Annotated in this window: 47 protein-coding genes and 1 other annotated feature (1 of these 48 running past the window's edge); of the genes, 5 read left to right on the top strand and 42 right to left on the bottom strand. The window is 34.7% G+C overall.

Going from position 1 to position 57671, the window contains the following annotated elements; genetic code table 11:
* Nucleotides 1–272: the start of a DEAD/DEAH box helicase family protein gene (locus tag NEH75_RS01795; RefSeq protein ID WP_262948411.1), read on the bottom strand. It extends 2170 nt beyond the left edge of the window; the window shows 272 of its 2442 coding nt (coding positions 1–272); the start codon lies at nt 270–272; the stop codon falls past the left edge of the window.
* A 114-nt stretch (nt 273–386) separates the two neighbouring features.
* Here NEH75_RS01795 and NEH75_RS01790 point away from each other — a divergent pair, with 114 nt between their 5' ends.
* Nucleotides 387–695, top strand: a complete 309-nt coding sequence (locus tag NEH75_RS01790; RefSeq protein ID WP_055304121.1) for a nucleoside triphosphate pyrophosphohydrolase — start codon at nt 387–389, stop codon at nt 693–695.
* A 304-nt stretch (nt 696–999) separates the two neighbouring features.
* On the opposite strand, the gene NEH75_RS01785 is transcribed toward NEH75_RS01790, so the two are convergent.
* From NEH75_RS01785 to NEH75_RS01745, 9 genes are all read right to left on the bottom strand, one after another.
* Complete coding sequence (locus tag NEH75_RS01785) at nt 1000–1728, bottom strand: hypothetical protein (RefSeq protein ID WP_055304123.1); 729 nt, start codon at nt 1726–1728, stop codon at nt 1000–1002.
* Nucleotides 1718–2566: a hypothetical protein gene (locus NEH75_RS01780; RefSeq protein WP_055304125.1), complete on the bottom strand. Its 849-nt coding sequence runs from the start codon at nt 2564–2566 to the stop codon at nt 1718–1720. The genes NEH75_RS01785 and NEH75_RS01780 overlap by 11 nt, the downstream gene beginning before the upstream one ends.
* Before the next feature lie 2 nt (nt 2567–2568).
* Complete coding sequence (locus tag NEH75_RS01775) at nt 2569–4443, bottom strand: hypothetical protein (RefSeq protein ID WP_055304126.1); 1875 nt, start codon at nt 4441–4443, stop codon at nt 2569–2571.
* A 329-nt stretch (nt 4444–4772) separates the two neighbouring features.
* Nucleotides 4773–5576, bottom strand: a complete 804-nt coding sequence (locus NEH75_RS01770; protein ID WP_055304128.1) for a hypothetical protein — start codon at nt 5574–5576, stop codon at nt 4773–4775.
* 327 nt (nt 5577–5903) lie between these two features.
* Complete coding sequence (locus tag NEH75_RS01765) at nt 5904–6515, bottom strand: GNAT family N-acetyltransferase (protein ID WP_202966264.1); 612 nt, start codon at nt 6513–6515, stop codon at nt 5904–5906.
* A 157-nt stretch (nt 6516–6672) separates the two neighbouring features.
* Nucleotides 6673–6906, bottom strand: coding sequence for a JAB domain-containing protein (locus tag NEH75_RS01760; RefSeq protein ID WP_082427778.1), 234 nt, complete (start codon nt 6904–6906; stop codon nt 6673–6675).
* Nucleotides 6907–6980: 74 nt separating this feature from the next.
* Nucleotides 6981–8084, bottom strand: coding sequence for an endonuclease/exonuclease/phosphatase family protein (locus tag NEH75_RS01755; RefSeq protein ID WP_055304130.1), 1104 nt, complete (start codon nt 8082–8084; stop codon nt 6981–6983).
* A 1328-nt stretch (nt 8085–9412) separates the two neighbouring features.
* Entirely contained in the window at nt 9413–9823 is a 411-nt protein-coding gene (locus NEH75_RS01750; protein WP_055304132.1) for a glycoside hydrolase family 36 N-terminal domain-containing protein, read from the bottom strand.
* Nucleotides 9824–9956: 133 nt separating this feature from the next.
* The gene (locus tag NEH75_RS01745; protein WP_055304135.1) at nt 9957–11600 is read right to left on the bottom strand and encodes a glycoside hydrolase family 13 protein; all 1644 of its coding nucleotides are present in this window, start codon (nt 11598–11600) and stop codon (nt 9957–9959) included.
* A gap of 178 nt (nt 11601–11778) precedes the next feature.
* On the opposite strand from NEH75_RS01745, the gene NEH75_RS01740 reads away from it, so the two are divergent.
* Complete coding sequence (locus tag NEH75_RS01740; RefSeq protein ID WP_055304137.1) at nt 11779–12672, top strand: helix-turn-helix domain-containing protein; 894 nt, start codon at nt 11779–11781, stop codon at nt 12670–12672.
* Between the two features lie 800 nt (nt 12673–13472).
* On the opposite strand, the gene NEH75_RS01735 is transcribed toward NEH75_RS01740, so the two are convergent.
* From NEH75_RS01735 to NEH75_RS01690, 10 genes are all read right to left on the bottom strand, one after another.
* Nucleotides 13473–13901 carry a hypothetical protein gene (locus NEH75_RS01735; RefSeq protein ID WP_055304139.1) on the bottom strand — a complete coding sequence of 143 codons (429 nt, stop codon included), beginning with the start codon at nt 13899–13901 and terminating at the stop codon, nt 13473–13475.
* 22 nt (nt 13902–13923) lie between these two features.
* Nucleotides 13924–15435, bottom strand: coding sequence for a DNA methylase (locus NEH75_RS01730; RefSeq protein WP_055304141.1), 1512 nt, complete (start codon nt 15433–15435; stop codon nt 13924–13926).
* A gap of 3570 nt (nt 15436–19005) precedes the next feature.
* Nucleotides 19006–19848 carry an aldo/keto reductase gene (locus NEH75_RS01725; protein ID WP_055304341.1) on the bottom strand — a complete coding sequence of 281 codons (843 nt, stop codon included), beginning with the start codon at nt 19846–19848 and terminating at the stop codon, nt 19006–19008.
* A 78-nt stretch (nt 19849–19926) separates the two neighbouring features.
* Nucleotides 19927–20355 carry a MerR family transcriptional regulator gene (locus NEH75_RS01720; RefSeq protein ID WP_055304143.1) on the bottom strand — a complete coding sequence of 143 codons (429 nt, stop codon included), beginning with the start codon at nt 20353–20355 and terminating at the stop codon, nt 19927–19929.
* 1141 nt (nt 20356–21496) lie between these two features.
* On the bottom strand, nt 21497–21844 hold the full coding sequence (locus tag NEH75_RS01715) for a hypothetical protein (RefSeq protein ID WP_055304145.1): 348 nt from the start codon (nt 21842–21844) through the stop codon (nt 21497–21499).
* Nucleotides 21845–22173: 329 nt separating this feature from the next.
* Nucleotides 22174–22764 carry a class I SAM-dependent methyltransferase gene (locus tag NEH75_RS01710; protein WP_055304147.1) on the bottom strand — a complete coding sequence of 197 codons (591 nt, stop codon included), beginning with the start codon at nt 22762–22764 and terminating at the stop codon, nt 22174–22176.
* 250 nt (nt 22765–23014) lie between these two features.
* A complete protein-coding gene (locus NEH75_RS01705; protein ID WP_262948409.1) occupies nt 23015–27427 on the bottom strand; it encodes a hypothetical protein in 4413 nt (1470 codons plus the stop codon).
* Nucleotides 27414–28136: a DUF6063 family protein gene (locus NEH75_RS01700; RefSeq protein WP_055243964.1), complete on the bottom strand. Its 723-nt coding sequence runs from the start codon at nt 28134–28136 to the stop codon at nt 27414–27416. The genes NEH75_RS01705 and NEH75_RS01700 overlap by 14 nt, the downstream gene beginning before the upstream one ends.
* 1 nt (nt 28137) lies before the next feature.
* Nucleotides 28138–29739 (bottom strand): hypothetical protein, encoded by a 1602-nt coding sequence (locus NEH75_RS01695; RefSeq protein ID WP_055304151.1) that lies wholly within the window; start codon nt 29737–29739, stop codon nt 28138–28140.
* Between the two features lie 10 nt (nt 29740–29749).
* Complete coding sequence (locus NEH75_RS01690; protein ID WP_055304153.1) at nt 29750–30730, bottom strand: Wadjet anti-phage system protein JetD domain-containing protein; 981 nt, start codon at nt 30728–30730, stop codon at nt 29750–29752.
* Between the two features lie 256 nt (nt 30731–30986).
* Between NEH75_RS01690 and NEH75_RS01685 the strand changes: the two genes are divergently transcribed.
* Nucleotides 30987–31358 (top strand): hypothetical protein, encoded by a 372-nt coding sequence (locus NEH75_RS01685; RefSeq protein WP_055304155.1) that lies wholly within the window; start codon nt 30987–30989, stop codon nt 31356–31358.
* A gap of 71 nt (nt 31359–31429) precedes the next feature.
* Nucleotides 31430–31696, top strand: a complete 267-nt coding sequence (locus tag NEH75_RS01680; RefSeq protein ID WP_238581248.1) for a hypothetical protein — start codon at nt 31430–31432, stop codon at nt 31694–31696.
* A gap of 158 nt (nt 31697–31854) precedes the next feature.
* On the opposite strand, the gene NEH75_RS01675 is transcribed toward NEH75_RS01680, so the two are convergent.
* From NEH75_RS01675 to NEH75_RS01655, 5 genes are all read right to left on the bottom strand, one after another.
* A complete protein-coding gene (locus NEH75_RS01675; protein ID WP_262948408.1) occupies nt 31855–32628 on the bottom strand; it encodes a class I SAM-dependent methyltransferase in 774 nt (257 codons plus the stop codon).
* A 679-nt stretch (nt 32629–33307) separates the two neighbouring features.
* Nucleotides 33308–34759, bottom strand: coding sequence for a DUF4352 domain-containing protein (locus NEH75_RS01670; protein ID WP_262948406.1), 1452 nt, complete (start codon nt 34757–34759; stop codon nt 33308–33310).
* 190 nt (nt 34760–34949) lie between these two features.
* Nucleotides 34950–35957, bottom strand: coding sequence for an isocitrate dehydrogenase (NAD(+)) (locus NEH75_RS01665; protein ID WP_055243977.1), 1008 nt, complete (start codon nt 35955–35957; stop codon nt 34950–34952).
* Nucleotides 35957–37885: an aconitate hydratase gene (locus NEH75_RS01660; RefSeq protein ID WP_262948403.1), complete on the bottom strand. Its 1929-nt coding sequence runs from the start codon at nt 37883–37885 to the stop codon at nt 35957–35959. Before NEH75_RS01660 ends, NEH75_RS01665 begins: the two co-directional genes overlap by 1 nt.
* Nucleotides 37885–39258, bottom strand: a complete 1374-nt coding sequence (locus NEH75_RS01655; protein ID WP_055243979.1) for a hypothetical protein — start codon at nt 39256–39258, stop codon at nt 37885–37887. Before NEH75_RS01655 ends, NEH75_RS01660 begins: the two co-directional genes overlap by 1 nt.
* A 294-nt stretch (nt 39259–39552) precedes the next feature.
* On the opposite strand from NEH75_RS01655, the gene NEH75_RS01650 reads away from it, so the two are divergent.
* Nucleotides 39553–39999 carry a hypothetical protein gene (locus NEH75_RS01650; protein ID WP_055243981.1) on the top strand — a complete coding sequence of 149 codons (447 nt, stop codon included), beginning with the start codon at nt 39553–39555 and terminating at the stop codon, nt 39997–39999.
* Nucleotides 40000–40035: 36 nt separating this feature from the next.
* On the opposite strand, the gene NEH75_RS01645 is transcribed toward NEH75_RS01650, so the two are convergent.
* The 17 genes from NEH75_RS01645 to NEH75_RS01565 form a co-directional block, all read right to left on the bottom strand.
* Complete coding sequence (locus NEH75_RS01645; protein WP_055243983.1) at nt 40036–40614, bottom strand: DJ-1/PfpI family protein; 579 nt, start codon at nt 40612–40614, stop codon at nt 40036–40038.
* Nucleotides 40615–40830: 216 nt separating this feature from the next.
* Nucleotides 40831–41829, bottom strand: a complete 999-nt coding sequence (gene trpS, locus NEH75_RS01640; protein WP_055243985.1) for a tryptophan--tRNA ligase — start codon at nt 41827–41829, stop codon at nt 40831–40833.
* A gap of 77 nt (nt 41830–41906) precedes the next feature.
* Nucleotides 41907–42120, bottom strand: a binding site (T-box leader).
* Nucleotides 42121–42159: 39 nt separating this feature from the next.
* Nucleotides 42160–45411, bottom strand: coding sequence for a DEAD/DEAH box helicase (locus tag NEH75_RS01635; RefSeq protein WP_262948402.1), 3252 nt, complete (start codon nt 45409–45411; stop codon nt 42160–42162).
* Between the two features lie 105 nt (nt 45412–45516).
* Nucleotides 45517–46356 (bottom strand): hypothetical protein, encoded by an 840-nt coding sequence (locus NEH75_RS01630; protein WP_055275777.1) that lies wholly within the window; start codon nt 46354–46356, stop codon nt 45517–45519.
* A gap of 242 nt (nt 46357–46598) precedes the next feature.
* Nucleotides 46599–46748, bottom strand: a complete 150-nt coding sequence (locus NEH75_RS01625; RefSeq protein ID WP_156343973.1) for a hypothetical protein — start codon at nt 46746–46748, stop codon at nt 46599–46601.
* 158 nt (nt 46749–46906) lie between these two features.
* Nucleotides 46907–47335, bottom strand: a complete 429-nt coding sequence (locus tag NEH75_RS01620; RefSeq protein ID WP_055245113.1) for a DUF2680 domain-containing protein — start codon at nt 47333–47335, stop codon at nt 46907–46909.
* Between the two features lie 111 nt (nt 47336–47446).
* Nucleotides 47447–48193: a metallophosphoesterase family protein gene (locus NEH75_RS01615; protein WP_055304343.1), complete on the bottom strand. Its 747-nt coding sequence runs from the start codon at nt 48191–48193 to the stop codon at nt 47447–47449.
* A gap of 21 nt (nt 48194–48214) precedes the next feature.
* Complete coding sequence (locus NEH75_RS01610; RefSeq protein WP_262948400.1) at nt 48215–49069, bottom strand: metallophosphoesterase; 855 nt, start codon at nt 49067–49069, stop codon at nt 48215–48217.
* Nucleotides 49070–49171: 102 nt separating this feature from the next.
* Nucleotides 49172–50587: a cardiolipin synthase gene (gene cls / locus NEH75_RS01605; protein ID WP_262948398.1), complete on the bottom strand. Its 1416-nt coding sequence runs from the start codon at nt 50585–50587 to the stop codon at nt 49172–49174.
* Between the two features lie 40 nt (nt 50588–50627).
* On the bottom strand, nt 50628–51131 hold the full coding sequence (locus NEH75_RS01600) for a DedA family protein (RefSeq protein WP_055245118.1): 504 nt from the start codon (nt 51129–51131) through the stop codon (nt 50628–50630).
* Nucleotides 51132–51272: 141 nt separating this feature from the next.
* Nucleotides 51273–51533, bottom strand: a complete 261-nt coding sequence (locus tag NEH75_RS01595) for an autorepressor SdpR family transcription factor (protein WP_055275769.1) — start codon at nt 51531–51533, stop codon at nt 51273–51275.
* 56 nt (nt 51534–51589) lie between these two features.
* Entirely contained in the window at nt 51590–52411 is an 822-nt protein-coding gene (locus NEH75_RS01590) for a YhfC family intramembrane metalloprotease (RefSeq protein WP_262948397.1), read from the bottom strand.
* Nucleotides 52412–52491: 80 nt separating this feature from the next.
* On the bottom strand, nt 52492–52977 hold the full coding sequence (locus NEH75_RS01585; RefSeq protein ID WP_055304177.1) for a GNAT family N-acetyltransferase: 486 nt from the start codon (nt 52975–52977) through the stop codon (nt 52492–52494).
* Nucleotides 52978–53011: 34 nt separating this feature from the next.
* Nucleotides 53012–53809, bottom strand: a complete 798-nt coding sequence (locus tag NEH75_RS01580; protein ID WP_055304178.1) for a potassium channel family protein — start codon at nt 53807–53809, stop codon at nt 53012–53014.
* Nucleotides 53810–54203: 394 nt separating this feature from the next.
* A complete protein-coding gene (locus tag NEH75_RS01575; RefSeq protein WP_262948396.1) occupies nt 54204–55379 on the bottom strand; it encodes an alpha/beta fold hydrolase in 1176 nt (391 codons plus the stop codon).
* A 484-nt stretch (nt 55380–55863) separates the two neighbouring features.
* Nucleotides 55864–57033, bottom strand: a complete 1170-nt coding sequence (locus NEH75_RS01570; protein WP_055275759.1) for an aminotransferase class I/II-fold pyridoxal phosphate-dependent enzyme — start codon at nt 57031–57033, stop codon at nt 55864–55866.
* On the bottom strand, nt 57030–57509 hold the full coding sequence (locus NEH75_RS01565; RefSeq protein ID WP_055244170.1) for an Lrp/AsnC family transcriptional regulator: 480 nt from the start codon (nt 57507–57509) through the stop codon (nt 57030–57032). Before NEH75_RS01565 ends, NEH75_RS01570 begins: the two co-directional genes overlap by 4 nt.
* Between the last annotated feature and the right edge of the window lie 162 nt (nt 57510–57671).

The raw sequence follows: 57671 nt of genomic DNA, 5'->3' as shown, positions 1-57671 counted from the left end.
TCATTAAAAAATCGTAAATCAGCACTATCACCGAAAATATCTTTTAATCGATACAACGCCGAAGGCTGTGTAATATTCAAATAATTCCCTGTTAAGATTCGAATCGGAATATTTTTCGTTTTAAGTTCTATTAAATCTTGTTCTAATAGTTTAACCCCTGATTCCATTAAAAAAGAAACGATAATATCGATTTTTTTAGCTTTTTTAAAACTCTCTTTCATATGATGATACAGATAATCATCATACCCTGTAATACTTTTAATTGTTGTCACCATTTTCACCCTACCTTACACTTTGGTAATATTTTATCATTCTTTTGAAATTTTTGACAGAATTTATCCCTTGAAATATAATAAAACTAATTAAAGTACAGAGGAGAATGATCTATGATTCAATACGATAAACTAGTCCGTGATTTAATTCCCGAAATCATCGCAGCATCGGGAAAAACAGCAGATATTGAAATTGTTAATAATGAGGTTGCCTTTAATTATCTAGTTAAAAAACTAGATGAAGAAGTCACAGAATTCAAAACAGATAAAAATCTAGAAGAACTAGCTGATGTCATGGAAGTCTTATTTGGATTAGCTCATAAACTTGGATACACAGAGCAAGATTTACTAAACAAACGCCAAGAGAAAAAAGAAGCACGTGGCGGTTTTGAAAAAAATATCATCTTAAAATCAACAAAATAAAAAGAAACCACCCGTCCAACGGGTGGTTTTTACTAAGTCTATAAAATCTTATTACCAGCTAGTGTCGCACTAATCTAGCTTTCACTCTGTTCAAGTTGCTTCCCTTTTGCTATTCCTAAAAGAGATCTTTTATTAATTGAATCCTTATTCTGAAACAGAAAATAGTATAACACATTGTCATGATTGATAATTTAAAACACACAAGTACCTATCAATGTGAAAAGTTAGGGTGCTCTTGTGTGTTTTTCCTTATATAAAATTATGAATTTAAGTAGAAGTAAATTTTTATGAGAAACTAACTATTTTACTTCTCATACATCTTCAAATACTCAAAAAACAATGGCTTTAATTCATCCTTACTCAGCATTGGGAACAAGACAATTGGGTAGCTTTTATTAAACTCAAATAATACACGGCGTCCAACACGCTCATCTTTTCCTAAATCATCACGCCATGTAATTTTTTGTTTCAAGATACCTGATAGGTCATACTCATCAATAATATCTAAAATATTGATCATAAATTCTCCGTTACGGAATACTGGATACTTTAACATATAGTTAAACATATCTAAATTGTCAGCGATTAGGCGGAAATAGTGATCATGGCGTGTTTGATCATTCACATGATCGACGACATATTGAGCTCCAAGAATACATTTATAAATGTAGTTTTCCCAGTCGAATTTCTTTAGAACCACATTATTAAATTCTTTTATGCTAGTTTTAACTTGAGGATAGTTTTCTAAGATATAGTCTCGTTTTGCCGTGCATAGCAAGGAGTGCCAGAAGAGTTCATCAAAATGCGTATCACGATCAGTGTGTAAATAATGATGAGCAATAACTGTAAATGCCTCGATGAATTTATTTGTACGTTCAGTTTCATCTGATATATTGAGATAGATTGGAAAGTCTGGGGCAGATTTTAACTCTATTACCTCATCGCTTAAAAAATCTTCCATATTATTAGTCAGAAAGGCATTGTAGAAGGCTTCGTTATTTTTATAGCCCTTATCTAATAAATTAATCTTCATTTTTATACAGCCCCCTTACCGCACTAGTAAATTTGTTTAAGATTTTATCTGAGATTTTAGAAATGACTTCATCTATATTTTCAGTATTGAGCTCCGTAATCATTTTACTTTTCATCAAGTTATATAATTTGAAGTCAAGTCCATCTTCTGGATATTCGATATCATCTAAATAAACTTGATCATCCTCACCATATTTAATAATAAAGCGATAAAGGGCTTTTTGAAGACCCATATAAACGTATGGATTGTTTAAAATTCCACTCATGCTTGAATCATTAAATTGTAATTCGTCACTTTTATAATTAATGATAATTGTCTCGCTACCAAGGTCAATTGCAATTTCTGATTTTAAATGTGGATTTAGTTTCTTTTCAAATAGATCAAATGGTTTGTTTGTACTTCCATCAAAGATGACACAATTTGAGAATCCAAGAACTGAGTGTTTAGGTACTGTAATACCTTCTTTTATGTCATCGTAAAAACTTGCTAAGTCTTCATTTGCTGCAAAGTTTACATCGTCTACTGCCTGAATAAACAGTTGGAGTGTTGTTCGTTTACTTAATGAAAGTCTTGTTTTTGGAATGATAATTTGATCTTCGTTTAACTTTACATCATAAAATTTATTGTCCTTTGACTGGATAACGAGGATAAGTTTTGCTTGTTTTGATTGAATTAGCTTTTTAATAAAGGGTGATTCAATTTCTGATTTAACATTGAAGTGATAATGCTCTGTGTTTTCTTGTAGATCGATATCTAAAGTGAATTGACATTGTTCATATGAGTCTGAGGTGTTGGTTAAGAGAGGGTATGGGAAATTGGCTTCTTTTTTATAAATCATTTCTACACCTCCACATAGTACACGAATTTCAGATTTTTGTTCAGATTATTAACACTTGATTGTAGTTTGAGCTGAGCTATCCCTTTATTTAACCCCACATCTTTAATGATACCACCTTCAACTTTTAATGTCTTACTTGTTGTTAAATCGGTAATTTGCGTATAGGCTTCATGAAGCTTTAATTCATTAGGATATTCTTTCCCCATCCCATCAACAACAGCAAGTGAAACATCACACGTACTTACGTTTTTAATCTCAGGGCTTGTTGAGAAATCAAAGCGCAAAATTTCAGCATCACCAACGATTGCACGTTGCACACGATCAGGTTGTGCTTGATATTTAATTTTACCTTCCGCCTCATCTTTAGCTCGAGGTTTACGTTTTAGCGGTGGTTTTGGATTCTGCTCTTCTGATTCTTTATTTTTAGGTTTCTTCTTTGGAACATCTGTCTTAACCTTCACCACAGTTTTTTCTTTACTACCTTTTTTTAACTTTACAGGCGAAGCAGCTTTAGATAGCTCTTTCTTAAACTGTGTTTCAACCACATATAAAATATCACTAGTATCCATTTTCCCATCTGTTGGATTATTTTGTTTAATTGCCGCCTCAATTACCTGACTAATTTGTCTGTTAATATTATTAATAAAACGTTTAGCATTTTTTTGAAGTTCTTGATCCTTAATGTGATCAAAAGATAGCTGCGTATGTGATTCATTTTCTAGCGACTTTAAATATGCATCCTCTTTCGAAGACACCGGAATCAAAATCCCATTAAACGGTTTATTAATATGACCACTAATTTTCTTATCCTCAATCTTCATTCCAATTGTACGAATAATCCCAATGCGCCCTTTTGGAATAGATAAATCGTATCTAAAATATAAATTAAATTCGTAGGCTTCTTTTTTATCTCTAATCGTAATGCGTTGTGGTTCATGTTCCGTATACGTTTGATAATAAAATGGTGTAAAATTCAAGTCTTTAGATTCTACATTATCTAGATAATAGATAGGATCAGACATATATTGACCAATTGTTTGAACATTCAAGCACTGATCATTAATGTAAACTTGCAATTTTCCTTCTAAAATAGACAAGAAGAAACTATCACAAACGGCCTTTACAATTTCGATCTCATTATTGAACTCAGTACGTAAAAACGGCACAATAATTTTCAAACCACGCGTCTGTTTTTGAAACACCTCGTGATAATGATTTTCAAAGGGATAAAATTTACCATTTTGTATTTGTGTAAAATAGCCTGTGGCACGATAACATTTGGTATTTAACTCATGCTCTATTAATTGAATTGTTCCACCGAGATGCTGATCCCCAAATTCATCACAGTTCGCAAAATACATTAGATATAAATCAGATGCTGCATTCGATGCGATTTTCCCTATTCCATGAGAACCTCCACGCGCCTGCTCTGTTGATTCATCCGCTTCAACTGTGTGTACCCCTTTGTTGTAGGCGTAAATACTCCACGTATCCTCATTAGAATTGGTTTGTCCATTCCTTGCGCCACGTAATCCTTTTGTATTACTATCTTCAAAAGAAATATAATCAATTGTTTGAGCGTGCATCTTATTTTGCATATGCGCAATTGTTTCTTTTGTATATGTATTACGCCCTTGTAAACTCAAAATACGCTCTTTTATTTCATGTAACCCAGGTATATGTTCTTTATCAATGGTTCCAGTTTTAATGGTTACTGTGACAGGATCATCATTTTCTTTTAACTTCCCATCCAACGAGTTTTGTATATTTTCACGAATCAGACCTGATATACCATTCTTATAAAATCGCTCCAAAACAGGATGAAAAGTCGACTCTTCAATACGATCAACTGGTGTAAACTGCCAGTATTGTGTCATTTTTATCTCTCCCTATTCTAATCAAATGTCACTTTATCGAAAAATGTATTTTTTTAGTGTCATAATATTATTCTTACATATATTAGGATAGAGATCAACATAGAATAATTGTCATTTTCAATTCTCTCAAGACAAAAAAATCATCTTATGTATAAAAATACATAAGATGATTTTTTATATCTTAGAATTCAATACATTGAAAATACTAAGGTGTAGCTATTTTTATGCCATGTTTATCACGATCATGTTTAGATTTGTATGCGGGATGTCCTTCGATTGAAATAAACTTAACGTTTCTTCATTTTTTTAGTCACAGAAAATATCCATTTTCACTCTTCATCTATGACTGTCATAATCTCCTTATATGCCCTCTTCCAATCTCTATGCGCATTATTAACAATGAGCTTCTTTATAGATAATTTTTCCAAAATAGCTAATTCTCTACACTGTCGTTCTTCTAAACAAGATATATATCCATCAAATCCTCGTGCATCTATACTCTTTCCATATCCCCCATTTATATGATAATCGATTACCGCATCAAGCCAGCCCTTACGTTCCTTAGCTGTTTCTTTTACTTTATCTACAATATCATCATTTTTCAAATAAATAACTATAGGATTTAACGAACTAATACTCTGATATATTTTCGAAATGTATTCAAAAGATTCATTTTCAGGAAAATTAAATCTCATCATCATTTCGCACATTGGATTTTGTAAAAAAACGCAGTTAAAAACATAAACCTTTTCATCATAACTTGCTTTTTTGGCAAAGTCCTGCCACCGATTTATCATTTGTGGCATCTCAACTTCCCATGGCAAAACATCATAGATTTTATACTTTATCAATAGATCCAAATCTTCATCTGCAAATTGTGACAAATCAATAATATATCCACCATTTTTTAGTTCTGAACATTCCTTTATTTTTATTTGAAGGGGAGCATCAAATTTATGTAAATCGTTTTTCTCAACATAAGCATGAAACTCAAAGTCTGCTGGATGTTTTCCGCTTCCCTCATCAACCAGTATTACTGATTTATCCATTTCAGATAATTTTTCTGAAATAAATTTTGCCGTTGTACTCTTACCCGAGCATGGTAATCCTTCAACAAGATATAACTTTGTCATCTCTAATCTACCTCGTTAAATCGTCATTTCTTCAATTTTTGAGTCGCAGAAAGTATCAATTGATCTCCAGTTCATATCTTAAAAATTTGTTGAAATCAGAATTGTTGACTCTGTTCCGGCGACAGAGGTGATAACCCATTCACCATCTCTACGCCTGACATCTGTCCAGTATGAGTGATAACGTTACAACTTAAATAAGAATTATTGATCTTGGCCACCAACTCTTCAACTAGTTTTGTCGTAGCAACCCTATCCGTATCTCCTTGTCCTATGACCTATGGAATTTGAACCTTACTCCATTGATGAGAAAGATTAATCATCCATCTTTCATTTGTTATCGGTATAAAAACAACAATTTTTCTGTCTATATTTTCTGTAGTAATAATAACTATCACTTATCATATTGGGCTGTTTATGACCGATTGGTGTTCGTTTTTCAAACAATTCAAAACCACTTTTCTCAGCAACTTTACATGATGCTATATTCTCACAATCAATTGTTAGTATCATATAATCTAAAGTCGAGACATCCATGCACCAATTAAACAATGCAACTAAACTTTCTGTTGCATATCCTTTTCCCTGATATTCTTCATCAATAAAATAGGCCATTTCGACTTCATTTAAAGTATCCTCAAATCCCATTCCTACTGTTCCAATTAGTAAATCATTCTCTTTTAGCGCAACGGCATATCTTTTACACTCATACATATCTGTAGATTCTTTTTGTGTTTGATGCCAATCAACATATCCAGTTAATGATTCTGCAGAGGGTATATGTTCAGACCAATCCCTCATAAATCGAATCACTTCCTTCTGCCATACAATTTTAAATAATTGTTCTTTATCTTTTTGTTCTAAATCTCTTATGACTAATCTATCTGTTTCAATTCTCATCTCTGTTTCCCCGCTTACTTTATTAAATTTGTTACTTCCCATCCAAAAAATATAATTCCTAACGCGCTATCCTATATGAATTGACATGTTTTTAAATCCATCACTTACATTAACAACAGATGTGCCTTTTGTCAAATCACGTATGCCATATTGATTGTTCCATGGATTTGAAACGACTGCCCCTTCTCCTATCTCTATATCAAAAGGTCCATTGATAATGTTTAAGTTGAATATCTAGATCACATGGTGTTGTATCTCCTGATGGATGATTATGAAATGCCATAATACTAGTCGCATTTGATACGACTTCTCTTGAATGGACAATCGCTTTATTGAGTGGTCTAGTGATACGAATAGTGGGTGGTTCATGTTTAGTAGTCAAACAAGCAATGATGAATTGTTCTCTATCCCAATCTTGAAGTTGCTCCTTTATCTAAAAATCTTAACTTTCATATACAACACAACATGCGTCTGATTTAAAGAATATCTGATTTATTGTTATGCTGATTACTTTAATTTAAAAGTTAATTTCACTGGATTGTGATCACTATACATAAAATCAGCATCAATGTTCTCAGCATTCGCTACAATATTATCTGAAATAATAAACCCATCTAATATCGTCATGTAATTAACACCTTTTATATATGGAATATCAGAAGCCCTACATGTTGCAACTTCTAAATTATTACTTGCATTAACAATCTTCATTCCATCAGGCAATTCTTCATCACTTAGACTATTTACCCAACTAGGAACTAATTGTTCAGATGAAAAAGCCTCTTCATCAATATTTAAAACATGATTAAAATCACCACCTACAATCACATAATTTCCTTGATCGTATTCTTGCTTCATCATTGTATTAAGAAGTTCAAGTTGTTTAGCACGAATCATCCCATCTTCATCATAAGCAGACATATGATTATTAATTAAGACTAACTCTTTGCCATTACCAACTTCATACCGAGTAATAACAAAACATCTATCTAAATCAAAAAATTTAGCCAAAAAGCTATTATCTACTGGATAGCTCATTCGTTTTGCTGAACTGATCTGATATCGAGATAACGTCAGTAATCCCGATTCTACACTTCCATGAGGTTCATAAAAAGGATACAACATATACGGTGCATGAAAATTAAGAGCAAAGACACGACCATAATGACTTAACGAATTTTCAATCATTTCTTTTTGATTAATCTGATAACTACGTGTTGCCTTTACATCAACTTCCTGCAATAAAATAAAATCTGTCGCTAATTCATTTATTAAATTAATAGACCCTTTCGTATTTTTTAAAACATTTTCTTGACTAATTCCTCTTGAAGACTTCCCCGTCATCACGTTTCCATCTTTCATAGTTCCTACATCCATGAAAAATGAATACTGTTGATCATACGCTCCAAATCCAATGTTATAGGTCAGTATAGAATACTCGGTATCTTTTTCTAAAATAATCTTTTGATTATTTATAACTTCTAATGACAAATCATCTTCTATCCGATAATATGAGTTATTGATATAAACGATATAACTACACACTAAAATGACAAGTAATAAAAATAAACTTAAAACAACAATCAGAAACTTTTTCAGAACTTCTCTCATCCCTACTCTCCTAATACTTTTTGCCTATTCAATGTCAATTATATGAAACAGAATAATTATAAATTCTACATGATCTTAAAAACTGTCTAATTCATTTCAACCTATCCAAACCTCGCCATACGACAGTATGTGAGTGGGCAGATTGACTATTTAGTGATCATTCTGTTCTGAGATAAAAAATAGGTTAATGATGTGTTGACATGATTAGCCTTTCTATTAATGATTATGTTTCTTTTGACATTAAAGTTTGATTAATTCTTATAGCAGAATTGAACCTGATGATGAAAAGACCTGTGGTGACATAAAGCACTCTAGGTTGTTTAAAACAGATAATTTAGATTTAAATACCTTTTTTTGAATAAAAATAGAAATATAACCCATAACATAATTGTAAGTTTAAAACTTGCTATTCCAAAAACTCCTTATGTTATAAATTCCCTTTCATCAAACAACTGATTCCCCCTATCAGTTGTTTTTTTATGTCTTTTATTCTTAATATATCCCGCTACTAGGATCGTCTTCTCTTAAACATCAAACTAAATATCAAGGCACTCGCCACCACCATTCCCTACTAGTTGAGGATACATTTACTTCGTAAATGGCAGGGGTCCCACACGCTAGTATGTGGACATAGGTGACTTGAATATTTAGTGATGACCTTGTTTAAGTATGGGTTCCCTGCGCTAAGTACGAAAATCTTTAGATTTGAGTCTTAGCTATCCTCCTCTGGTAGGGTATGGAAGATAAGAAAAGGCTAATGATGCGAGTGCATGATTAGCCTATCCAGAGATTGAATATAGGGTAAAAAGTATAATCAATATATTGTAAGCCTTATATTACAATTGTTTGATTTTATTATGTATAATCAAATAATATAATCAACCTTAAAATAAAAATAACCATATCTAGTTATTAAAAACTTGTATATGGTTATTTTTATACTTTTTATTACAAGGCTCTGTTAGCCAACTTCATGATAAATAATATATTTTAGTTCGTAGTTGTTATATAATACGAAATACATATGTTTTTGATATCATGTAGATAAATAGGAATTTGTATAGATATTAAGAAAGTGGAAATTATAGGACAAAAGATTTATGTTATACAATTTTTATAACATAAATCTTTTGCTACGATACGTTGCGTTAAGGAAAATAACGATTTCTTGTACCTTTGAGTTCCATAGGCTACTGTGAAATTACTACAATAAGTTTATGCAAGTCTTGCTTTGGATGGAAAAATGCAGGAATGGGTAGATGCAGAGAATAGTATAGAAGTTTGGTAATTCACTAAGAACATGGGGTGTTTGTAGCACCCCATAATTATTATACTGCAAATTTTTCTTGGTTAAAATTAAATAAACAATTCACATTCTTTTCTAACAGTGCAAGCTTTTTTTTCCCTGCATAAATACGAAAATCTTTAAATCTTAAATCACATATTCGGGAACCATCAACCAATTCAACTTGAAATGAGGGAACGCGAAAATCACTATTTCCATATGCAGGATACTCTTGGGGGAGCGTATCCAATGAAAAAGTACGGTCCTCTGGATTCGGATTGGCACAAAATCCTCTATCATATAGTACAATATCATTACTTTCATGATAGTGTTCAATTCTTCTGCCCCAATACAAGTGGGCTAGATATCCCCCATTAATGACCTTCATAATATAACTAACATGTTTATTCCTTAAATGAAAACATCTTGTCCTCTCATCATAAATGATATCCATACCTTTCCTCCTACTACTAAAATAATTACCTACATGCCGATTATAAAACGCTATCGTGATGGTAACAAGAGTAAAAAAAGAAGATAACAGGTAATATCTTGCTATGTTTTACAGTTCTATCTTTTAGTCCTTACTATTGTTTCGTGATGATTCGATAAACAATAGCTTCATAAGGACGTAAATTAATGCATTTGTTAAATACCGGATAGTCATCATAATTTGCAATTAAAACTTGTCCATCTCCTTCTACTAATTTATCTGGTAAAGATATCTGTAATCTATTTCCATAAAAGTTGCAAATTACTAGAAGCATTTCCTCTCCAAATTTTCTTAAAAAGGCAAACACTTCATTATGCTCTTTTAAAATCAATTCAAACGTTCCATATTTAATAATATCCATCTCACGTCTTAGCTTAATAAGTTTTTGATAAAAATAAAAAATTGAATTACGATCGGCTAAAGCATTTTGTACATTAATGTGAGGATAATTTTCATTTACACCAATCCAAGGTTGAACATTAGAAAATCCAGAATACTTTTCACTATTCCATTGCATAGGAGTTCGTGCATTATCGCGTCCTTTTGCATAAATTGAAGTCATAATTTCATCCTTACTATAGCCATTAGCCAATCTCTCTTTGTACATATTATGAGTTTCAATATCTTTATAATCTTCAATTGATTTAAACTTTACATTAGTCATCCCTATCTCTTCTCCTTGGTATATAAAAGGAGTTCCTTGTTGCATATGTAACATCACTGCCAACATTTTAGCTGATTCAACCCGATACTCTTCATCATTGCCCCATCTTGAAACCATTCGTGGAAGGTCATGATTATTTCCAAATAGGCTATTCCATCCCTTTCCATATAATTCAATTTGCCATTTTTCAAAGGTTTCTTTAAATTTAATAAAATCTAGTGGAGCTAGATCCCACTTGCGTTTTCCTTGCTGTTTATCAAGTGAAATCACCTCGAATTGAAAGATCATGCTTAATTCTTTTCTTTTAGGATCACTATATAATCGCCCTATTTCTGGTGTTGCTCCCCATGTTTCACCGACAGTTAAGGTTTCATAATTTCCAAATGTTTTTTCATTCATCTCTCGTAAGTACTGATGCAACTTTGGTCCATTAGTAGTAATCAAATGGTCAACATCCTTTCCGATTAAATCAATAACATCCATTCTAAAACCACTAATCCCTAGCTCTAACCAAAAATTCATCATTTCATAAATTTTCTCTCTAACATGCTTATTGCTCCAATTTAAATCAGGCTGTCGTTTATCATGTAAATGAAAATAGTACTGTCCTGTTTGCTCATCAAATGTCCAAGCACTTCCACCGAAATTAGATTTTAATTCATTCGGGACTCCTCCATTTACCGGGTCCCGCCAAATGTAAAAATCACGGTAAGGATTATCTTTCCCTTTTCTTGCCTCTATAAACCATTCATGTTCATCCGATGTATGATTAACAACTAAATCCATAATAATTTTGATTTCTCTACTCTGACATTCCCTAATGAGTACCTTCATATCGCCCATGGTTCCAAACTCATTCATAATTCCTTGATAATCGCTAATATCATAACCGTTATCAACATTAGGTGATTTATAGACAGGACTTAACCAGATCACATCAATCCCTAACTCTTTTAAATAATCTAATTTACTAATAATCCCCTGTAGATCACCAATCCCATCGTGATTTGTATCCATAAAACTCCTAGGATAAATTTGATAAACAACTGATTCATGCCACCATTTTTGCTCCATAATACTCTCCTACCTTTTAAGAATGATCATTTACAATCTATAAACTGTTATTGTATGATGAGTAATGCAATCATAAATCATTACCACTATTTAATAGTATAATCCAGAAGAAAACGATTCACTTGCAATATTTTCTTAATAAATAACATAATTTTGACTTTATCAAAGGAGTGATGATATGAAAGATACCCGATTAAAAGAGAAGTCTTCACATGGTGATTCTTTATTTCCTTTCCAACTCTATCGACATTTTAATAAAGATGGAAACTATTCAGTTAATTCTCACTGGCATAATGAATTTGAAATCATATACGTTGAAAAGGGAGAATTTAAAATCCTTAAAGATAGTCATCTGATTAATATAAAAGCAGGTGAATTACTTTTCATTAATAGTGGGGAAATCCATTCTATAGAAGATATTAGTAACTCTGAATCCATTCATCATGCCATCGTCTTTCATCCCAACTTTATTAACACCTCTAATCTAGACTACTGCCATATTAATATTCTTGAACCACTTATCAAGCAAAGCATAAAACTCCCCTCCACCATTAATTCCGATTCGATACAAAACTCGAAAATAATTAATGAGATTATTGATATCATTGATCGCTATACTTCTAGAACACCAGGCTATCAATTAACAATCAAAGGATCTTTGTATAAGATTCTTTCTTATTTAGTTGAAAATAATAGCTTTATAGCTTCTAATACTATTGAAAAAAATCTAGATTACAAACTACAGTTACTTAAAAAAAGTGTCACCTATATTCATCAAAACTACCAACAAAAAATATATATCAAGGACTTAGCTCATGAAGTTAACATGAACTCACAATACTTCTGTCGCTTTTTCAAATCGATGACTGGGAAAACACCTGTAGACTTTATTAATACCCATCGAATTGAGGAGGCAACCCTTCTCCTATCATCAACAGATTTAAATATTACAGATATAAGCCTAAAGGTTGGTATTGATAACTTTAGTTACTTTAATAAACTATTTAGACATTACAAAAATTGTACTCCCTCCGAGTATCGCAAAAACCCTTCTAACCCCATTAAAAGATAATTTGAGGAGCGTTACCAACATAACCTTCCAATAGTTTAAATTCATCACTGTATTCCTTTATACTCCTTTAATAAATTCATCGATAGCTCTTCTATAAATGTTTAACTACTCCATCTTCTCTCAATTTCATAATTTAGAGTTGATGAACTTGCTCTTTTTAGTAGGATGATACATGCGTTTAGTAAAATATCTAATTTATATCCATATTTCTATAAAGGCAAGAATACCACAACAGCATGAGTTCATTTCGTTTTAGTTCTCTTAGTTTTCTTAAGATATCGATTTCTTCCGTAATTAGAAGATATGCTTTAGCTTTATGATTAAATCCACCAATAGCTGCCTAGCCAACTGTTGAGGAATTTAAAACTCTATATACAATGGTATACCCTTTATTTTTGTGGACTACTCTCCCACACTATGAGCCATCTTGCAGCTAACATTAATTGGCAACGCTCCACCCTCAGCACGAGGTGGACATACTAGCAAGATTGAATGTTTAGCAATTGCTATATTCATGAGAATCCATCCATTATAAAAGGCTAATGATGTGTCAACGTGATTAGCCTTTTCATGTTCTTATGTTTTTTCGGAGATTGAAGCTTGTGCCTATCTTGTAGTGAGATGTTTCTGATGATAGAGATAATTGCTACTGATGAACAAAAAATCATCTGGTAGCGGGACTGGAATCTTTTAAGGTTTTGTGGTTATTCTCAACTACTAGGGCTTGATTCTTAGGTCTATCAAGGAAACTTTTCTTAAAGATGGCACTTTATTTCATATTTCACAATAGGAAGAATTCATTAGAACCCTTCATCACAGAAAAGTTCATGACATTCAATATCAAAAATATCTGAAAAAGAGATGAGAGTTCCTTGCCCCATCACAAGGATGTTATGGTAATCATCAATCTTTTTCACATAGCCATCCGTTGTCAAATAAGCACCACCCGTTTTTTTTTCATCGTGTTGAAAATAGGTGATTGTGACCCTTGGTCGATTTAGGAGATGTTCCTTTAAAAGTTGTATCTTCTCATTCAGTCTGTTGATGGATGATTCATCTAGTTCTACCTTATCCGCCGTTAGTCTTGCAACTTCCCTCACTGCCCTGTCATGTCCAGTTAGTGCCGCAAATGGAGCGAACTGCGCGGCACGATGACTATTTAACATAGGGGGATGGTTTTTAGATTTTTGATAGGGCAGATGTAGTATATCGCTATATTTATGATTCATAGGTATTCACCTCATTCTTTGTTTAGGCTTTATGACCGCCAATTTGATTATTTCTATCTCTTGTAGTTGCCCCTTCTTCCAAATTCATTCCTTTAAGAATCGCATTTTTTCCAAACTTTTTACGAATAGATAATAGTGCTTCTTGTTTCTTACGTTCCTTTTTAAGAGTAGCCTCTTTCTTTTTTTGCTTCTGCTCAATGATACTGTAATCGGTAAACAAATCAAGTTGCTTCGTGGTTGGGATTGACTTTACTGTCTCCTCATCTACCACATGATTAAACACCACCGTTAACCGCCTCACTAAAAGCTTCTGATTCACGATTTGATCAAATAACTCCGTTATCGCTTTCATAATCAGTGTGGTTGAGGACGTGTGACCTTCAAGCTTTCTTGAACCACGTGCACGCTTTGGAATCTTTCTTCCATATCGGTCTACGGTCACCTCTTCGATATAATCCCTTGCGATGTTTGGATCAGCTAAACTCTCCCTATCATAATCAATCACCAATACGATGTGATTGGTGACTAACTTTTTCTCAACCAGTTCAAGCACAAGAGAATCCGCCATCTCACGAACAACTAACCTCGCTTTATTAGCTGGATAAGCACTTTGCAAAATCTGTCCTGAACTGATACTGCTATTTTCAGGTTGATAGGCTTTAATATCAGCCATGGTACAAGGTTCCCACCCCCAGGCATGGTCAATTAATAACTCGGCATGAACACCAAATAGCTTATATAATAACTTTTCTCCCCCCTCCGATAAAGACATTCTTGCCACATCTCCCATCGTATACATCCCATGGGCCTCTAGCTTCGTTGCATAACCTTTCCCAACACGCCAAAAGGACGTGAGGGGCTGATGATCCCATAAAAGCCTTCGATAAGTCATTTCATCAAGCTCGGCGATACGAACACCCAATCGATCAGCGGGCATTTTCTTCGCCACAATGTCCATCGCCACCTTACACAAATACAGATTAGTTCCAATTCCAGCAGTAGCTGTGATACCTGTTGTTTTTAAAACATCATGAATCATGGTCATCGCTAAATCATAAGCGCTCATTTGATACATCTTAAGATAATGGGTCGCATCAATAAATACCTCGTCAATACTGTAAACATGTATATCTTCAGGTGCAATATATTTCAAATACACCTCATAAATTCGAGTACTGTACTGGATATAATGTGCCATTCTGGGCGTGGCAACAAGATAAGATACCTCTAAGTTGGACGAATTCATCAACTCCGTCTGATCATACGACGCACCAACAAAAGTCTGATGACTTGCGTCCTGTTTACGAGCATGATTAATTTCTTTAATCTTCTGCTCAACCTCAAATAAACGAGGTCTACCGGAAATACCAAAAGACTTAAGGGAAGGAGAAACCGCAAGGCAGATGGTCTTTTCTGTCCGACTTTCATCGGCAACCACGAGATTAGTCGTCATCGGATCTAATCCTCGCTCATGACACTCAACGGAAGCATAAAAACTCTTAAGATCTAGTGCAATATATACCCTATCTGCCATGCCATTTCCTCCTTTCTTTATTCATTATTATAATCAAAAACGAACAAATGTTCAATAAAATTAACGAATTTAATTCCAAAATTAACTAAAAATTCATTTCCCCCACTTCTAAAGAATCTTTACCTCTTTTAAAACACACAGCGGGATACAAAAAAAAGCATCACGTAGTAGACGAACTTCATGATGCCAATTGTTATAAATCCTCTTTTATTATTTATTTATAATCCAGTGAATAAATTTAGAAATCGACGTCAATAACATTAGGGTGCTACTCCCCCCTAGCACTTATAAAAAAATTTACTTTCTACTCTTCCTTATAATTAGATATTTACATTAAAGTAAACCCTAATCGTTGCTCCCCCCTGCAATCATTAGGGCTTTTTTCATACTTATACATATTTTTAATGATGAAAATGTCAGGTAATTTCCCGCTACGATAAATGACCTTCGTTAAATATAGCAACTAAATATCAAGCCACACCACACCCGACGTATACAATAGGCGGGTGACTCGGTGGGATTGATCATTTAGTGACTCTTTCTTTTGGGGATAAGATTTTATCTTTCCTTGTAGCGGGATGCCTATGGTTATTTCAATCCCCTTTTAGATCCCTAGCACAATAAAAAGCATCGATACCAAAACCACAGGTGTTCCTGTCGTTTTGATTTTCTTATTGTTCATGCTACATCGATTTCTTCCTTAATCAGAAGATATTGTTTAGTAATGAGAGTAAATAACCGTTCAGAGCCTTCCGTTTACGGATCCTGACTGAACGGTTATTTGCAGACTTTGTATTTATAGTTTTCTTGATAAAGATAAAAGCCCCAATCGTTGCCTTGCAACCGTTGAGGCTTTTATCAATTTCTAGGTACTAAGCTTTATTCTTTATCCACAACGAAAACTCTCCCGCTACGATGAATGACCCTTATTAAATACAGCAACTAAACATCAAGCCCCACACCCTAACCATACGCAAGGATGGTAGCACTGGGGATTGATGTTTGAGTAGTTCTTGTAGCGGCATGCCTATGATTAATCTGAATGCTTTTTAAATTCATCCTCAAAAAATCATTGATACCAACACCGCATTTATGCCGTGTTGATTTTCTTATGGTTTGTGAGATAATCTTCCACTTGGAAGAATGAGCCCTTTTTATGAAGTCTTAACTGTTTAGAAAGTTAAAATTAGAGTCATGAAGCGCTAATCGTTGCAAAGCAACCGTTAGCCGCTTCATGAAATCTAGGTACTAAGATTACCACTAAGTATAGAAATGATTTTCCCGCTACGATGAGTCATCTATATTAAATATGAAAACTAACCATCAAGCCCTAATGGCCCCAACATCAGCATGATGTGGGCGTATCAAGGGATTGATGATTAGTGATCTCTCTCTTTTAGATTAAAAATCTAATGAGAAAAGGCTAATGACGTATAAACGTGATTAGCCTATCCATGCTTTATTATATAATTTTATATGGTAACTACGAATGAATTGTGATATACTATTTATGTAACGAATTAAAAAGTTATAACTTTGATTGTTATTTCTCTTTTAGTTAGTTAGTTTGTTTGTTTTGTTTGTTGAAGAACAGCCTAGTCAACTGTTCTTCTTTTTTTATGTCTGAAAACTGAAAGAAAAAGCCTAGCTGTCATTAGCTAGGTTATTTTGATAAATTAACAGCAACTGTTCTATCGTTGCCTATTGAATATCATGACACGATATGCAAAAATACCGTTTAACTTTTCTAGTCCTAGTTTTATACGTGGATATTTCCCGCTACTTAATGAACTTTGATAGATAGAGTATTTCATCAAGAAACACGTGCATCTTGTATAATAAGTATCTCCCTCTCCTAACAAAAAAACGCCTTAAAAATAGCACCCACACGCCGTACATCGTAGGCGTACGGTGACGTTTTTTAATGGCGTTCATTTTAGTTATAGGCTCTTTTTTCTTGTATGAGAAGATTAATTTGATAAATAATAGCCCCTGTTAAATAAAGAATATAAGATGATCTTCCATCCCCAATCGTTGCCTTGCAACCGTTTGGGATGGAAGGTCCTCTTTGTACTAAGGTTATATCTAAGTATCGTAATCCCGCTACTAGCAATTATCTTTGTTAAGTGGGCAACTAAACATCAAGCCCTCACTGCCCCACATCAATAGGATGGGGGCGTAAAAAGGGATTGATGCTTAGTGATCATCTTTGTTTGTAATAAAACATCCAATAAGAAAAGGCGAATGATGTGATGAACATGATTCGCCTATCCATGCCTTATTGTGTTTCTTTAGGTGAAATGCAATTAGATAAATTCTTGTAGCGGGAGGCTTGTGGTTATTAGGATAACTGCCGTTACAGGCGGCACTTTAAAATCCCGCTACGATGAGTTTTTCAGATTAAATATAAAACTAAATAACACATCCACTTGGATGTAGGCATGAGTGGATTGATATTTAGTGATACTGTTATTAGGGATAAATGTAGTTAGAATGCTTCATGGTAGCCGAATATTCCATGTTTATTTCTAGCATGTTTTAAATCTATTACAAAAGATCATGGATACCAAAACCACATGAATTCATGTCGTTTTGATTTTCCTATTTTTCTTTTTATATCAATCTCTTTATTAATAAGAAGATACTATTTAGTGGCGGGAGTAAATAATAGTTCAGTTTCTTCAATACTGAACCGTTATTTACGTTCCTTATATTCATAGTTCTGTTGATGATGATAAAAGCCTCAATCGTTGCCTTGCAACCGTTGAGGCTTTTATTAATTTCTTGGTACTAAGGTTTATTCTTTATCCACAACGAAAACTCTCTCGCTACGATGCAGTCTCCTCTATTAAACAAAAACAGCTAAACATCAAGCCCCACACCCTAACCATACGCAAGGATGGTGGCACGGGTGGATTGAATGTTTAGTGATGACGTTGTTTAAGTATGGATTTCCGCTAAGTACGAAAATCTTTAGATTTGAGTCTTAGCATAGGATAAGAAAAGGCTAATGATGCACTTGCATGATTAGCCTATCCATTTACTTATTGTTATTTGGAAGCATTGAAGTTTCATCAGGCATGGTAGCGGGATTACACATGATTATGAAAATACCTGTTGTGACATAAGGCACTCTAGTTTTTTAAAACACATGATTTCTCTTTAAATCTCCTGCTTTTGAATAAAAGCAGAAATATATTCCATAACATAATGGTAAGTTTAAGACTTGCTATTCCCAAAACTCCTTATGTTATAAAATCCCTTTTATTAAACAGCTGATTCCCCTCATCAGTTGTTTTTTTATGTCTTTTATTCTTAATACATCCCGCTACGGCAATCACCTAAAACATTTGGGATGGGTACTGACCCATCTCCACGATAATATTCACATCCGGAAATTTTACAGGGAATTGATAAAACAAAAACCATTATCTGAGTTCAGATTAAATGTGATTTGGGATAATGGTTTTTTCTTTTCCTACGTTATCAATTTAAATCAGACAATTAGTTATCACAAATTAAGTCATTGATTTTTGTTTACTTTATATTAATGAATATCTATTAAATAACTTAAATTTTATAGCTTGCTAATTGTTTGATCATAACTGGATCTGAATGTGAGAAGAACTGGCTTGAACCAACGTTTAATGTTGCGATTGCAGTTTTATCTTCATCTGTTAATTCAAAGTCAAATACATTGATATTTTCAGCCATACGTTCTGGTTTAACTGTTTTTGCTAATACTATGACATCTTGTTCAACTAACCAACGAAGGATAACTTGTGCAACTGATTTTCCATACTTTTCACCGATTTTTGTCAGAACAGGATTTGTAAAGATTCCATTTTGTCCCTCAGCAAATGGTGCCCAAGCTTGTGGTGCAATTCCTTCTTCACGTAAAGCGGCAATTATTTCTGTTTGTTGTTGAAATGGATTGATTTCAATCTGATTAATAGCAGGTGTTACTTCATTAAAAACAGCTAAGTCAACTGCGCGATCAACTGCGAAGTTTGAAATACCGATAGCACGGATTTTTCCTGCTTTATACAATTCTTCCATTGCACGCCACGCACCGTAAACATCGTTATATGGTTGATGAAGTAATAGTAAATCAACATAGTCAGTATCTAATGCTTCAAGTGATGCTGTGAATGATTTCATAACCCCTTCGTAGCTAATATTTTGAATCCAAATTTTTGTTGTAATAAACAACTCTTCACGAGCCACATTAGATTCTTTAATCCCGATACCCACTTCACGTTCATTCATATAGCTTTGCGCTGTATCGATATGACGGTAACCTGCTTTAATCGCATCTTTAACTGCTTGTGCCGTATATTCTGGTTCAATTTGGAATACACCGAAACCTAAAATTGGAATATCTACCCCATTATTTAATTTTACTGTTTTCATCATTTATTCGCCTCCTGTAATTTGTTTCAATCAAATTTACAAGTATTACTATAGACTATGGAGTAAACTCTATAGCAACTAATTTTTTCTTAATTCCCATAATTTTTCAATATCTTCTTCTAATATCTTACCATTTTTAAATTTTGCAAGATGCTCATCATAAGTCTCGATTTTATAAGCAAGTAAATCACGAGCTTCTTGAATTTCAGCTAGTTTTTTTTCTACTTGTTCAAGCTGATCAATTAAAATCTGTTTTTGTTTTTTCTCTACGTCAGGGTTATCCGCCTCATGCTCTTTTGCAAGACGAGCAAACTCTTGTAAAGAATCAATTGTCATTCCAGCCTTTCTCAAAGTTTTGACAAGAAAAATCCAGTTTAAATCGCTCGTCTGATAGTCACGATATCCTTGTTTATTTCGTGTAACTGCTGGAATGACGCCAACTTTTTCATAATAGCGTAAGGTATCAATCGAAAGATTGAACATTTCTGATACTTGTTTTGAGTTCATCTGTTTCACTTCCTATCATTTACTTCTGTATTATAAACACTGGAGTGAACTCCATAGCAAGCGAATTATCTATTATTAATCATATTTTACACGTATATCCAAAAATTAACAACAATTGATCTATAAAGGCAATAGTGATTGAATTAAATCACTTTTACTAGTTCTCTATCTTAGATGATGATAAAAGCCCCAATAGTTGCCTTGCAACCATTGAGGCTTTTATCAATTTCTATGTACTAAGATATATTCTACATTTACAAATAATAATATCCCACTACTATAATCGCCTTCTCTTAAATAGCAACTAAATATCAAGGCACCTGCCACCACCATTCCCTACTAGTTGAGGATACATTTACTCCGTAAATGGCAGGTGACCCATCACCCCATACAATCTTTTGACTTCATCAGGTAATCCCTCTCTTGCACTGTAAGCCAAGTCACAATTTCCTCTTAATTTGTTTTCCATTTTCACTTCCCCTTTCACATTGATCGTTATAAAAAAAGCCATTCATTTGAACGGCATAAAAGAAAAATATAAGAGACTTTCTTGAATTTTTAAAAATAGTAATGAGTATATGGTAACGGTTTATCTCGTTACATTAATGATAATATCCTGATTTGTGCTTTCATCCCAGTAAGATTCAATCGCTTAAATTATATATCAAATCTTTATTTGACTGATTAATTGGTTGTTTTATTTGCTTGGCCGTTGGAGATTAGATATAAAAAATATTTAGAGTATTGTCTAATTTTTTAATAATATTATTCCAGTGCGTTTAAAAAAATACCCTAGTAACAATTGATAACGATAAGATCTGATCCTAGAAAACTAAACAGTTCATTCTCTCCTTATATCCCCTTGTATGTGTATAGCACATCAGTAGAACACTAAACATCATTGCAAACTCGGGGAGTTTGCCACGTAACCTAAAACAAAGTGGACCCCCTGCCATTTACGACGTAAATGTATCTTCCGCTAGTAGGGAATGCGTACAGACCAAAAATAAGTGTTAAAAAGTTCAAACATTTACCGAGGTCCAAAGCCTGTATACAACGTTTGGCGATTATATCCTAAAAAGATATATCAACTATTCTTGAAATGAATTTGAGTGCCATCTTTTTTATCACGAATTATCCCCTAAAAAGGTAAATCATCATCACTAACGGAAATAGGATTCATTGCCCTATTTAGACTCCCAGCCAAAGTTGTAGCGGTTGTAAAGGGATTGTTGTAGTTTTGACTGGTGGGAGAGTAATTAGCATTTGAGAAGTTTGGATCAAACGGGTTAATATTACTTTCCATAGCGGGATTAAAAGGCTCTACAGGTTCAGCTATCGTACTACTTTTTTTAGATTCTAGAAAAGTGAATCGATTGACTAAAACTTCTGATAGATACTGGCGAACTCCCGCTTTATTCCCTACCAATTGAGGATGGCTAAGAGCTTCGCTACTTAGCGCAGGGGACCCATTCTCATAATTTCTCACTTGTAATCGCCCCTCTATCCCAATCATCTTTCGTTTAGGACATACCTATCAATGGTTTGAGCCGTTTTATTCCAGGCTATACAGTTAATAAAATCCGCTTGGTTCCTTTGATGATCTAGTTAAAAAACTAGAAGAACTAATCGATGTCATGGAAGTCTTATTCGGATTAGGTCATAAACTTGGATACACAGAGCAAGATTTACTAAACAAACGCCAAGAGCAAAAAGAAAAATGTAAATGCTTCTAAAAAATATCATCTTAAAATCAACAAAATAAAAGACACCCGCTAACGTTAGCAATGAAGTCTAACAATGGAGGTGTCTTTTTCCTTAAGCTATTTTTTTCATAATCACGTTCAGCCAACTAACGTTCTCACGACCTGGAATCACATCTGTTGTGACTTCTACTTCTTGAAGTTCTAAATTAGGAAACTCTTTCAGTAAGGTACTGAATGAAACTTCAGTAAAGTCATTAAAGTATCGTCCGTCACGCTCACCTTCAAAATCACCATATTTAAATGAAACATAGAAATAGCCATCATTTTTTAACGCATTCTCAACTTTTGAAATTGTTTCTTTCAACTCATTAGTTGGTAAATGTAATAAAGAGGCGCATGCCCATACTCCATCAAACTCATTAACAGCATCTAGTTCATTAAACAACTGACAAATCACATCTTGCCCGATGTTTTTGCTTGCAATTTTACATAATTCTTTAGAACCATCTACGGCAGTCACTTTATAACCCTTTTGAAGGAACCCTTTGCTATCTCTTCCTGATCCACACCCTAAATCTAAAATATGCGCATTTGGTTGAAGATATTTTAACAGCATCTCACGCTTACTATCAAACTCAATATTTAAAGTTGTTTCATTGTATGCCTGAGCACACTGATTATAATAATTTAATGTTTTAGTCATCGTTGCCCTCCTAAATTTCTTTTCTACAGTAAATAACCTAGCTAAGAAGTAACATGCTTTTGCTACAATATTTGCATAGACATTTAAGAAATGATTTAAACTAAGTTTATTTTAACAAATTATAGAAAAACATGACATACTTTGGAGATAATTTTAATTTAATAAGCAATCCCATTGATTGTTTTTTAAAAGACCTCAGTTGTATATTGAATATACAACTGAGGTCTCTCATTTTTAGGAAGATTAACTGTTAAAATAATAACGCTTCTTGTACTGCATCTTCCACGTAAACGCGCGAGGGAATCACCAGGTGGGGTTCGACTTCGCCTTTGATGTGTTGGCTTTTGAGGTATTCACATCCTTTTTTGAAGCTGGATGGAACGAGACTTAAGGAATAGATGTTTTCAAATCGACTATAGATGGAGTCCCCCCCTAGCCCGGATAAACAAATTAATTGAGTGTTGTTTTTCTTTGCGAGTTCAATGAGTGGTTTTAAAAGGTGAGCTGCATTCGTCTGGGCAAATGGGTTATCCATGAGTAAAACTTTTCCTTCTTCAAAGCTTGAGAAGATATCTGTTTCGTCTCGACGCATGAAAGAAAGTAAACTTGTTAAAATAACGAAGGCGGATAAGAATCCTTCCCCTCCTGAATTTTTCGCCACTTGCTCCCATGTGATTTGATATTCACGTTGCTCTTCAATTTTATATAATTTAATCTCAACATTTGACGTTCCAACAATTTGGTCATAAAGTTGTTTGGTTGTCACTTGATGGCCAATAAACTCTTCGATATTTTCATTATTTTGCATGAGTTGTAAGCAATGTTGCGTTAATGAGTTGACAAAGTCGTTCATTCGCACGTGATAAACATTGGCATTACTTTGCCAATCAGGTAGCTTGATGCGAAGCATTTTAATGTTTTTCCCACGAATCGGAATACTTGAATTTTGATCAATTAAACCGAGTTGTTTATGAATTTCTCCGACATAATCAAGTAACAATTGAATGACATTGCTTTTCTCTTTTTCACTCATTTCAATATCAACATCTAACTTTTTCATTAGGCTGTTAAAGACTTGATGCATCGTGTCGTACTGCTCGATAAACGATTGCGGGACATGTTTGCATACAGCAAATCGCTGTAATGGACGATTAAAGAAATCCTCTTCAAATAGAGGGAGGCGACTCATTCGATTAAACTCATCGCTAATTGAATGTTTTAATGTTTCGACCATTTTTTGTTGTTGTCTATAATCACGAAGTAATGTTCCTCTCTCTGTTTGCCATGCTTTTTCATCATAGCTTCGATAGCTTGAATCAATGACAACGTCTGTTTCAGGTAACTCTTGGTTATATTCGACTAAATTCGATTGCTCACGGGCGTATAACGCTAATGATTGCTCGAGCGTATGAAGACATTGCTTCACCGTTTTAATTTGTGCTTGATTTTGTGACAGCAATATAATGAAATCCCGCTTCACGACTTCAGATTTATCTAAAATCTCGGTTTCACCTAAATCACGTTTTAATAAATCATAGGCATTTTTCTTCTCAGTTTCATATTTTGCAACTGAAATCTTTAACTCATTAATCACCTTTTCTTGTTCACGAAGTTCATGCGTCAATCGTTCAATCTCATGTAACACCTCTTCATGCGCAAATTTATCATAGGTTATGTGTTGGTAATCAGCATCTGAAAGTTCATAACGTTGCATGAGTGTATGAAGTTGCTCTTCTTCAAAGTTAAATCGCTTTTTCGCTGAAATGAGGTCTTCCTCGCTGCGATGTAGCACCCCATCTAATTGATCTTTAATGGCCTCATACTCTGCTAATAAATCCTCCACATCTTTTCGTAATTCTTCTCCTTCTTCATAATGCTCAAAGCGTTGAAGAACTGCTTGTGACTGGGATAAACGCGCTTGTTTTTCACGCTCACTGGCTTTTAATCGATCGTATGATTCATGAAGTTCTGCTTGCTGTTGCATCGCCTCATCAATCTCGCTTAACGTTGTATTTAATTGCTCACGGACGTCTAATAACTCCTTCAGAAACTGAACATAACGCTCATAAGCAATTATAAATTGTTCAAAATCTTGAAGTTTCAATTGAGTAAAGTGAATCTGTTCTTGACGTGTCGTTAACTGTTTCAAGATCGCGTCTAATTCTCCACGAAGACGCTCTTTTTCCGCTTGAAAATGAAGAAGTTGTTGTTGTAATTCATCTTGTTGTTTTAAGGAATCAGAGAGTTGTTTTTTAGCATGATCATATGTTGTGGCAGATAGCTTTTGATATTTTAAGACACCTATTTGCTCCTCATATCGTTCAAGATGAAGACGTTGTGTGGCACACTTATCTTGAATCTCGGCAATTTCTTTTTCTTTAAGCAGTAACAATTGTTGCAAACGGTGCTCGTCTAATAATTCTTCATTAAACCAAACATAAAAATGAAGGGTATCTAATTGACAATAACCAGATAAATACGTTGTGGCCGGTGCTTGTTCTAATTGTTCCCTCAGAATCATCGGTACAGGGAATGGCGTTTTAATTTGAAGGTCAATACGTTTTAATCGCTTCATCTCTGTAGCATTTAAAATCAAACTGTAGGGCAAAAATGGATTTTTCGAAATAAGGAGTTGATTTTCTTCGGCTGAACGTTGATTTCGTTTTAACCAGTCTATTCCTTGGATATATTGAATCCCTTCATCCGCTAGACGTTGTTTTAAATCATCAGGAATCGGCAAAACTTCTCCCGATTGAAGTTGTTGTTTTTCTTTTTGTAAACGATCCATTTCACGTTCAAACTCACGTAGACGTCCTTCAACGGTTTGGCGCTTTTGGTGTAGCGCCTCTATCATGCCATCTGTATCAAGAACGGCTTCTTCAGGCCAAGCAATGTAACTACGAATACGATGACGAACTTTCAATTCCTCTTCTAATTGTTGTAGTTCTTGTTGATAGGCGTTGATCATCATTTTTAACGACCCAAGTGCTTCTTTAGCATCTTCTGAATCACGATTCACCTTATGCTGCAACTCTTTTACGTGAAGCTCTTGTTCTAAGTCTTGTTTTTTTTGTTTCTTGAGTTCTCCAAGCTGATGTTTGATGGAGTCGATTGTCTCCTTTAACAATCCCGCTGCATAAAAACATTCTAAGTTTCGTTGAATAGCTTCGTCATACTTAGAAGATAAGCGTTGTTCGTCTTGATCAAATTGTGAAATAGCTTGCTCAAGTCGCCCTATTTGAGTGGAAAATTGCTGACGATCCTCTTGCTTGATCTCTAATTGCTTGTGAATGTGTTTTTGTTGTTGCATCACATCTTTTATTTGCCAACGAACATGAGTTAAGTCAGCTTGTTCACGTTCGACTTGCTGTTCATACGCTAAACTTAAACTATATCCAAGATTTTGTAAACGTGGGAGTAAATCTTCTTGACTTTTTTTCGCAACGGCAAGTTCCGATTCACAACGCTGAACATCTTCTGACGCTTGCTTATACGATTGATAACGATTCGCTGCTTCATAGATGTGTTGTTGTCTCACGGTTATTTGTTGACGCTCTTCTAATTGAGTTAACCGATGTTCTTGCTCACCTGTTTCCTTAAGTAAGGTTGTTATCTGATCCATTAAATCATAAATGACAAGGGATTGTTGTTCATAAGCTAGACGATGTTGTTGTTGAGTTAACTGCTCTAATTGCTGGTTCTGCTGCTCCTTTGCCTGTGTCGTTTCTTGGTGTAAGACATCTAAAATGGCATATAATTTAGCCAATTGACATTCATACTCATGCACTTGAGTTTCATTCTCGAGCAACTGTTTTTCAAGCTCTAAAATCGGCTGCATTTCTTCTTGAAAACGTAAAATTCCTTCTTTTTTTTTGAAATTTCCTTCGTTCGCCTGATACTGTAAGATATATTTTTTTATTAGTGTTTCAAAGTTTTTCATGCGGTCTTGCTGCTGATTGAGCTTATTTTCAATCGCTTCTAAAAACCATTTTTCTGTGAGCCCTTTTTCATCTTTTGCATCCTTAAATAATTCAGATAATCCCGACTCTTTTAAATTGACCTTTTTGATGATGGACTCCCATTCTTTATAATAAATTTGAAATTCTTCTAATTTATTGAAGTAGGCACGGCTACGTGCCGGCTGATTCATATCATAGTAATCAAATTTAAGTTGTTTATCTTGTTTACATTGCTCAAATAATTGACGACAAACATGAAACCCTTTTAACGTCTTACGCTGACTTTCTTGAATCAGTAGCGGGAAATTTTGAATATCGTAATCATTTTCAGACGTATATTCATGAATAAAGTTAATCATTTCAAGGTCAAAACGATGATCCTCGTCCTCTTTCAGCTCTTGATTTTTACGAACCATCATTCCCGTTAACACATACCCAGCCTCATGATCTAAACTCCATTCCACTAAAATAAACGTTGGCTGATTCGTCGTAAAATAGCTAGCAAATGGACGATCACTCGTATCACGGTAACGTTTATGAACAAACGGAGCGGTTAACATTTGAATTAACACCGATTTACCGCCCCCATTCCGTAAAGAAAGTAACGTATTTTCATTGACTAGTTCAAAGCATTCATCATCGATTCGAATGGCGTTATTATTGTAATTTAAGTTGACAATACGGATACGATTAATTCGACTCATTTTCGGCCTCCTTTAGGACGTGTAATACTCGAGTATAGTTGTTTTGATTTAATAAATTAAAATCCATCAGTTGATCAAGCTTTTTCGTTGTTGTAATCATTTCATCAGCTTCAATGTATTCAATGAGTTGTTGCTCTTGTAAAAACTTAAAGATTCCATGTAAAAATCCTTCTTTTGTTGTTTTTTGTTTTGAACCTCGATCATCACTTCGTAGCGCTTCAAAGGCTTCTAGCATGTTACTATAGGCAATGCCAAGTTGCTGTTGTTGTTCTTCGTCATAGTAGGTTGCGCCTTCTTTTAAACGCTCGGCAATGATATTTTGTAACTCTCCCACACGCATAAAGTCTCGCCCTTTTGCACTTTGTCCTTGTCCATCATAAAATTCAACAAGTAAGGTTAAAATGACAAATTGAGATAAATAATAATCTTTATCTGTTCCCGATGATTTACAAAGGACTTTTTTTAGTTCACGTTTTGAAAATCCTAGAACTTCATTTTCCTCTTTTGGAATTAAGTAGATGCTACTTCCATAACGTTCAATGACACAATTGGCAATTTCGCCTTGGCTTTTGACTAAATTCATCACCGTTTCATTTCCAGTATAGGCGTAATAAAGAGCTTTGTCTTGTTGCTCATTTAATTCACGCTGTGAAAGTAAGTGATAAAAGATTTGCTGGCTAAGTTTTACTTCTTCTATTTGATAACTCATGTTACTTCACCTCTAATTTAATGTTAGAACATTTAATCGTCTTTTTACGCCCTTCTTCATCTTGAACGTGCTCAAATGTCACCACTTTTTTTGTTTCTGTTCGAGTGACCGTCAGCGTTTCAATTCGTTTTAATGGAAATTGTGCTTCCAGTACATCAAGCAAACAAGTGCTCAGCTGAAATTCAAAGGTTTGTTCACTAATATTTTCGGAACGTTCTTGTTTTAAGCGTTGGATATCGAGTTCTTTCGCTTGCAATAATTCAATCATAATTTCTTTAAAAATTTCAACGGTTGGAATAAGCTGTTGTAATTGAGAGTCATTCAGTTGTCGCTGGATCTCATTTAGTTCAATACTTCCCGTTTTAAAAACAAATGACAGTAAAAGGGTTAGACTATCCCGATAACGCTGAAGTCGTTGCTGCTTTTGTTCAAGGATAAAGGTTTCCATTGATTCTTCTTCAATTGTGGTAAAAAACTCTTCTTCTTTTTTCTTTTTTGAAATCGGGCGTTGTAACTCAATACTTTTATTAAGGTTGTACGTCTTTTCTAATGGTTTCATAAATAACGGGCGTAAGAAATAATCCATAAAATCCAAGGTATGTGGTTGTTTTAATACTTCTTCATAAAGTTCAGTGCGTAAGTTAAATCGTTGAATCATCCCCATTTGCGTCAAACCTTCAAGTTCTTTGGTATACAAACTTTTCAAATCAAAATGTAAGTTTAAAATTCGCTGATGTTCATCAAGGGCTTGATTTAAATAACTTTCAATCGTTTTTAAATGCCCTAAGTTTTCACGTTCATCTTCTGCAAGCTTTTGAATCGTAATATCTTTTTCTTCTAGTTCTTGCATTCGACGTTTAATATTCTCGCGATATCCTAAAAATTTCTCTTTGGTTTCTTCAATAATGCTTAAATTTTGTTCAACAACTTCTTTATAGTCATCCACTGAATATAGCAAGGCATTTTGACGGATTTTTCGCATGGCTCCCTCAATTTTTTGAAATTGAATGCGCAATAAATTAAAGATATTTTTGACATCATCCACCGCTTTATCGTACGTTGCCTTCTCTAAGTGCAGTTTAAAGATCATCTCTTGAATCGTTAATTGTAAATGACTGTCGACTTCAAGGGTGGATAACATCAGTTCATAGCCTTCATCGGTTAAGTAATACGACGTTCGTTTCAATTCTTGATCGATGTAAACCACTTTGTTTCCGACGAAGCTGATATAAATGGACTCATACTGGCTTTCTTCGTAATTATAACTCTCAAAGTACATCGGACGTCCTTCATTACAAAGGGCTACATCAACAATAAAAATAGCCAGCTCTTTTGCTTGTTCATAGGACAGTGACTTCTGATAAGCTTGCATGTTAAGTTGATCAATGAAATTCGCAATGTCATCCATCGTGCACACCTCTTCTTTGAGTGAGCACTCCATAATATAAAGTAAGACTGAAAACATGAGGTTGACTTGTTCATAAGATTCATCAAACCCATAACTTTTCCATGTCGTTTTGGCTAAACTGTTCTTAAACAAGACCGCATAGGCACCCACTTTTTTCATACGCATTTGAAAGTGTCGTAAAAAATCGTACTGCATGTCCTTCCTCCTAAAAATCTTCCATCGTCAATATTTCTTGTGGAATATAATACTCATTCTCTAAAATGGCTTTCATGGCTGACACCTCATTAAAATAGCTAAAGAAAACGCCTTGTTCGTGACGTTTTTGTTTTTCTTTCGTCTTTGGTAATGGAAGATTGGCTGCTTTTTGAAGCATCGCCTCATATGCTGACACCAATGGCTCACAGTAAAAATGAGCGCATAAACTTTCATAGATAATAATTCCTTCATAATCTAAATCTCCAAAATAGTAAAATCGATTGTCTTGGTGCAATAAATACGGTTCAACGCTCGCGTGAAAATGTTGAAATCCTTTAACACCCTTTTTACCGCCTCCATAAATTAAGGTACTGATTCGACACCCTAGAATCTCTTTATGCCCCGCAATTAAATATTTACGCAAACTATAAAACGTATCTTTGTTTTCAATAATTAAAATATTTTGAGGCGTCTCTTTACAAGCACTAAAATACGCCAGGGGTTCTGCTGTTTCATAAATATTTAAATCAGTCATTGATAGGCCAACATTTTTTAAAAGTCTGTTTCCTTCTTCTAAGAGAAACTTCTCTTGTTGCCAAATCTGAAAACTGCGTTCATTGATTGCAGTGGGATGTTCTAAATCAGATGATTTCGTTTGAAAAAAAGAACTGAGCTTCAATATGGCTTCACGATCGTTGCTATATTGCGTTAAATGAGCCAGGTAATAATCATTTTTTAAATTGGGATGAATTAAATAGAGTAACTCCTCACGAAGAGTTGCTTCATTTTCTATCGTGACTTGAATTCGGTAAGTTTTATACAATGCTGGTTTTTTCCCATTACTCCCACTACTTTTGATTGGGATGATGACTCCCGTTTTTAGTGCCTCTTGTATAAAATAATATAACTCTTGATAGTTACCTAGCTTGTAATGTTCCTCAATAGTTGCTAAGTCAATCTTTTTACGAGGATAGTGTTTAAAAAAGTCCATTATATTCACCTCTATTTTTATCTGACAACTTTTACGATAATTATACATGAAATATAAAAAAGAATCCGCTTTTTATCGAATAAAAGTTGAGTGAACTCTTGATTTTATCATTTAAAATAAGGGCATGAACTGAAATATCAGGTATCATCGTAAATCATTCATCACTGTTATTCTTAAAAATTCGATAAATTATTGTAGTCGTGAATTTTTTCTCATGTTAAAATGGATAAGGTATTTCAGATAAGGATGTGTTAGTATGAAGCAAATGTCTTCTAAATATTTAAATTTAAATTTATTATCTGCCATAGCTAACTCTGGTGATGGATATGTTATTTTAATCACTAACTTTGGCCATGTCATGGGACGTTTATATTATGCTGGAGATCAAATGGATGAAACGATGGCAGGAATCATCTCGGCAGCAAAAGATGAAGTGATTAAAAACATGCGTGAAGAGGACGTAGAATTTATCGGTGATGGTAGCATGATTTGTGTCAAAGAGGCTATCGTCACTTATGCAGCGGGACACACACTAAGTTTTGATGAATTAACCCTTCATTGTGATCAAATCGTTGGATTCTCTCCTATTGATCGTGAATCATACGTTGCAAACTTAGAACAAGAATAATTTAAAACACCTCTGACGAGGTGTTTTTTTGTTTAACTAAGAACTTTTTCTCCTATAATAAGGTATTCGAGGTGATTAAATTGAATATCTTAGATATCTTACATGCACTTGGCTGGAAAATTATTTCAGCCGATAACTTTAGACAAATTTATGTGATTACTCAGAGTAGTGAACGATTAGCTAGAGCACAAGAAATAGCTAAAACTTATCAAGTCACCATTGATGAAATGTGCTTTGATGAAACTGGAAACCTCTACATTAGCTTTATGGATAAAAAAACAAAAGAATTTGTAGATAATTATTATCATAATGGAATGGATCCCCATGAACTTTATTAAAGACAGATGTCAAACGACTAACACGAGATTTTAAAAATTGATAACCGAATAAAAGAAGTCTGATTAGTCAGCAGTTCATAAAGAGTCAAAAAAAGATCATAAAATCCAGCATGAATCGAATAAATTACCAATTACATGCTGGATCACGACTAGTCTTGTCAATTTAATTCATCTTGCTTTGTTTTCTGTGCCACAATTAAAAAACGATGGCGTGTAAAATCAATATATTCTTGTTTATCAATAACAGCTTGGATGGATTCTAAACGATCAAAGTATTTTTCCACTGAAAAATCAGGGATTTGCCAACTGATCGCTTTTAAATAATAAACAATGGCTCCCACATCATAAAAACGTGTGAATGAGACATCATCCGTTGCCTTTAAAATCGTTAATCCTGCTTCTTTTAAACGGTTCACAGCACAACGTAAACTCCAATTGGAAAAGTGACTGGGTTCTGCATTTAACCAGATATTCAACTCACAGTCATTTAAACCACCGACTTGTTGAGTAATGAAGTAACCATCTTCTGATAAAAGACGTGCCACTTCATCTGCGTTAAAGGATTCATGCTTATTCATGATCACATCAAACGAATCCTCTTCAAATGGTAAATGATCATCTGATTCAATTGGAACGACAGTTACTCCAAGTGGTGCTAAACGATCAGCAGCAATCGTTACATTAGGTTCATACCCTTCTGTTGCAAAGGTCACCGCTGGAAGTGGTGCGAATGAACTTAAATATTCACCGCCACCTGTGCCCATATCTAATAATCGGTGACAATTTTCAAGATATGGCTTTAAAACATTTGAAAATTTCCACTTTAAAGGAAACTCTACCATTCGACCACTGTCTTCTAAGTAACTAAAATCCCATCCTGAAAATGGTTGTTGTTCTTCTTTAATTAATGTTTCAAAAAGCCCTTGACTCATACTCACTACCCCTTTACTCCTTTATTTCTAACGATCGTCTTTCCCCAACGAACGTTAGCATTCACTCACCTACTCACTCACGTCATGGTGATAGGACTCTATTTGAAGATCAACGTCTTCAAATTCAAACTTTGCAAAAAAAGAAAGATCAATAAGTTGCTTTAGCTGATTTGAAGTCTTACAATGTCTTCCCTACCTATATGGGCCTTCAAATCATGACGTTCAATGATTATGATACACTGTATCAAGTCCTTGAATACTAGCCTTACATGACTGATGCCACTGATCATTATCTAAAAAGCTTTCGATATAACCCACTTGACCATCATTTATGATTAATAACGGATACCATTTGAATGGTACGTTTGAAATAGGTTTCAGTCATTCAACTTGTTGCTATGTCAATTCATCTAGGAATAGCGATAGCCATTTGCTTATATAACCTATCATCTTCAACATTTTTACATCAGCTTAAAAAATTAAATGGCCTCGTTCTAAGAATCGATCCCCATCCTTTGAGACGCTAAAGTGTGCCATCTAGATCTAAGATAATTCACTCATCAGCCTAAAGCATTTTAACTTTTCTTTTTTTGTTAAATTAAGAATATTATACACTGTGTACACAAAAAAGACACTGTTTTTTCAACAAATTGTAAAAATTTTTCAATATTCCCACAAATTACTGTAACGGTTGAATGATGCACTCAGAATCTTTCCAATTATCAGGTGAATAAAGTAAGTAAAAAGTCGTATATAAATCGGAATCTTCAAATAATAAGTAACCTGTGACACTTTCTTGTGGTGCTAAGGTGCCACTCGTTAACTCGGATTGATTATCAATTAATAAAAGACTTGGCATCGTTAAACGACCTTGCTCATTCATTAATTTAAAATCAAAAGCGGTATATTCTTGATTTTCAGCCGAGTGATTTGTCAACTCAACACGAACAGCAACAAATTGATGATGTTCTTTAGCTTGCGTGTATTTAGTTTCTTTGATTAACTCTGTTTCTAAAACTTTGAGTTGTCTGTTATTGAGTTCGTCCACTGACTTCCATTGTTCACTTAATACGACTTCAGATTGTAGCGGTAGTGGCTGACTACTTGTTTCCATTAAATTGATTTCAAGCATTTGTTTTGTAAATAATGAGGGTTCGTGATAATAAAGCTTTAAATCCGTCGCTCCTTTAGGAACTTCAAATAGTAAGGTGCCCGTCACCATTCCTCCGCTAGCTAACTCGGTTATTCCTAATGTTTCTACTTCAGATATTCCCATAGCTGATTTTACCCGATTAGGACTTGAACTACACTCTAACTCAAAATGAAAGGGATAGTACGTCATCGCACGATTACTTGGATTTTTAATACTTAATGAGACTTCAATATATTCAAATCCAGCTTTAGCACTCTGATTCATTCGCCTCACTTCATGAACTTGAATCATCGTTTGTTTTGTCTTGATGATTTCTCCAATTTTGCTAACACTGACTTCTGTTGAGGCTTCTTCATTGGATTCTGCTTCTGTAGCTAGTGGTAAATACGTTAAGGTCAAATAGGATTCGTCAATCGGTTGTAAATAAACCAGGGATAACTCAATTGTTTCTTCTCCCGCGAGATCAATCCTTGTTTCTGTCGTATCCTCAATGGTTGGTGTTAAGACTTCAAGCATCCCTGTTTGTAATTGAAGTTCACGTGTATCAAGTGTATAGGGCTCATTCATTTTATTTGTTACCCTTAAATCTAATTGAACAAACTCATATCCTTCAGGTGCATTATAATTTTCATTACCTAAAGAGCTCTGCTCATTCAGAATATTAATCTCTAAATGATTGGTATAGCCGGTTTCAGCAATTTTATAAATTTTCATTCGATCTCCTGCCTCAATGGGAGAAAAGACAAAAATATTAGACGGTTCTTCCTCAGGATTAAATTCAGTATAAGTCTTGGGTAATGATTCACCGATTTGTGTGATGATGACTAATAAAAGTGTCACACCTCCAAAAAGTGCAAGGACACGTCTTCTAGTTTTAACGGAAGGAATTCCCCATCTAATGATGACTTCAGGGCTAAAAATACCGGTGATGAAACACAAGAAGGAGCAAAGTAGTAAGATTGATTTTATGTCTGGCATATGAATCCTCCATTTCGCCTAGTTAATATGACTTATTATATCGCATGACGGGTGGTAGCATTTGATATTACTCATTCTTCGATAAAAAAATCATTCATTAAACGTCTTTAAATAGAGAGGAAGTTGTCTCAGTCCGTCACATTCTCATTTCTTCTGTCAAAGGAAAACAAAAAAAGAACGGAAGCCCGTTCTATCGATTATTCAGTAATTTAGCAATGAGCGCATCAGTAAACTGTGTCGTTGTCGCTGTTCCACCTAAGTCCTTGGTTAAGTCATGCCCTTGCTCATATACCGCATAAAGGGCGGCCTCAATGCGATTGGCTTCATTTAGAAGGTTTAAATGTCGAAGCATCATGATTGCAGATTGAATCAAAGCTGTTGGATTGGCCTGATTACAGCCGGCAATGCTCGGTGCACTACCATGAACAGCTTCAAAAATGGCAATCTCTTCTCCAATATTTGCGCCCGGAATTAATCCAAGTCCACCTACAAATCCGGCACATAAATCAGATAAAATATCGCCATATAAATTCCCCATCACTAAAACATCTGAGGATTCAGGATGCAAGACTAAATTCATACACATCGCATCTACAATTTGTTCATCATATTCAATGTCAGGATATTGTTCACGAATGTCACGAACACAATCTAAGAATAAACCATCACTTAATTTCATAATGTTCGCTTTATGAACGGCCGTTACTTTTTCACGTTGTTGTTGATTCGCGAGTGTAAAAGCATACGTTGCAATGCGATCACTTGCTTTTTTAGTGATGACCTTAATACTTTCAGCCGCTACATCTCCGATTTTATGTTCAATTCCAGCATATAAATCTTCTGTATTTTCACGAACAATAATTAAGTCAACCTCCTCATAACGGGAAGGAACCCCTTTAATACTTTTAACGGGACGTACATTGGCGTATAAATCAAAGTATTGTCGTAAGGCCACATTGACACTACGAAAGCCTGATCCAATCGGCGTTGTAATTGGGCCTTTGAGCGCTACTTTGTTTTTTTGAATAGAATCTAAGACGGCCTGTGGCAGTGGAGTCTTTTCTTGATCCATCACTTTCGCTCCCGCTTCAACGATTTCAAATTTAATCGGAACCTTGGCAGCTTCAAAGATTTTGACGACAGATTGACTAATTTCTGGTCCAATGCCATCCCCTGGAATTAATGTGACTGTTCTCATTAAGCTTCCTCCCTTTGACGAATTAAATTAATGATCCCACCTGCTAGAATCGCCTCTTTTTCACGAGGACTTAATGGTAAATGAACGGTAAACGTGCTTTGTTTACTCTGATTTGTCACTGTAAGCTGTGTTTGATTCAATTCAATGGCCTCTTTTAAATTTTTGATTGATAATCGATCTCCTTCTTCAATCAAATCATAATCTGAAGACTGTTCAAATTCAAAAGGAAGGATTCCTGAGTTAATTAAATTTGAGCGATGGATGCGTGCAAATGACTTAGCAAAAACAGCTTTGATTCCTAAATACAGTGGAACAAGTGCCGCATGTTCACGTGAGGAACCTTGTCCATAATTTTCTCCTCCAACAATAAAGCCTTGCTTCGCCTGTTTTGCGCGTGAAGAAAAAGTAGAATCAATCGTTTCAAAGCAATGGTTCGATAAATATGGGATGTTTGAGCGATAAGGGAGAAGCTTAGCATTTGATGGCATGATATGATCAGTGGTAATGTTATCTTCTACTTTCAATAACACCGAGGCTTCTAAATCCTTTTTAAGTGCCTCATTTAATGGGAACGATTTAATATTAGGTCCTCGAACGACGTCTTGATGCAGTTCGTTTGGTAAAATAATACTATTATCTAACACTTCAAACTGATGAGGGAATGAAGGGTGCTCAAACGTTGTTGCTTGCAATGGACTAACTAATGTCCCACTGATTGCTGAATAAGCCGCTGTTTCAGGTGAACATAAATAAACTTGTGCTGATAACGTTCCACATCGTCCATAAAAATTACGGTTAAATGTTCGTAAACTCACGGCATGACTGGCAGGAGCTTGTCCCATTCCAATGCATGGACCGCATCCAGATTCTAAAATTCGCGCCCCACTAGCAATTAAATCTGCCAATGCTCCATTTTGAGCTAACATCGTTAATACTTGTTTTGACCCTGGTGAGATGACCAGACTGACATCTGGATGCACCCTTTTCCCTTTTAAAATAGCAGCGACTTTCATTAAATCAAGATAAGAACCGTTCGTACAAGACCCAATGGCCACTTGATCGACTTTTATAGCTCCCACTTCTTCGACGGTTGAAATGGCATCTGGTGAATGAGGTTTGGCCACAAGTGGCTCTAATTCATCTAAATGAATTTCATAACATTCATCATAATCAGCATCCTCATCTGCAACTAATGCTGTAAAGTCTTGTTCGCGTTGTTGAGCTTTTAAAAAGGCGTATGTTTGCTCATCACTTGGGAAAATGGATGTCGTAGCTCCAAGTTCTGCTCCCATATTAGTCATCGTTGCGCGTTCCGGAACCGTTAATGTCTTTACCCCTTCTCCACTGTATTCGATAATTTTACCAACGCCACCTTTGACACTTAGTAGACGTAAAACTTCTAAAATAATATCTTTAGATGAGACACCCGTTCTTAGTGCCCCAGTTAGTTTGATTTGAACCATCTTGGGCATTTTTAAATAGTACGGTTGACCTGCCATAGCAAGTGCAACATCTAAACCACCTGCCCCAATGGCTAACATACCAAGCCCCCCACATGTGGGCGTATGTGAATCACTCCCAATTAACGTTTGTCCAGGTACTCCAAATCGTTCAAGATGAACTTGATGACAAATCCCGTTGCCAGGCTTTGAAAAATAAATCCCATATTTATTAGCGACCGTTTGAATATATTTATGATCGTCTGCATTTTCAAAACCAACTTGTAACATATTATGATCGATATAGGCAACTGAGCGTTTAGTTTTGACCTGATCAATATTCATCGCTTCTAATTGTAAATAAGCCATCGTTCCTGTTGAGTCCTGTGTTAACGTCTGATCAATGCTGATTGCAATTTCTTCTCCTGCTTTCATCTCTCCATGAAGCAGGTGTTTTTGAATAATTTTTTGTGATAATGTTAATCCCATTATAAAACGCCCCCATTAGATTTTAAAAACTCGACATAATTGGCTAACTCTTCATCTGACATAATTCCAATTCGACCTTGTTCAAATTCCTGATCGACAAATCTTTTTAATCGACAGACGAGTGCTGAGTTTTTATCTACAGCCTCCTCTTCTTTTAACTGATAATAGCTATTCACCCAATGAGCAATTCCAGCTAATCCTGAATGAGCAGAGATTGAGACAAGGGGTGGACGATTTAAAAATTTATCCGTATCAAAAATATTATAAATTTCTTCATTTTTTAAGAGGCCGTCGGCATGAATACCGGCACGAGTCACATTGAAGTTTTTTCCAACAAAAGGAGTATTAGACGCCACTTTATAACCAATTTCATGCTCATAATAAGAAGCAATCTCTGTAATGACAGTAGGATCCATGCCATCTAGTGTTCCTTTCAGCTGGGCATACTCAAACACCATCGCTTCCAGAGGCGTATTTCCAGTTCGTTCTCCAATCCCAAGCATCGTACAATTTACGCCACTAGCTCCATATAACCAAGCATTCGATGAGTTATTGACGGCTTTATAAAAGTCATTATGCCCATGCCACTCAATTTGTTCACTTGGAATTTGAGCATGATGATTGAGTCCAAAAATAATTCCTTGAACCGAGCGTGGTAAAGCCGCTCCTGGATAAGTAACCCCATATCCCATCGTGTCGCAAGCTCTCACCTTAATAGGAACACCACTTTCATTACTTAATGCTTTCAGCGCCATGGCGAATGGGACTACGAATCCATAAAAATCAGCACGGGTAATATCTTCGAGGTGACATCTTGGAATGATACCAACTTCTAATGCTTGTTTCACGATGCCTAAATAATGATCAAAAGCTTCTTTACGTGTCATCTTTAATTTTTTAAAAATATGATAATCCGAGCAAGAGACTAAAATACCCGTTTCTTTTAATCCCATCTCATGAACTAATTGAAAATCATCCTTATTCGCACGAATCCATGCTGTGATTTCTGGAAATTCATAATCTAATTCTAAACATCGATAGACGGCTTCTCGATCTTTTTTCGAATATAAGAAAAACTCACTTTGACGAATCTTTCCTTGTGGTCCACCAAGACGATGTAGCATTTCATACAGTGTTACCATTTGATCAACGGTATAGGGTGCGCGTGATTGTTGTCCATCTCTAAATGATGTATCTGTTATAAAGATATCATCTGGCATACGTATAGGAACCCGCGTATGATTAAATGTCACCTTTGGAATTTCATCATACGGATAAACATCGCGATAAAGATTTGGATCTTTAACATCATTTAATAAATAATTAAATTCAATCGCTTCCATTAAATTCGTTCGGTTATTAAATTTAATCATCAAACTCATCCCCCTATCTATGACTGACTTATATCAAAAACACAACCTTTACCAATTAATGGTATTGTAGCATGCTTTATACGAAATATCAGTAACTTTAAAAATTGTTTTACTATCTTTTTAAAATCAAACGTTACGTTAAACTCATCCTCATTATAAAATGGGATAAAGTAACATAAAAAGCGTTTTTAAAGGTCGGTTTTTATCATTTTTTAGGTTTTCATTATTTACATTGTAAAAATCTTGTGTTAAATTAAATAACGTTCGCCAAAAAGTGTAGCAATGGAGGTCAATATGAGACTACAACAAATGATATTTGCAGCTTTTGCAAGTACTGTTTTACTTATTGGGTGTCATGACACACCAAACGTGGTTGCATCTTCAGAAGTGACGCCAATCATGAACATACAAAGCCAAATGAACCTTAATGAAACCATCGAACCATTAAGCCTAACTCAAGACATGACATTAATGCAACATGTTAAATATATAAAAGAAGAAATTAAACACGTCGTTTTACAATTTACCCAATCTTTTTCATCAGTTCAGATGAAAACTGTGTTCCAATCATTACAAGACATGATCGATTCACAAATCGCTTTTATGAATGATTCCTCACATTTATTTATGAGATTAATCGAATTTGAGGATTTTTATCCAAGCTCATATAAAGGAATTGAATCATATATAAAAGAAGAACAAATCATTATTCATGGTGAATTAAAACCCTTAAATATATAAAAAAAGGTTAACTCCAATGTCAGAGTTAACCTTTTTTTATGCTCCTTTAATCAACTTCGCAAATGCATGCTTCTCTTGATGGTTTTGAAATAATTTAAACCAAGCACAAATTTCTAATGTGAAATCTAAAAAAGCAATGCTTTGTGCCGTGATAATATGTCTGTCACGTACGAGTCGCTTTTCAATACAATTATCGCGCGGGAATGGATCTTGGATTCCATAGACATATTGGTATTTCGTTGACCACTGCGTTAAAGGTGTTGTATAAGTCGCTTCATCTAAGACACCTGATTTAGCTAACATGATGGTTCCAGCTGTTCCAATCGCTGCTAATAGTTTTCGCTCACCATGATAGCGTTGAATTAATTTAACTAGTGAAGGTTTAATATCAACCTCTCGCCCCCCACATAATATAAGTCCCTCAGTATCTAAATCAACGACTTCCGCAAGGGTACAGTCAGGTTCAAAGTTGAAGCCTGATTGTGCTTTGACGACACGATCCTCATAAGCGACCGTTATAATATCTTTCCCTGCATCTGAATGTAAGACATGACAAATAAACGTAATTTCATAATCTGTCATCCCATCAAATAAAAAAACCAAAACTTTCCCCATATTTAGCCCCCATCTAACTCATCTTGCGTTCAAGTTATTCTCATTTTATTTGAAATTGCCATACCTTGTCAACGCTTTCCCCAGTAATGTTCAATAATAGAACTAAACTGTCCTTAAGTCCGAATGTTCGACGGAAAAAGTTGCTAAGAAACGTGCTTAATAGATTACTCAATCAAAGAAAAAGGATAGCTTTTCTGAGCTATCCGTTCTAAATGATTATTTTTTGCGACCTAATCCCATTTTATGTTCCACTTTTTTTACTTTTTTGAATGCTAGTTTATTCGCTTGTTCTGCCCCACGATCTAATACTTCATCAATAATTGGTGAATTTAATAATTCTTTCATACGATTTTGGATCGGTTCTAATTCAGCCACGACTACTTCAGCTAAATCAGATTTAAATTGTCCGTATCCGCATCCTTCATAGCGAGCCACGATTGAATCAATTGATTCTCCAGTAATCACTGAGTAGATTTCTAATAAGTTTGATAATCCTGGTTTATTTTCACGGTCAAATGCGATAATTCCATCTGAATCCGTCACAGCCGATTTAATTTTTTTACGAATGACATTCGGTTCATCTGTCATTAAAATGAAGTTACGTGGGTTATCATCTGACTTGCTCATTTTCTTTGTCGGTTCTTGTAATGACATAATACGAGCCCCTGTCTTAGCGATTAATGGCTCAGGAATTTTGAAAGTTTCTCCAAAGCGGTTATTGAAACGCTCTGCTAAGTCACGAGTTAACTCTAAATGTTGTTTTTGATCATCTCCAACTGGTACAAAATCAACATCGTATAATAAGATATCAGCTGCCATTAAGACTGGATACATGAATAATCCAACACCGATTCCTTGTCCTTTAGCGGCTTGCTTTTGTGATTTATCTTTAAATTGAGTCATGCGCTCTAATTCACCCATGGATGTGTTACAAGTTAACATCCAAGCTAATTGCGTATGCCCTGGTACTTCTGACTGAACGAAGATCGTTGCTTTTTCTGGATCTAATCCACAAGCTAAATATAATGCAGTTAACTCTTTAATTTTTTTACGTAATTCTAAACGATCTTGTGGGACTGTAATCGCATGTTGATCAACAATGAAAAATAAACATTCATGCTCATCTTGTAATTTCACGAAGTTTTTTAATGCCCCTAAATAATTTCCAATAGTTAATGTTCCTGATGGTTGAATTGCAGATAAAATTCTTGCCATAATTTCGACTCCTTTATTAAGTTTTAATCATCCTTTTATTGTTTATCTAAATAAAAAAACGTCCTCTATCTCAATCGATAGAGGACGATAAAAACCGCGGTACCACCTCAATAGAATAAATCCTTGTTTATTCCACTTCATACTCATAACGGGAGTTTACCGGGTTCCTTACTCTTTTTATTCAGGTTCCACTCATGAGCCCATTCATTTAAGACATTTATCGATTCACACCATCCATCGACTCTCTTTAAAATGACACTTAAACTACTATTTCTCAATCAAAGGTTTATTATTTATTATCATTGTATGAAATGCATCTCACTTTGTCAATTAAAAATCATCATCAGTTTCAAAAAGTGCGGTTAACTCTTCACTACTTAATTGAGTAATAAAGGTTTCTCCTTCTTGAACGATTGCTTCAGTTAAATCACGTTTTCGCTGTTGAAGACGTTCAATTTTCTCTTCAATTGTATTTTTAACGAACAGTTTGAATACTTGAACCGTTTTTTCCTGACCGAGACGATGTGCACGATCTGTTGCTTGATTTTGAGCACTCATATTCCACCATGGATCATAATGGATGACGATGTCTGCCCCTGTTAAGTTTAATCCCGTTCCACCCGCTTTTAAAGAGATTAAAAAGACAGGGGTATCATCTGAATTAAACTGTTCCGTTAAAGCTAAACGCTCATTCGTTTTCGTTGAACCTGTTAACATTAAATGTTTGATTTCTTTAGCCGTTAATTCTTTAGATAAAATATCTAACATGGATGTGAATTGTGAGAAAATCAACACTTTATGACCTGTAGAAATACATTCATCGACTAATTCTAAGCAAAGTTTTAATTTTGCGCTTTCCCCTTTATAGTTTTCTAAATATAACGATGGATCACAACAAATTTGACGTAAGCGCATTAAAAGTGCCAAGATTTTAATACGGCTACGTTCAATGCCTTGCTCTTGAATCTCTTGATTCATTTGTTCTTTCATTTCATAAACCATTGCGTGATATAAGTCACGTTGCGTTTTATCCATCTCACAGTACATATTAGTTTCAATCTTCTCAGGTAATTCTTTTAAGACGTCCTTTTTCAAGCGTCGTAAAATGAATGGAGCCACTTGTTGATGGATCCGACTTAATAAATTCAGATTCTGTTGCTTCATGATAGGCACTTCATACTTTTTCCTAAACTGTGCGTATGTTCCAAAGTATCCTGGTAAGATAAAATCAAAGATCGACCATAAATCCGATAATGAATTTTCAATGGGGGTCCCAGTTAAGGCAAATCTAATTTCACTATTTACTTTTTTCACAGCTTTTGCACTTAACGTCGTATGGTTCTTGATATAATGTGCTTCATCTAAAATACAGTATCTAAAGCTTTGAGAGTGATAACTCTCCACATCGCGACGTATTAAGTCATATGACGTAATGACGATATCAACGTTAGAACTGTCTTGAATGAGTTGCCTTCTCGTCGCTGGATCGCCATGAATAATCATAGTTGTTAACCCAGGAGCAAATTTATGAATTTCACTCTCCCAGTTATAAATGAGCGAACTTGGTGCCACAATGAGTGATGATTTATTGGATTGACCTTTCTCAGATAATAAAACGGAAATGACCTGTAATGTTTTTCCAAGTCCCATATCATCGGCTAAAATTCCACCCATTTGATATTTCGATAACGTTTTAAGCCATCGATAGCCTGTTTTTTGATAACGACGAAGTGTTTTTTGAAGATTAACTGGCACGGTAAAGTCAGCATCTTCCACCTGTTTAAATTCACGAACCATCGATTTAAAGGAAACATCGCGTTCAACATGTAATGACTGACTAATTTTTGTTAATTGATCTAAGTAAAGCGCTCGATATTTTGGAATTAAAACTTCTTCCTCGTCTAATTGTGCATCATTTAGATTTAAATCATCTACAAATGAAGCAAGTGTATCGACATACTCATTCTTTAAATTTAAGAATGAACCATCTTTTAAACGGAAATATTTCTTATTTTGACGGTACGAGGCTAGAATCTTTTTATACTCAGATGGTCCAAACTCTAAATCTTCAAAATTTAAGCTCAGCCAATCATTTTTCAAACGAATACCAACTGAGAATGATTTAGGCTCTTTTATTTTAATCGCTTTAAACGTATCAGAAGCATAAACTTCTCCTAACTGCTTTAATTCAGCTGTTCCATCATGTAAAAATGAATAAATCGCTTCTTCTTCCGCTAAAAGATAAGTTCCATTAGATTGCTTTTGGAATTGATATTGTTCTAAGAGAGCTAAGATTTGAGCTTCTTTGTTTGCATCTCGTAAAATAGACGTACTGTGTTCAAATGAATTTGGATCATTTGCCTGAATGACCGTATCACCGTAGCAAAATTGGACATTCAATCCAATATTTCCTCGTTTTAATGAGTCTAAATAAAATTTAATCACTAATGGATAAACTTTAAACCGTTCATAAAGCGCATCTAAAGATGTGTCCCGAATGTAGTTTTTAATTTTGGGCATGACTAATGATAAAAATTTTCCCATATAAGCTTCATTCATACGCAACTCAAAACGAGGTGACTGAATGAGTGTTTGTAAGATTGGGAGCATTTGATCGATGAATTTACTTCCACAGCGATAGGCTTCTCGTTCACAAAGAAGATACATGTATTTCTGCCCTTGAATCATTCTAAAAGCTCCGAGATTATGCGATAAATAATAGTCTTCATCCTCTTGTGTTAATCGAAATTCAATCGCTGGTTCATAGGGATGGAGGGTTATCATTTCACTTGATAAATCCTCGATGTCACATGCAATCGTTTGACGTTGATATAAGTCATAAAACCGATCAAACCAACTAGGGGTCAAGATTAACGTACGAGTTGACTTCACAGGCCCTAGTAATGGAAGCTGTTTTGCATAAATATCATATTCCTTGACGATTTCACAGATAAAGCTCGCAAATGGACGTGACCCCTCATCAAAATGTTGAATCGCATGTTTAAATTGAAGCTCTTTCCCATAGCTTACGACATTTTCATTCCAAATATCGCTGGCTAACTTATAAATATCGCGAACAACATAAGGACGATGAATGCCGACAGAGACCTCAACTGAGGCTTCTTGTTGTGATTTCATGATTAATTTTGGATAGATCATGACATCTTTTGTATACATCTCGTAATTCATCTCTGTTGTTAATTGTGATTCATAAGCCGCTAATAACTCGTCCATGAGGCCTTCTTCTTCATCTCCTGTGGAGTGAATAACAAGTTTATTACGCACTTGATCATCATAGACCTTCAACAGTGTCGCAATCACATGCTTACATGAACCAAAGTTTGATAAAAATGTTCCGCAATCACATTGATCATGAATCACTTTACTCTTTTCATCTAAATTAATCAAAATATGATGTAATTCGTTATCATCTTCAACTTCTGCAAAGATTTGATAGAGATCGACTGGATCGTAAGTTACATAGTATTGAATTTTTCCCCCACTGTTATAAAAAGATTGAGCACGCGAAAAAACAGCAGGGTTAGCTGCTCGATTTTTAATCATAGTTTGGTTTAAATTCACGCTACTCACACTCCTATTTTCCACTTATCTCTTCATTTTACCATAAATTGCTCATATAAGAAACGAGAGACGCTTGGCTTTTTGTAAAGAACTGTCAAATCACTATTAATTTACCCGAACCAATGACATTTTATAACCTTCAGATCTAACGTTTTCTTGTCTTAGAATGATATCAATATATTCTTTTAACAGGACAATCTGCGGGGTCTGATAGTTATAGTTCGTGTAGTCACAATAAAGCTCTAGTAGGTGGGTTGCTAACTGAATATATTTTGAAAGTTGCTTAAAGGAAATCACTTCCGTTACTTTCGATGGAGAGTTGATTAAAGCATTAATGTCTTGTAATTCGTCTACTGAAAAACATACTCCAAAATAGCTCAACCACTGGACGAAATGAACAATCGTCCATTCAATACAAAATTCTGGTGACGATAGTGTGAAATAAAAAGGTTGTTGCTTAATCAACCGGCATATTTGAAGAATTTCTTCGTAAAAATCGGAGACTAACGCTCGAAGTTCAACTTCTATTGGAGGTTCCTTCCATTGTCCAAAGTTCATCGCCTCAATTCGAATTCGCTCCGATTTAATTAAGAAATCACGATCAATAAAAACAATTATTTTAGATTGTTTAAAAAAATAGCTCTTTTCATCATTTTTAATAAAAATAAATTGGCTGCTCCATGCTGTTTTAAAGATGATACAGCAATTAAAATAAATATGACTGCTTTGATAAAAGGATCGTTCTTTTTCGATATGACCAACAGGATCAATTTCATTAACCCAATTTAAGTCTATAAAGAAACTGGCAGGATCTGTACAAATTACGATAAATTTATAACCTAAGTCAGTGTCTTCCTCTTCAAAGTCATAAAGAAGAAGTGCTCTAATTGATTCACGATTACTGGCCATTTGATAAACAGACCATAATTGCTGATTTAATAACATCCCACCTCTCCTCTCTATCTTTTTAATACAGTTTATGGAGAAATTTCAGTCATCATGATAGTTTTTAATACAATACATGCGAAAATTATCACAAATGGTTATATTTTTTATTGTTTGACTTTATTGTATCGGCGATGTTTTATCATTTTTCGTTGGATTTTTTTTATTGTCAATTAATTAGAGTATTGTCTAATTTTATAATTACTTTAATTTAAAATATAAAAAAAAGGTTATCGTGGCTCTTATTGGCGGTCACGATAACCTCTTAATCTTGCAAAATACGTTTTTCTTTTTTGTTCTTGATCCGTCATTTTTAATTTATACGTGTGATGAATATTTGAAGGAATCGTTCGCTGCTTTGGTCGAAGCGATGGACGCTTTCGTTCTTTCATAGCTAATCACCTCATGTCTTATTCTCTTATTTTATCATATGCATCCAGCCTTTAATTGGCATCGTTACATGATGATTAATCGGTAGATAAAAGAATGCCCCAAAAATCAATATGGGCATTCTTCATCACATTTTTATTGTTGGTAAATAATAGCTAAATTATTCAACATCTTGACTATTTTGTTGATTATTTTCTGCACGTTTAGGAAAATGTGGGGCCTTAAACCCGATAAACTGACCTTCACTTCGAATTTTTTCTGAAACGTCAGACATATGTTTTTGAATAGACTTTGCCTCTTCATCTGTCATTAATCCTAGTTCCACATACTTATCTAATAATTTAATTTTTGCAACATTAACCTTATCATAGAGATCATAAATTTCTTTTTTCTGTTCATCTGTTAAAGCACTAAATTTCTCTTGCATTTGTTTATACTCAGCCTCAAATTGTTTTGCCTTCTCTCCTTTTTGCTCTTCAGTTAAAGCAGGTGGCGTTGGCATCTCTTTTGTTGATTCTTTTGCGTAACCCGTTAAGCTAAGTGTGGCTGCTAAAAAGATAGCACCTAATGTCATATTTATTTTTTTCATCTTAAAATCTCCTTTCGAATAAACTGACTTTTTTAGTTTTCACCACTTTATCCAAAAGTTTGCATTCCAGGTTTTTGAAAATAAAAAACATCCTTAATTTATTGGATGTTTCTAACGACAATATAAACCTGTTTTAATTTCGTTGATATATGCTTCTTGATCAGGAATCTCTACTTTCATGGCATCACTAATGGATTTCATACGATCATATTTAACACGATAGAATTGAATCGAAAAATCAGCTTCTTCCCGACGATGAAGATGCCCCTCTAAGATTACATAAGCTGCCATTGGAATTGAATCACATGAATTTCCAACACTTCCGACATTGAATAACACGCGTCCTTGCTCTAAATGTTGCAAATATCCTTCATGAATATCACCATACCCAATCATATCAGCGGCTTTTGAACTGCTTTCAGTCGATGGTAATTTTGGGACTTCAAATAAAGCTAAACGTTTTTCAAGTGGAGAGGTCGCATAAACCCGATCATATAAACTATGTGGATTCGCATGAAAAAGACGAATATATTTTCCACTCATCCAAAAACCTGTCACCGAAGGTAATTGTCGAATATAGGCTAAACGTTCTTCCCCTAGTTGATTTCGATAAAACTGAATAAAAGGTGTCGCTTCCGTCTTCGGATCTGAAATAAAATCTTCCCAATTCCCTTTGACAATTCTTTGACACCTGATTTGACACACTTCTAATACTTCTTTTGAATGAGGGCCTTTCCCGATCATATCCCCTAAACAAATAATCTGAGAAACTCCTCGTCTATCAATATCCTTTAAAACGGCTTCAAGCGCTGGTAAATTCCCATGAATATCTGAAATAATTGCAATTTTATCTAACATTACCATTTTCTCACTCCACTCTTACTTCGGATAAATCTCGATAACGACAATATCTGGGCGATTAAATAAACGCAAACGTCCAAGCCCTCGACTGACAATCATCTTCATTTTTCCAATTTGATAAATACCTGCGCTATATTTAGGAAACAACTTTCGCTCCGGTGATAAGACTCCACCGATCAACGGTAATCGAAGTGCTCCACCATGAACATGCCCACAATAAACATGATCAAATCCATGTTGTTCATATAGATTTGCTAAAAATGGATTATGTGCTAATAAAATATTAAAATGTCCTTCTTCTAAATCAGGAAGTACCTCCGATACTTCTTTAATCGCTCTGACACTCACCTGTTTTTGAATATCGATGGGAACAGAATAATAATGCGCTAATGGGACCGTAAGCCCATAGATATACAGCTCATCCTCATTAATCGTGACTTTTCGAGACTCATTATTTAATAAATGAACCCCTAAATCTTCTAAAGACTTTAAATAGGCTTCATACCATTTCGTTTCTTGATTTAAGGTATCATATTTAGCCGTTATCTCATGATTCCCTTCAATATAAAAAATCGGATATTTTGATGAGCACGCGGTAACGACATCTAAGAAAGCATTGCCATTTGAATCCGTAGAGGTAATCATATCACCCGTAGTCACAATAAAATCAGGATTTAAACGTTTAATTTTTTGAATCAAACGTCTATTTTGACGACCAAAGGATTTCGAATGTAAGTCTGATAATTGGACAATATGAATTGGGCCCTTTTTTAAATTTAGTTTATCTGTTTTTAATTTATAAAATGAGGTTGAAAAGACTTCTTGCTCAAAGTAAATGAATAAGAGAGTCACTATAAAGAGTAAGATTATCATATGTCATCTTTCCAAAACATTGAAATTTAATCTTTAAGCCTAAGAATATCAAATCGTTTTGGTAAATGTCCCTCCTTTCTAAAAAATTTTATTTCTCCTATATTATAAAATCATGGATACTAATCGGTAAACCTTTTCTTCAAGTCGGACAACCCATGATTTATTTTTTTCGTAAGATTCATCCACTAATAAACAATTTTCTAAGTCTTTATCAAATTGATGTGAGACGCGATGCGTCAAAAGTTGATCATAGATAAAGGCATTTACTTCATAATTGATTTTGAAGCTTCGTTGGTCAATGTTTGTCGATCCAACGGTACAAATCTCATCATCAATCACTAAAATCTTAGAATGTAAAAAACCTTTATATAAGTAAACATCAATATTCGCTTCTAGTAACTCATGAATAAAAGAAGTAGTTGTGCGATAAACATAATGATGGTCGGCAATTGTTGGAATCATTACTTCGACTTTAACACCGGAGTAAGCAGCAATTTTTAACGTCTCTAAAAACAACTGATCGGGAATAAAATAAGGGGTTTGAATGCGAATTGATTTTGTTGCCGTTTGCATCATTTTCACAAAAGCTAATTTAATATCGTCGGTCGGTGTATCTGGACCATCTGACACAATTTGGATTGGACAGATGGTCGTCACTAATGAAGCAGTGAAGTAATGATCTAGATTGGATTGAATGTGTACTTCATCACGTTTATCTTCACAAACCATGAAGTAATCTCTGAAAAAGCGATGTTGTAAATCCCAAACTGCATCGCCTACTAGCCGAAGATGGGCATCACGCCATGGGGAATAGTTAGGATCGAGTGACATATACTCTTTCCCAACATTCATCCCACCTAAATAACCAATCCTTCCATCAATGACAACAATTTTTCGATGATTTCGATAATTATAATTTAAACCAATCAGACGTAAAGTCGGAGGATGAAACTTATAGACATGGCCACCTGCTTTAATAATTGAATCAAAAAATTTTAAAGTTGTACCAAAACACCCCGCACTATCATAGACGAGTCGAACTTCAACGCCTTCTGCTGCTTTTTGGGCTAATAAAGAGATTAACCTCTGTCCCACCTCATCTTTACGGACAATAAAATATAATAAATGAATGGATTGTGTCGCCTGCCCAATATCGATAAATAATTGATCATACTTACTCTTTCCATCCGCAAAATACATCCAGTCATGATACATGAATAAGCGACTTCCATTATAAATTTCATTAAACGCAATGACCGATGCCACGCACTCACTGAATTGATAATCAATTTGACGTTTCAAACGTTGATCAGTATATTCTGTTAAAAACAACAGCTTCTTTCTAGAAACTGGTGTTCGTTCAAACAAAAGGTACATAACAAATCCGACTGGAGGTAAAAATAACAAAAGGAGAATCCAAGCTAGCAATAGAGCTGGATCTTTTCGTTTATAAAAAATTAAGATCCCGATTAATATCAAGTTAATCATTCGAAATATCGCAAAAAAAACAGTAATCATATAGACAGCCTCCAGTCGTTTAACCCAAAACCCCTCTCTCCTATTTTAAGAAAAAATAGCCAAAGGCATATCCCATATAAATAAAGATTAAATTCCAAATGGTTATTCCAAACACGGAATAAATCGTGAATGTTAGAAAATTCATACGTACGGTTCCTACCGTTAACGACACTAACGTTCTTGCAACGGGAATTAGCCGAGCAATAAAAACACCTTTACTTCCATGTTTATCGGTATAACTAATCGCCTTATTAATCGAAGGTCTGATTTTTTCATATTTTTCATAAAATTTATCTAAAATGGGCTTTCCTAGAAAATAACCAATAAAGTATAATACATAACTTCCAAATAAACCGGCAATGACTGAAATAACTAGCGCTGTAATAAAATCCATATCATTCCCTGCGATTAAGATTCCTGCTGCAGGCATAATAATTCCCGCTGGTAACCCAGGTAAATTCATATACTCTAGGAAGACGATCAAAAATAAAAACACTAAACCATACTCCGAAAAATAATTTAATACAATCTGAATATTATCCATTTATGTCCCACCCTTTTACTATCTGTTCACTTATTATTCCACAAATTAATCAAACCATTCTATCACAAGAAATGGAAATAACAGTATAAATTATGTAAAAAAATAAAGAGGGTCTAAGAATAATCTTTAGACCATCTTTACTTAGATACGATGTGTAAATTCATAAAACCAACCAAGAACATCTCCGATTACCGTTGTGTTTAACGTATATACAACAAATTGTCCACGCTTTTCACTTTGGATCAAATCAGCATTTTTTAAAATATTTAAATGATGTGTAATCGAGGGTTTACTCATATCGAAACAATCGGCAATTTGACCGGCTGTCATTTCACCTTTATTTAATTTTTTTAAAATCGTACGTCTTGTTGGGTCCGCTAATGCTTGAAATGCTTTATTCACAGCTTCTTTCCGTTGCTAACCAATCAGCTAACGGCACACCTCCTTTATGTTATAACTTAGTATCCAGCCTGCTTGTATTTTTCAAGTTCAATATCTTCGACTTTTGTTAAATCTTCATGATAATTTTTAAACTGCTTAACCATAAAAATGATAAAGCCAATCGCAATTAATGTTATGAAACCTTCGACGACATAAATATTAAACATCCTCACTTGCACTAAAGCTGCTGGAACATCTAATATAGCATGTATGAACACAGCTAACACATAATAACAAATTTTTTGCTCTCGAACACCTTTAAAAACGAGAAGACTTAGTCCAATTTGAATAATGAACGTCATCAACCGTTCATAGCCGGCCAATCCAAAAATTATCGGAGAAATCTGTGTGAGTTGCGTCACAACGGTCTCTTCTAATTCAGCACTTAATCCAAGTTTCTCAATCCATCCTTGATTAATGAGAATTGAAAAAATCAAGTTATTTAAATACGTTGTTCCAACAATGAGCATGGCCTCTATTCCCCCATGTCCAATCCCATAACTGACTCCATCTTGGATTCGATTTTCTTTCTTCAAAAACCACTTAAAGCTAAAATAACGTCCTGTTTCTTCAAATATCCCTGCCATTAAACCACCATATAACGAGTAGATGATAGGTTGCATGAGCCAAATTGATGTTGTTTGATTCACTTTTAATAAATAAACGTGAACAACAGCTTCTAGTATTTGTGTAGTCACAATAAAAACAATCAGCCCAACGAAAAAACTTTTAATGGATGCTTGATAGCGTCGTCTAACAAACCAAAATAAGCCAAGTGGAACCCCAAAACAAATCATAAGTGTCAAACACATCATCATCATTGAACTAATACTAACCATATTCTCCCCCTCAGTATAATTAGAAAAATATCTAATTATTAAGTTAATTATAAATCCCCTTTAAATGGGTGTCAATGCGCTTACTTGATGATTTTCTCGTAAGACTTCTCAGTTGCATTTTCCCCTACTTTTTTGAATCCACATGATTCAAATAATCGCTGTGATCCGATATTATAATGATATATAGCCGGAACTGAAATTTTTGTCATACCAAGGCTTTTTGCACGTTTTAATAACGTTTTTATTACTGCTTTTCCAATGCCCTGTCCCCAATATTCTTCATCACCAATTGCAATCGGTAAATTTTCTTCCCATAGTGTCACATCACCAATTGCATACCAATTTTCGTTTTCCTTGACCTCAATAAAGTATAGCTCTCCCCGAGTACTTAGAAATTCATACATATTATAAATTTGTTCTAATTCGTATGTCTTATTAGTCACTCCTTCTGACAAATACATCACGTTTGGATTCTGATACCAAGGATATGCTAAATCCCAATCGGATTTTTTAGGAGTCCTTAAACGTAAAGCTGAATTAATTTCAATGAATTCAGGTTGTTGCATCTTCTTCACCTCACTCTTTTTAAGTATATCATATTTAAGACTTCATGTTTCCCTCATTCTCATTAGTGGTCAAAATTTGACTTTGACCTTTTTTAATGACTTGCAAAATCATCATGATCTCATTAAATTCATCTTCACTCAGTTCATCAAAATGATTCAATTTCTCAATTAATTCTGTCACATACTGAGATTGGTGGTCCGTTATTCGTCGATTTAAAAAATAAGTAGAAATGGTTCCCGTAAAAACACCTAAAAATCCAATTCCGCTAATCATGACCATCCCCGCAATCACCCGACCAAGCCCTGTTTTTGGAACAATATCACCATAACCAACGGTTGTCACTGTTACAATACACCACCAAAGGGTATCTTTAAACGCCATCCCTTCCACGAACGATAAACTGCCTGCGCCTAATAAAATAACAATTAGTGTCACTCCAGCAACATAATGAAAGTTATTCGTTTTAAAAAAAGAACCTACTCGCTTAGATAGACTACTTAACATAGCCGTCGCCCGTAAAACCTTTACAAAATGGAACAATGGCACTACTTGTGTCACACGAATTACCCTTAAAATACGAAAGAATGAAAAATAGGGGATGATTGTTAATAAATCAATTTTGTTATTTTTGACAAACTCTTTCTTACTCTCACTTTTTATTAACCGGCGAGTATAATCAATTAAAAAAAACAACCAAATTAAAATATCTAAAATATTAAAGACTCGATTGACTGACGCACTTAAATCTAGTGTTAATTGCATTATCGTCATCACAACCACCACCAGCGAACAAACGATAATACTCCATTGATACAAACTAATTTTAGTCATAATCTACCTCACTCAATTCATTTATGTTTATTATGAATCAAAGTGTTAATTCTTATCAAAAAAAGCGATGACTCTTGATGAATCATCGCTTTGATTATTATTTTGATGTCTTTATTTTTCTATAATGATAAATTCCCATGCCAACACTAATTAAGCAAATAACCAAAATGAATGAAAAACCTAAAGTGCTATAGGTTGTTTTGAACTATCCACCTGTTCTCCTTGAACCAGTTAGATATCTGAATAATGAATTAACCCTTCATAATATTTAAGCACATCTAAATGTTCCGTTTTTGTCAACCTCTTATGTAAGTGATAACCTATATACAGTTTTATACCTTTAGACATTACAACATAAAAAAAGAGCTAAATGCCCCATAAGATTCATTTGCTCTTATTGTAATAAATTTGAGAAGATGTCTCCTACCGTTGTTTCGTCTGGTGCTTCTTCTGCTTGTGGAAACTTCTTTGCAATGAGGTCCTTCATCCACTGATAGATTATACTTTCATCTTCATTTGAAAAATAATGAGCGGAGTTATCTAAAATAAGCACCTCTTTTTTAGGAGCTTGTAATTGTTCAACCCAAGACTGTAATAATGAGACCGAACAAATATAATCATCAACACCCGTAGCAAAATAGATAGGAATTTTCACTTCTTTTATTTCCTCAAGTAAATTGACCGCTTGCAACTGGGACCAATATTGGCTCTGCTTTAAGGTTTGGTGGGAGGCTCCAATTAATGTATCGTACGCTTCCTTCAATGTTAAATCAGGGCAAGTTAAAACTTGACGGATCCAATTTAAAACATTGACATTTGGCAATCCCTCCCGCCATTTAACATACGCATTACTTTGGTTTAGAATTTGCTGAAACGTTTCTTGACTACTTGCTTGTTCATAAGGTGGCTGACCCAATTGCTTTAACGATGAAACAAGTTGATGATGACCTGTTGATTCAAATTCATCTAAGAGCCAATCATATAATACTTGTTCAGATTGAAGGGGATGAACAACTTGAGATAAGCCAAAATAAGCATATAACTGCTCCGGAATTTCATGGACAAGTCGCATACCTAAAACACTCCCCCATGAATATCCGATTAAATAGATTTGATCTACCTCAAACTCACGTCTTAAATAGGTAATTAACTCTTTAGCATCTGCCTCTACTTGTTCATAAGTAAAAGACACGTCTGAGGGATTGGTACTATAAGTTTTTCCGGCGCCTCGTTGATCCCAATAAACAACCGTACAATGTGAGCTAATCGTTTCCAACTGATGCCGACTACTGATTCCATAAGGCAAAGATAAACCTGGGCCCCCATGTAAAAATAAGCAAACCGGATTATCCATGTTCTCTCCCTCAATAGCGATATATTGTAACATATCACCTAGTAGCACTTCTCGTACTTCACTAATTCCACCAGTGTGATTTAACTCATTCGCTGATGATAAAATAGACTGTCTAAAGAGTTGACGCATGACAAAGAAACCACCACTAATAAGGAAAATCATTAAGCCGATCGATATTAAGCATCGAATCATCATTTTTAATACGACTTCTTTCAATCTTCTCTCTCCTTTTGATGAGTCTCTTTCAAAACTATGAGTCACGTCCTTCAAATATGATAAAAGCCGTCATTTTATTTAATGACGGCTTCCTTTTTAGTCGTTTATCTTTGACCAATCCAATTCTTTTTGTTTTAAGTTTTTAAATTCTCGTAAAAGACAAATCAAAGTAATGACAATCGCTAATATATCAGAGATTGGTTGTGCGAGCCACACCCCATCTAGTCCAAATATTAGCCGTTGTTCCGATTCCAACCAACATGCCACATGCTAGGATAATTGTAGAAATTGGCATAGTCATCCCAACTCCTGTAATAGCAAGTGGACCCTCCCCTAGATATTCCCGATAAACATTCGATTCACCACATTATAAAGGGCATTAACCATCATCCCAATGATGGCAGGAACAGAATATTGAATAAGTAATCTTGTCACGGGTTTTATTGCTCATTCATCTTGATGCTTCAAACTTTCACCTTTTTTTCTATTTTGATAATGTTGTTAAAAAATGCTCAATACGCGCTAGCGCTTCTTTAATATTTTCCATTGATGAAGCGTAGCACGCACGAATATACCCTTCTCCACAGTCACCAAACGCATTTCCTGGTACAGTTAGTACTTTCTCACTTAATAGTAGCTTCTCACAAAACTCATCAGAAGATAGGCCGGTTGACTTGATACAAGGGAAGACATAAAACGCTCCAAGTGGTTCAAAGCAGTCTAGACCAAGTTTTCTAAATCCATCGACTAACACACGACGACGTTGATTATATTCCTTAACCATCATCTCGACACTAGTATCTCCATTTTTCATCGCTTCAATCGCAGCATATTGCGATGTCGTAGGTGAACACATGATAGCATATTGGTGAATTTTTTTCATAGCATTAATTAAAATTGGATGTCCACACACGTAACCTAAACGCCATCCTGTCATCGCATAAGCTTTTGAAAAACCATTAATAACAAGTGTTTGATCTTTTACTTCAGGGAAACTTGCGATTGAAACATGTTGCGTCTGATAAGTTAGTTCAGCATAAATTTCATCTGAAATAATAATAATTTCTTTATCTTTTAAAACATCGACAATTTCTTGAAGCTCTTCTTTTGTCATAATCGCCCCTGTTGGGTTATTCGGGAATGGCATAATTAAAACTTTTGTTTTTGGAGTAATCGCTTCTAATAATTCCTCTTTTGTTAATTTAAACTCATTTTCTGCTTTTAGTTCAATCACCTTCGGCGTCGCTCCTGTAAAGGTTGTACAACCTTTGTAAGCAACAAAACTGGGTTCAGGAATAATAACCTCATCACCCGGTCCAACTAAGGCACGTAATGCTAAATCAATCCCTTCACTTCCACCGACAGTCACTAAAATTTCATTTTCTGGATGATAAGATAGATTAAAACGGCGATACAAATAGCGTGAAATTTCATAACGCAACTCTAAAAAACCAGCATTTGATGAGTAATGGGTATGCCCTTTTTCAAGTGAATAAATTCCCGCTTCACGAACATTCCATGGGGTTACAAAGTCTGGTTCACCAACACCAAGTGAGATAACCCCTTCCATTTCATGAACCATATCAAAATATTTACGAATCCCTGATGGGGGCATATTTTTTACATTTTCTAAAATCATATTTTCTAGCATCATAAGAAGATTACCTCTCGATCATCAAATTCTTTTTCCTTAAAGATCGTTCCATGATCTTTATATTTTTTCAAGACAAAGTGTGTCGAACAGCTTAAGACGTATTCTTGAACAGCTAATTTCTCCGAAACAAACATCGCCACTTCTTTCATCGTTTTACCTTCTACAATGACTGTGAGATCAAATCCACCAGACATTAAATAACACGCACGAACTTGTTCAAAATTATAAATACGCTCTGCGACTTTATCAAATCCTTCTCCGCGTTGTGGGGTCACTTTTACTTCAATTAATGCCGTCACGGTTTCTTTCCCTGTATTTTCCCAATTGATTAAGGTCGTATATCCGGCGATGATGCTACGCTCTTCATAGTCACGAATCGCTTCACGAACTTCTTCAACAGTTTTTCCAGCCATGACTGCAATTTCTTCATCTGTATAACGACTATTTTTTTCTAAAATCTCTAAGATTTCTTCCATTTATTTAAACCTCCTGTATCAAATAATCGAGTAGGAGATAATTAATTAATTTAATCATCGTCCTCTCACACCACCGTACGTACGGTTCCGTATACGGCGGTTCTATTTTATCTCTAAATATGAAGCCTATCATACTCGACTAGTAGAGATACTAGACCTCAA

Source organism: Turicibacter sp. T129, assembly GCF_025594975.1.
Lineage (GTDB): Bacteria > Bacillota_I > Bacilli_A > MOL361 > Turicibacteraceae > Turicibacter > Turicibacter bilis.
The sequence above is the reverse complement of the archived record's forward strand: the minus strand, read 5'-3'. Positions and strand labels throughout refer to the sequence as shown.

Excerpts from the sequence above, each read along its gene's own strand:
- NEH75_RS01790 (WP_055304121.1), top strand. The coding sequence starts at position 387 with ATGATTCAATACGATAAACTAGTCCGTGATTTAATTCCCGAAATCATC.
- NEH75_RS01785 (WP_055304123.1), bottom strand. The coding sequence starts at position 1,728 with ATGAAGATTAATTTATTAGATAAGGGCTATAAAAATAACGAAGCCTTC.
- NEH75_RS01780 (WP_055304125.1), bottom strand. The coding sequence starts at position 2,566 with ATGATTTATAAAAAAGAAGCCAATTTCCCATACCCTCTCTTAACCAAC.
- NEH75_RS01775 (WP_055304126.1), bottom strand. The coding sequence starts at position 4,443 with ATGACACAATACTGGCAGTTTACACCAGTTGATCGTATTGAAGAGTCG.
- NEH75_RS01770 (WP_055304128.1), bottom strand. The coding sequence starts at position 5,576 with ATGACAAAGTTATATCTTGTTGAAGGATTACCATGCTCGGGTAAGAGT.
- NEH75_RS01765 (WP_202966264.1), bottom strand. The coding sequence starts at position 6,515 with ATGGGAAGTAACAAATTTAATAAAGTAAGCGGGGAAACAGAGATGAGA.
- NEH75_RS01755 (WP_055304130.1), bottom strand. The coding sequence starts at position 8,084 with ATGAGAGAAGTTCTGAAAAAGTTTCTGATTGTTGTTTTAAGTTTATTT.
- NEH75_RS01750 (WP_055304132.1), bottom strand. The coding sequence starts at position 9,823 with ATGGATATCATTTATGATGAGAGGACAAGATGTTTTCATTTAAGGAAT.
- NEH75_RS01745 (WP_055304135.1), bottom strand. The coding sequence starts at position 11,600 with ATGGAGCAAAAATGGTGGCATGAATCAGTTGTTTATCAAATTTATCCT.
- NEH75_RS01740 (WP_055304137.1), top strand. The coding sequence starts at position 11,779 with ATGAAAGATACCCGATTAAAAGAGAAGTCTTCACATGGTGATTCTTTA.
- NEH75_RS01735 (WP_055304139.1), bottom strand. The coding sequence starts at position 13,901 with ATGAATCATAAATATAGCGATATACTACATCTGCCCTATCAAAAATCT.
- NEH75_RS01730 (WP_055304141.1), bottom strand. The coding sequence starts at position 15,435 with ATGGCAGATAGGGTATATATTGCACTAGATCTTAAGAGTTTTTATGCT.
- NEH75_RS01725 (WP_055304341.1), bottom strand. The coding sequence starts at position 19,848 with ATGAAAACAGTAAAATTAAATAATGGGGTAGATATTCCAATTTTAGGT.
- NEH75_RS01720 (WP_055304143.1), bottom strand. The coding sequence starts at position 20,355 with ATGAACTCAAAACAAGTATCAGAAATGTTCAATCTTTCGATTGATACC.
- NEH75_RS01710 (WP_055304147.1), bottom strand. The coding sequence starts at position 22,764 with ATGACTAAAACATTAAATTATTATAATCAGTGTGCTCAGGCATACAAT.
- NEH75_RS01705 (WP_262948409.1), bottom strand. The coding sequence starts at position 27,427 with ATGAGTCGAATTAATCGTATCCGTATTGTCAACTTAAATTACAATAAT.
- NEH75_RS01700 (WP_055243964.1), bottom strand. The coding sequence starts at position 28,136 with ATGAGTTATCAAATAGAAGAAGTAAAACTTAGCCAGCAAATCTTTTAT.
- NEH75_RS01695 (WP_055304151.1), bottom strand. The coding sequence starts at position 29,739 with ATGCAGTACGATTTTTTACGACACTTTCAAATGCGTATGAAAAAAGTG.
- NEH75_RS01690 (WP_055304153.1), bottom strand. The coding sequence starts at position 30,730 with ATGGACTTTTTTAAACACTATCCTCGTAAAAAGATTGACTTAGCAACT.
- NEH75_RS01685 (WP_055304155.1), top strand. The coding sequence starts at position 30,987 with ATGAAGCAAATGTCTTCTAAATATTTAAATTTAAATTTATTATCTGCC.
- NEH75_RS01675 (WP_262948408.1), bottom strand. The coding sequence starts at position 32,628 with ATGAGTCAAGGGCTTTTTGAAACATTAATTAAAGAAGAACAACAACCA.
- NEH75_RS01670 (WP_262948406.1), bottom strand. The coding sequence starts at position 34,759 with ATGCCAGACATAAAATCAATCTTACTACTTTGCTCCTTCTTGTGTTTC.
- NEH75_RS01665 (WP_055243977.1), bottom strand. The coding sequence starts at position 35,957 with ATGAGAACAGTCACATTAATTCCAGGGGATGGCATTGGACCAGAAATT.
- NEH75_RS01660 (WP_262948403.1), bottom strand. The coding sequence starts at position 37,885 with ATGGGATTAACATTATCACAAAAAATTATTCAAAAACACCTGCTTCAT.
- NEH75_RS01655 (WP_055243979.1), bottom strand. The coding sequence starts at position 39,258 with ATGATTAAATTTAATAACCGAACGAATTTAATGGAAGCGATTGAATTT.
- NEH75_RS01650 (WP_055243981.1), top strand. The coding sequence starts at position 39,553 with ATGAGACTACAACAAATGATATTTGCAGCTTTTGCAAGTACTGTTTTA.
- NEH75_RS01645 (WP_055243983.1), bottom strand. The coding sequence starts at position 40,614 with ATGGGGAAAGTTTTGGTTTTTTTATTTGATGGGATGACAGATTATGAA.
- trpS (WP_055243985.1), bottom strand. The coding sequence starts at position 41,829 with ATGGCAAGAATTTTATCTGCAATTCAACCATCAGGAACATTAACTATT.
- NEH75_RS01630 (WP_055275777.1), bottom strand. The coding sequence starts at position 46,356 with ATGTTATTAAATCAGCAATTATGGTCTGTTTATCAAATGGCCAGTAAT.
- NEH75_RS01625 (WP_156343973.1), bottom strand. The coding sequence starts at position 46,748 with ATGAAAGAACGAAAGCGTCCATCGCTTCGACCAAAGCAGCGAACGATT.
- NEH75_RS01620 (WP_055245113.1), bottom strand. The coding sequence starts at position 47,335 with ATGAAAAAAATAAATATGACATTAGGTGCTATCTTTTTAGCAGCCACA.
- NEH75_RS01615 (WP_055304343.1), bottom strand. The coding sequence starts at position 48,193 with ATGTTAGATAAAATTGCAATTATTTCAGATATTCATGGGAATTTACCA.
- NEH75_RS01610 (WP_262948400.1), bottom strand. The coding sequence starts at position 49,069 with ATGATAATCTTACTCTTTATAGTGACTCTCTTATTCATTTACTTTGAG.
- cls (WP_262948398.1), bottom strand. The coding sequence starts at position 50,587 with ATGATTACTGTTTTTTTTGCGATATTTCGAATGATTAACTTGATATTA.
- NEH75_RS01600 (WP_055245118.1), bottom strand. The coding sequence starts at position 51,131 with ATGGATAATATTCAGATTGTATTAAATTATTTTTCGGAGTATGGTTTA.
- NEH75_RS01590 (WP_262948397.1), bottom strand. The coding sequence starts at position 52,411 with ATGGTTAGTATTAGTTCAATGATGATGATGTGTTTGACACTTATGATT.
- NEH75_RS01585 (WP_055304177.1), bottom strand. The coding sequence starts at position 52,977 with ATGCAACAACCTGAATTCATTGAAATTAATTCAGCTTTACGTTTAAGG.
- NEH75_RS01580 (WP_055304178.1), bottom strand. The coding sequence starts at position 53,809 with ATGACTAAAATTAGTTTGTATCAATGGAGTATTATCGTTTGTTCGCTG.
- NEH75_RS01570 (WP_055275759.1), bottom strand. The coding sequence starts at position 57,033 with ATGATGCTAGAAAATATGATTTTAGAAAATGTAAAAAATATGCCCCCA.
- NEH75_RS01565 (WP_055244170.1), bottom strand. The coding sequence starts at position 57,509 with ATGGAAGAAATCTTAGAGATTTTAGAAAAAAATAGTCGTTATACAGAT.